This is a genomic window from Arcticibacterium sp. GJ41-1 (assembly GCF_055808875.1).
This window is the reverse complement of sequence record NZ_CM147888.1, coordinates 2,082,794-2,140,464: the sequence shown is the minus strand read 5'-3', so window position 1 is coordinate 2,140,464 and position 57,671 is coordinate 2,082,794. Positions and strand designations below refer to the sequence as shown.

The 57,671-nt window shown below is 37.8% G+C and carries 51 protein-coding genes (2 of these 51 running past the window's edge); 33 read left to right on the top strand and 18 right to left on the bottom strand.

The genetic code is table 11. The features are described from left to right. The 4 genes in view from bshA to hxpB are tightly spaced (at most 36 nt apart) and all read left to right on the top strand, a layout consistent with a single transcriptional unit that may run on beyond the window. Window positions 1-1,070: the 3' portion of an N-acetyl-alpha-D-glucosaminyl L-malate synthase BshA gene (gene bshA / locus AC0L6O_RS08655; RefSeq protein WP_473307856.1), read on the top strand. It extends 70 nt beyond the left edge of the window; the window shows 1,070 of its 1,140 coding nt (coding positions 71-1,140); its start codon lies off the left edge, out of view; the stop codon is at window positions 1,068-1,070. Window positions 1,071-1,106: 36 nt separating this feature from the next. Then, window positions 1,107-2,423: an NAD(P)/FAD-dependent oxidoreductase gene (locus AC0L6O_RS08650; protein WP_473307854.1), complete on the top strand. Its 1,317-nt coding sequence runs from the start codon at window positions 1,107-1,109 to the stop codon at window positions 2,421-2,423. Beyond that, window positions 2,420-4,201 carry an ABC transporter ATP-binding protein gene (locus AC0L6O_RS08645; RefSeq protein WP_473307852.1) on the top strand — a complete coding sequence of 594 codons (1,782 nt, stop codon included), beginning with the start codon at window positions 2,420-2,422 and terminating at the stop codon, window positions 4,199-4,201. Before AC0L6O_RS08650 ends, AC0L6O_RS08645 begins: the two co-directional genes overlap by 4 nt. 3 nt (window positions 4,202-4,204) lie before the next feature. Then, window positions 4,205-4,870: a hexitol phosphatase HxpB gene (gene hxpB / locus AC0L6O_RS08640; protein ID WP_473307850.1), complete on the top strand. Its 666-nt coding sequence runs from the start codon at window positions 4,205-4,207 to the stop codon at window positions 4,868-4,870. A 76-nt stretch (window positions 4,871-4,946) separates the two neighbouring features. On the opposite strand, the gene AC0L6O_RS08635 is transcribed toward hxpB, so the two are convergent. After that, entirely contained in the window at window positions 4,947-5,387 is a 441-nt protein-coding gene (locus tag AC0L6O_RS08635; protein ID WP_473307848.1) for a hypothetical protein, read from the bottom strand. A 361-nt stretch (window positions 5,388-5,748) separates the two neighbouring features. Between AC0L6O_RS08635 and AC0L6O_RS08630 the strand changes: the two genes are divergently transcribed. From AC0L6O_RS08630 to AC0L6O_RS08610, 5 genes are read left to right on the top strand one after another with little or no spacing between them, the layout of a single operon-like run. Next, complete coding sequence (locus AC0L6O_RS08630) at window positions 5,749-6,537, top strand: polysaccharide deacetylase family protein (protein ID WP_473307846.1); 789 nt, start codon at window positions 5,749-5,751, stop codon at window positions 6,535-6,537. 3 nt (window positions 6,538-6,540) lie between these two features. Further along, a complete protein-coding gene (locus tag AC0L6O_RS08625; protein WP_473307844.1) occupies window positions 6,541-7,449 on the top strand; it encodes an alpha/beta hydrolase in 909 nt (302 codons plus the stop codon). Window positions 7,450-7,482: 33 nt separating this feature from the next. Beyond that, window positions 7,483-9,534: a glycoside hydrolase family 20 zincin-like fold domain-containing protein gene (locus AC0L6O_RS08620; protein WP_473307842.1), complete on the top strand. Its 2,052-nt coding sequence runs from the start codon at window positions 7,483-7,485 to the stop codon at window positions 9,532-9,534. A gap of 15 nt (window positions 9,535-9,549) precedes the next feature. After that, on the top strand, window positions 9,550-10,500 hold the full coding sequence (locus AC0L6O_RS08615) for a DUF1593 domain-containing protein (RefSeq protein WP_473307840.1): 951 nt from the start codon (window positions 9,550-9,552) through the stop codon (window positions 10,498-10,500). Between the two features lie 21 nt (window positions 10,501-10,521). Continuing rightward, window positions 10,522-12,951 (top strand): glycoside hydrolase family 95 protein, encoded by a 2,430-nt coding sequence (locus AC0L6O_RS08610; protein ID WP_473307839.1) that lies wholly within the window; start codon window positions 10,522-10,524, stop codon window positions 12,949-12,951. 22 nt (window positions 12,952-12,973) lie between these two features. On the opposite strand, the gene AC0L6O_RS08605 is transcribed toward AC0L6O_RS08610, so the two are convergent. Then, window positions 12,974-13,846, bottom strand: a complete 873-nt coding sequence (locus tag AC0L6O_RS08605) for a leucine-rich repeat domain-containing protein (protein ID WP_473307837.1) — start codon at window positions 13,844-13,846, stop codon at window positions 12,974-12,976. A gap of 147 nt (window positions 13,847-13,993) precedes the next feature. Beyond that, the gene (locus AC0L6O_RS08600; protein ID WP_473307836.1) at window positions 13,994-15,088 is read right to left on the bottom strand and encodes a fatty acid desaturase family protein; all 1,095 of its coding nucleotides are present in this window, start codon (window positions 15,086-15,088) and stop codon (window positions 13,994-13,996) included. Window positions 15,089-15,289: 201 nt separating this feature from the next. On the opposite strand from AC0L6O_RS08600, the gene AC0L6O_RS08595 reads away from it, so the two are divergent. From AC0L6O_RS08595 to AC0L6O_RS08540, 12 genes are all read left to right on the top strand, one after another. Continuing rightward, window positions 15,290-16,597, top strand: a complete 1,308-nt coding sequence (locus AC0L6O_RS08595) for a DEAD/DEAH box helicase (RefSeq protein ID WP_473307834.1) — start codon at window positions 15,290-15,292, stop codon at window positions 16,595-16,597. 285 nt (window positions 16,598-16,882) lie between these two features. Continuing rightward, window positions 16,883-17,707 carry a hypothetical protein gene (locus tag AC0L6O_RS08590; RefSeq protein WP_473307832.1) on the top strand — a complete coding sequence of 275 codons (825 nt, stop codon included), beginning with the start codon at window positions 16,883-16,885 and terminating at the stop codon, window positions 17,705-17,707. Window positions 17,708-17,841: 134 nt separating this feature from the next. Beyond that, window positions 17,842-18,834: a 2-hydroxyacid dehydrogenase gene (locus AC0L6O_RS08585; protein WP_473307830.1), complete on the top strand. Its 993-nt coding sequence runs from the start codon at window positions 17,842-17,844 to the stop codon at window positions 18,832-18,834. A gap of 68 nt (window positions 18,835-18,902) precedes the next feature. Next, the gene (locus AC0L6O_RS08580; RefSeq protein WP_473307828.1) at window positions 18,903-19,337 is read left to right on the top strand and encodes an RrF2 family transcriptional regulator; all 435 of its coding nucleotides are present in this window, start codon (window positions 18,903-18,905) and stop codon (window positions 19,335-19,337) included. Between the two features lie 41 nt (window positions 19,338-19,378). Beyond that, window positions 19,379-19,777 (top strand): group III truncated hemoglobin, encoded by a 399-nt coding sequence (locus tag AC0L6O_RS08575; protein WP_473307826.1) that lies wholly within the window; start codon window positions 19,379-19,381, stop codon window positions 19,775-19,777. Next, window positions 19,774-20,217, top strand: coding sequence for a hypothetical protein (locus tag AC0L6O_RS08570; protein WP_473307824.1), 444 nt, complete (start codon window positions 19,774-19,776; stop codon window positions 20,215-20,217). The genes AC0L6O_RS08575 and AC0L6O_RS08570 overlap by 4 nt, the downstream gene beginning before the upstream one ends. 412 nt (window positions 20,218-20,629) lie before the next feature. Continuing rightward, complete coding sequence (locus tag AC0L6O_RS08565) at window positions 20,630-23,059, top strand: ATP-binding protein (RefSeq protein ID WP_473307822.1); 2,430 nt, start codon at window positions 20,630-20,632, stop codon at window positions 23,057-23,059. 182 nt (window positions 23,060-23,241) lie between these two features. Continuing rightward, window positions 23,242-23,550, top strand: a complete 309-nt coding sequence (locus AC0L6O_RS08560; RefSeq protein ID WP_473307820.1) for a LytTR family transcriptional regulator DNA-binding domain-containing protein — start codon at window positions 23,242-23,244, stop codon at window positions 23,548-23,550. A gap of 58 nt (window positions 23,551-23,608) precedes the next feature. Next, complete coding sequence (locus AC0L6O_RS08555) at window positions 23,609-24,994, top strand: hypothetical protein (protein WP_473307818.1); 1,386 nt, start codon at window positions 23,609-23,611, stop codon at window positions 24,992-24,994. After that, window positions 24,981-25,589 carry a type VI secretion system tube protein Hcp gene (locus AC0L6O_RS08550; protein ID WP_473307816.1) on the top strand — a complete coding sequence of 203 codons (609 nt, stop codon included), beginning with the start codon at window positions 24,981-24,983 and terminating at the stop codon, window positions 25,587-25,589. Before AC0L6O_RS08555 ends, AC0L6O_RS08550 begins: the two co-directional genes overlap by 14 nt. 6 nt (window positions 25,590-25,595) lie before the next feature. After that, a complete protein-coding gene (locus tag AC0L6O_RS08545) occupies window positions 25,596-26,162 on the top strand; it encodes a type VI secretion system tube protein Hcp (protein WP_473307815.1) in 567 nt (188 codons plus the stop codon). A 336-nt stretch (window positions 26,163-26,498) separates the two neighbouring features. After that, on the top strand, window positions 26,499-30,671 hold the full coding sequence (locus AC0L6O_RS08540; RefSeq protein ID WP_473307813.1) for a choice-of-anchor Q domain-containing protein: 4,173 nt from the start codon (window positions 26,499-26,501) through the stop codon (window positions 30,669-30,671). 130 nt (window positions 30,672-30,801) lie between these two features. On the opposite strand, the gene tnpA is transcribed toward AC0L6O_RS08540, so the two are convergent. Then, window positions 30,802-31,236 carry an IS200/IS605 family transposase gene (gene tnpA / locus AC0L6O_RS08535; protein WP_473303403.1) on the bottom strand — a complete coding sequence of 145 codons (435 nt, stop codon included), beginning with the start codon at window positions 31,234-31,236 and terminating at the stop codon, window positions 30,802-30,804. A gap of 146 nt (window positions 31,237-31,382) precedes the next feature. Between tnpA and AC0L6O_RS08530 the strand changes: the two genes are divergently transcribed. From AC0L6O_RS08530 to AC0L6O_RS08515, 4 genes are all read left to right on the top strand, one after another. After that, entirely contained in the window at window positions 31,383-31,904 is a 522-nt protein-coding gene (locus AC0L6O_RS08530) for a YceI family protein (RefSeq protein WP_473307812.1), read from the top strand. Window positions 31,905-31,960: 56 nt separating this feature from the next. Beyond that, on the top strand, window positions 31,961-32,170 hold the full coding sequence (locus AC0L6O_RS08525) for a (4Fe-4S)-binding protein (protein ID WP_473307810.1): 210 nt from the start codon (window positions 31,961-31,963) through the stop codon (window positions 32,168-32,170). Then, window positions 32,163-32,471, top strand: a complete 309-nt coding sequence (locus tag AC0L6O_RS08520; RefSeq protein ID WP_473307809.1) for a GNAT family N-acetyltransferase — start codon at window positions 32,163-32,165, stop codon at window positions 32,469-32,471. Before AC0L6O_RS08525 ends, AC0L6O_RS08520 begins: the two co-directional genes overlap by 8 nt. 183 nt (window positions 32,472-32,654) lie before the next feature. Continuing rightward, window positions 32,655-33,449 (top strand): SDR family NAD(P)-dependent oxidoreductase, encoded by a 795-nt coding sequence (locus tag AC0L6O_RS08515; protein WP_473307807.1) that lies wholly within the window; start codon window positions 32,655-32,657, stop codon window positions 33,447-33,449. A 223-nt stretch (window positions 33,450-33,672) separates the two neighbouring features. Here the strand turns inward: AC0L6O_RS08515 and AC0L6O_RS08510 are convergent, their stop codons facing one another. The 5 genes from AC0L6O_RS08510 to AC0L6O_RS08490 all read right to left on the bottom strand — a co-directional run bounded on the left by AC0L6O_RS08510 (window position 33,673) and on the right by AC0L6O_RS08490 (window position 37,409). Then, window positions 33,673-34,410: a nitroreductase family protein gene (locus AC0L6O_RS08510; RefSeq protein ID WP_473307805.1), complete on the bottom strand. Its 738-nt coding sequence runs from the start codon at window positions 34,408-34,410 to the stop codon at window positions 33,673-33,675. Between the two features lies 1 nt (window position 34,411). Further along, a complete protein-coding gene (locus AC0L6O_RS08505; protein WP_473307804.1) occupies window positions 34,412-35,257 on the bottom strand; it encodes an alpha/beta hydrolase fold domain-containing protein in 846 nt (281 codons plus the stop codon). Between the two features lie 71 nt (window positions 35,258-35,328). Next, window positions 35,329-35,508 carry a hypothetical protein gene (locus tag AC0L6O_RS08500; RefSeq protein ID WP_473307802.1) on the bottom strand — a complete coding sequence of 60 codons (180 nt, stop codon included), beginning with the start codon at window positions 35,506-35,508 and terminating at the stop codon, window positions 35,329-35,331. A gap of 4 nt (window positions 35,509-35,512) precedes the next feature. Next, window positions 35,513-36,415: a serine hydrolase domain-containing protein gene (locus tag AC0L6O_RS08495; RefSeq protein ID WP_473307801.1), complete on the bottom strand. Its 903-nt coding sequence runs from the start codon at window positions 36,413-36,415 to the stop codon at window positions 35,513-35,515. Window positions 36,416-36,506: 91 nt separating this feature from the next. Further along, window positions 36,507-37,409: a cation diffusion facilitator family transporter gene (locus AC0L6O_RS08490; RefSeq protein ID WP_473307799.1), complete on the bottom strand. Its 903-nt coding sequence runs from the start codon at window positions 37,407-37,409 to the stop codon at window positions 36,507-36,509. 269 nt (window positions 37,410-37,678) lie between these two features. Between AC0L6O_RS08490 and AC0L6O_RS08485 the strand changes: the two genes are divergently transcribed. After that, complete coding sequence (locus AC0L6O_RS08485; RefSeq protein WP_473307798.1) at window positions 37,679-37,945, top strand: DUF202 domain-containing protein; 267 nt, start codon at window positions 37,679-37,681, stop codon at window positions 37,943-37,945. A 120-nt stretch (window positions 37,946-38,065) separates the two neighbouring features. Here AC0L6O_RS08485 and AC0L6O_RS08480 read toward each other — a convergent pair whose 3' ends face one another. Next, window positions 38,066-41,449 (bottom strand): DUF7133 domain-containing protein, encoded by a 3,384-nt coding sequence (locus AC0L6O_RS08480; protein WP_473307796.1) that lies wholly within the window; start codon window positions 41,447-41,449, stop codon window positions 38,066-38,068. A gap of 326 nt (window positions 41,450-41,775) precedes the next feature. Here AC0L6O_RS08480 and AC0L6O_RS08475 point away from each other — a divergent pair, with 326 nt between their 5' ends. Both AC0L6O_RS08475 and AC0L6O_RS08470 read left to right on the top strand, forming a co-directional pair. Continuing rightward, on the top strand, window positions 41,776-43,104 hold the full coding sequence (locus AC0L6O_RS08475; protein WP_473307795.1) for a Gfo/Idh/MocA family protein: 1,329 nt from the start codon (window positions 41,776-41,778) through the stop codon (window positions 43,102-43,104). Between the two features lie 114 nt (window positions 43,105-43,218). Continuing rightward, window positions 43,219-43,734 carry a GNAT family N-acetyltransferase gene (locus AC0L6O_RS08470; protein ID WP_473307794.1) on the top strand — a complete coding sequence of 172 codons (516 nt, stop codon included), beginning with the start codon at window positions 43,219-43,221 and terminating at the stop codon, window positions 43,732-43,734. A gap of 139 nt (window positions 43,735-43,873) precedes the next feature. Here AC0L6O_RS08470 and AC0L6O_RS08465 read toward each other — a convergent pair whose 3' ends face one another. Further along, window positions 43,874-44,440: a YceI family protein gene (locus AC0L6O_RS08465; RefSeq protein ID WP_473307792.1), complete on the bottom strand. Its 567-nt coding sequence runs from the start codon at window positions 44,438-44,440 to the stop codon at window positions 43,874-43,876. A gap of 313 nt (window positions 44,441-44,753) precedes the next feature. On the opposite strand from AC0L6O_RS08465, the gene AC0L6O_RS08460 reads away from it, so the two are divergent. The 3 genes from AC0L6O_RS08460 (at window position 44,754) to AC0L6O_RS08450 (ending at window position 47,917) form a co-directional block, all read left to right on the top strand. Next, window positions 44,754-45,629: a hypothetical protein gene (locus AC0L6O_RS08460; protein ID WP_473307791.1), complete on the top strand. Its 876-nt coding sequence runs from the start codon at window positions 44,754-44,756 to the stop codon at window positions 45,627-45,629. 609 nt (window positions 45,630-46,238) lie between these two features. Next, complete coding sequence (locus AC0L6O_RS08455; protein WP_473307789.1) at window positions 46,239-47,087, top strand: hypothetical protein; 849 nt, start codon at window positions 46,239-46,241, stop codon at window positions 47,085-47,087. Next, a complete protein-coding gene (locus AC0L6O_RS08450; protein ID WP_473307788.1) occupies window positions 47,084-47,917 on the top strand; it encodes a hypothetical protein in 834 nt (277 codons plus the stop codon). Before AC0L6O_RS08455 ends, AC0L6O_RS08450 begins: the two co-directional genes overlap by 4 nt. Here the strand turns inward: AC0L6O_RS08450 and AC0L6O_RS08445 are convergent. Continuing rightward, the gene (locus tag AC0L6O_RS08445; protein ID WP_473307787.1) at window positions 47,914-48,387 is read right to left on the bottom strand and encodes a cytidine deaminase; all 474 of its coding nucleotides are present in this window, start codon (window positions 48,385-48,387) and stop codon (window positions 47,914-47,916) included. The genes AC0L6O_RS08450 and AC0L6O_RS08445 overlap by 4 nt on opposite strands. A gap of 18 nt (window positions 48,388-48,405) precedes the next feature. Further along, the gene (locus AC0L6O_RS08440) at window positions 48,406-50,328 is read right to left on the bottom strand and encodes a hypothetical protein (protein WP_473307786.1); all 1,923 of its coding nucleotides are present in this window, start codon (window positions 50,326-50,328) and stop codon (window positions 48,406-48,408) included. 85 nt (window positions 50,329-50,413) lie between these two features. Here AC0L6O_RS08440 and AC0L6O_RS08435 point away from each other — a divergent pair, with 85 nt between their 5' ends. Then, the gene (locus tag AC0L6O_RS08435; RefSeq protein WP_473307783.1) at window positions 50,414-52,594 is read left to right on the top strand and encodes a heavy metal translocating P-type ATPase; all 2,181 of its coding nucleotides are present in this window, start codon (window positions 50,414-50,416) and stop codon (window positions 52,592-52,594) included. Window positions 52,595-52,604: 10 nt separating this feature from the next. Next, entirely contained in the window at window positions 52,605-52,814 is a 210-nt protein-coding gene (locus AC0L6O_RS08430; protein ID WP_473307782.1) for a heavy-metal-associated domain-containing protein, read from the top strand. 791 nt (window positions 52,815-53,605) lie between these two features. Here AC0L6O_RS08430 and AC0L6O_RS08425 read toward each other — a convergent pair. From AC0L6O_RS08425 to AC0L6O_RS08405, 5 genes are all read right to left on the bottom strand, one after another. Further along, complete coding sequence (locus AC0L6O_RS08425) at window positions 53,606-54,295, bottom strand: DUF2490 domain-containing protein (RefSeq protein WP_473307781.1); 690 nt, start codon at window positions 54,293-54,295, stop codon at window positions 53,606-53,608. A gap of 389 nt (window positions 54,296-54,684) precedes the next feature. Beyond that, window positions 54,685-55,041: a heavy-metal-associated domain-containing protein gene (locus tag AC0L6O_RS08420; RefSeq protein WP_473307779.1), complete on the bottom strand. Its 357-nt coding sequence runs from the start codon at window positions 55,039-55,041 to the stop codon at window positions 54,685-54,687. A 45-nt stretch (window positions 55,042-55,086) separates the two neighbouring features. Beyond that, window positions 55,087-55,305 (bottom strand): heavy metal-binding domain-containing protein, encoded by a 219-nt coding sequence (locus tag AC0L6O_RS08415; protein WP_473307778.1) that lies wholly within the window; start codon window positions 55,303-55,305, stop codon window positions 55,087-55,089. 16 nt (window positions 55,306-55,321) lie between these two features. Then, window positions 55,322-55,882, bottom strand: coding sequence for a helix-turn-helix domain-containing protein (locus AC0L6O_RS08410; RefSeq protein ID WP_473307776.1), 561 nt, complete (start codon window positions 55,880-55,882; stop codon window positions 55,322-55,324). Next, window positions 55,882-57,671, bottom strand: partial view of a TonB-dependent receptor gene (locus AC0L6O_RS08405; RefSeq protein WP_473307774.1) — the 3' portion only. It continues 376 nt past the right edge of the window; the window shows 1,790 of its 2,166 coding nt (coding positions 377-2,166); its start codon lies beyond the right edge, outside the window; its stop codon occupies window positions 55,882-55,884. The genes AC0L6O_RS08410 and AC0L6O_RS08405 overlap by 1 nt, the downstream gene beginning before the upstream one ends.

Genomic DNA, 57,671 nt, shown 5'->3' with positions numbered 1-57,671 from the left:
AATTAGCACAAAACGGGCATCAGGTTCATTTCATGACCTACACCCAGCCCATCAGACTAGATTTCTTCAATGAAAATCTTTTTTATCACGAGGTAAACATTTCAGATTACCCTCTTTTCCAGTATCCGCCTTACGAGTCAGCTCTTGCCAGCAAGATGGTAGATGTGGTTAGGTATGAAAAATTAGACCTGCTTCATGTACATTATGCCATTCCGCATGCTACTTCGGCATTTTTGGCTAAAGAAATTCTTAAAACACATGGTATAAAAATTCCTGTAGTGACGACACTACACGGTACTGACATTACAGTGGTAGGTAGAGATAGAACCTACAAACCAATGGTTAATTTCAGTATTAATAAATCTGACGGTGTTACCGCTGTTTCTGATTCATTGAAACAAGAAACGCTTAGCACTTTTGACATTACCAATGAGATAGAGGTTATTCCAAATTTTGTGGATATGACGCGTTTTCACAAACAGCAGAAAGACCACTTCAAAAAGATAATTTGCCCCGAAGGAGAAAAACTTTTGGTTCATATTTCCAACTTTAGAAAAGTTAAAAGAATAGGTGACATTATTAAAACCTTCGGTAAAATCAAAGGAAAAGTACCTTCCAAACTACTTCTTATAGGCGATGGCCCTGAAAGGGTCAAAATGGAAAAAATGTGTAGAGACATGGAGCTATGCGACGACATTAGATTCATAGGAAAGCTAGACGCCATAGAAGAAGTACTTTCTGTAGCTGATTTGTTTTTTATGCCTTCTGAAAAAGAGAGCTTTGGATTGGCAGCATTGGAAGCTATGGCTTGTCAAGTACCTATTATCACGTCTAATGCAGGTGGTATTCCAGAGGTTAATATTCAAGGTGTAACAGGTTTTATGAGTGAGATTGGCGATGTGGATGATATGGCAAAAAACGCGTTATTTGTATTGGCTGACGAAAACCTCGACACGTTTAAGGCAAATGCCTTAGCAAAAGCAAAAGAGTTTGACATCAAAAATGTGGTACCACAATACGAAGCATATTATCAAAAGATAATTGACAAGGTAGCCGCAGCCGACCTATAAAACCAGAGAATAAAGTTTAGAAACAGATACGCATTTATGTTTGCAAATATTCCAGAAACTAATCAAAAGCGAGTTGTCATAGTTGGAGCAGGTTTCGGAGGATTGGCTATTGCTCAAAAACTTTGCAAAAAAGATGTGCAGGTAGTCTTGATTGACAAAAACAACTACCATCAGTTTCAGCCCTTGTTTTATCAAGTAGCCATGGCAGGTTTGGAGCCTAGCTCTATTTCTTTTCCGCTACGCAAGATTTTTCAAAATCAGAGTAATGCTCATATCCGAATTACTTCGGTAAACTCGGTAGACACTGAGATAAAACAACTCAGCACAGACATTGGCGTTATAAACTATGATTATTTGGTATTGGCCATGGGAGCCGACACCAACTATTATGGCATGGAAAACATCATGAAAAATGCCATGCCTATGAAATCTATTTCGGAGGCTATCTACCTTAGAAATAGAGTGCTGCAAAACTTTGAAGAGGCTCTTTCTGAACCCAATCGAGAGGAACAAGAAGGAATGATGTCTGTAGTAGTGGTAGGCGGTGGTCCTACTGGCGTTGAGATTTCTGGAACATTGGCAGAAATGCGTAAAATTATCCTTCCAAAAGATTATCCTGAGTTAGATTTTGAAAACATGAAAATCTACCTCTTTCAATCTTCCAAAGGCGTTTTACCGAGCATGTCTGACCAAGCCGCCGAAAAAGGAAAAGATTACCTAGAAGATTTAGGGGTTGAACTCCGAATTGGTGAGCGAATAGTGGATTTTGACGGCAGATATGCCGTTACCAATAAAGGAGCAAAAATAAGAACTAACAACGTGGTTTGGGCTGCCGGAATTAAGAGCAACAAAATTGAAGGTATAGAAGAAACGTCTTACACCAGAAATGGAAGACTTACCGTCAATGATATTAATCAAGTAGCTTCTTATGATGACATTTTTGCTATTGGCGATATAGCCCAAATGACTTCTGAAGAACTGCCTTATGGCCACCCAATGGTAGCTCAGCCGGCTATTCAGCAGGGAGAGTTATTGGCAGATAATCTTTACCAAATCATAAAAGGAGAAAAAACAAAACCTTTTAAATACAAGGATTTAGGCTCTATGGCCACAGTAGGAAGACATCTTGCAGTAGTTGACCTTCCTTTCTGGCGTTTTCAAGGTACTTTTGCCTGGTACGTTTGGATGGTGGTGCACCTTTTCTCTATCCTAGGTATAAAAAACAAACTTCTGATATTTATAAACTGGGTTTGGAACTACGTTACGTATGACCAGTCGCTCCGTTTAATTATTAAGCCAATTATGAAATTTGGCAAAAAGAACATTTTTAGTAGTACGCAAAATCCTGAATGAAAAACCTAGCTCATCTTAATAAATACCTTCTTAAGTATAAATGGTACCTCATTTTGGGTACGCTGTTTACGCTTATATCTAACGTTTTTGGTGTAGTGCCAGCACAGGTAGTACGTCATGCTTTAGATTTGGTAAAAGAGAATATTGACATCTACTTTATGTATAGCGGCACCCAGGTGCAAAAAAGCATGTACGATGTTTTCATTTACAGCCTTAGCGTATACGGTTTCTTGATTTTAGGAATGGCCATTTTAAAAGGTCTTTTTCTTTTTCTGGTTCGTCAAACGTTAATAGTGATGTCGCGTCATATTGAGTATGACATGAAAAATGAGATTTTCCAACATTATCAAACATTGCCACTCAGCTTTTACAGACAGCATTCCACGGGAGATTTAATGACCCGCGTGTCTGAAGATGTAGGAAAAGTGAGAATGTACATTGGCCCATCTATCATGTATTTACTTAACATGGTGACTTTGGTGGTGCTTATTTTGAGCTATATGTTCTCTGTAAACGCCAGACTTACTTGGTGGGTTTTGTTACCAATGCCTATACTCTCTATCAGTATTTTCATGGTGAGTAGTAGGGTAAACAAACGCTCTGCATTGATTCAGAAAAGTCTATCTAAATTATCAAATTACGTTCAAGAAGCCTTTAGTGGCATTAGAGTTTTAAAAGCTTTTGCCATGGAAAAGAGCTCTTGGGAGCGTTTTAAGGTAGAAAGTAACATGTACCGCGATAAGCAATTAGACCTTACCAAGATAGACGCCATGTTCTTCCCATTGGTTATGTTTTTGATTGGTTTGAGTACCGTTATTTGCGTTTTTGTGGGTGGACAAGAAATCATTGCCGGAACACTTACGCCAGGAAATATCACGGAGTTTATCATGTATGTTTTCATGCTAACATGGCCACTGATAGCCTTAGGCTGGACTACCAGTCAAATTCAGCAAGCAGCTGCATCACAAGAGAGAATTAACGAATACCTTGCTATTAAAAACGATATAGTTTCAGAGGTAAACCTCAAAGCAGACATTGAAGGTGCTATTTCTTTTGAAAATGTAAATTTCACTTATCCTGATTCTGGCATTCATGCCTTAAAAGATTTCAATCTTGAAATTGCCCCAGGAGAGTCTGTTGCTATTCTTGGAACCACGGGTTCTGGTAAAAGTACTTTGGCAAACTTGCTTTTACGTATGTATGACACTTCCTCGGGAGACATCAGCATTGACCATAGAAACATTAAGGATTATAATATCCAAAACTTACGTTCTCAAATGGGCTACGTACCGCAGGATGTATTCCTATTTTCGGATACGATAGCCAATAACGTTAGGTTTGGCAGCCCAGAAATAGCTCATGAAGCTATCATACAAGCCACAAAAGATGCCGATTTATATCAAAACATTATTGAGTTTGAGAAAGGTTTTGATACTGAAATTGGCGAACGAGGTGTAACCCTTTCTGGTGGTCAAAAACAGCGATTATCCATTGCAAGAGCCATAGTAAGAGAGCCAAAAATCTTAATCTTAGACGATTGTCTTTCTGCTGTAGATACCAATACAGAAAATATCATTCTAGGGAATCTAGAGCGAATCATGCAAGACAGAACGTCTATCATTATTTCGCACAGAGTTAGCTCCGCCAAATTGGCTCAAAACATCATAGTACTAGACGAAGGTGCTATAGTAGAAGAAGGTTCTCATGAAGACCTTATGGCTAAAAATGGCGTTTATAAAGAGCTTTACGACAAACAACTAAGCACTGAAGAAGCATAAAATATGGCTATTGATATCTCAAAAGTTAAAGCTGTCATATTTGACATGGATGGCTTATTGGTTAATTCTGAACCTTGCTGGCACATTGCCGAGAAAGTTGTCTTTGGCAAAGTAGGTTTAAATCTTACCACGGAGCAGTGCATTGAAACCACCGGAAAACCTGTTAAAGATGTTATTCAATACTGGTACGCCATAAAACCTTGGGATAATCCAGATTTCATGGGCATGGAAACTGAGTTATTTGCCGAAGCCACTAAAGCCATCAAAGAAACAGCTCCTCTTATGCCCGGCGTTTTAGAAACGCTTGCTTGGGCTAAAGCCAAAGGCTTTAAAATTGGCCTAGCTTCGGCTTCGCCAATGGATATGATTAAAATGGTTTTAGAAAAATTTGAGCTGACATCTAAGTTTGAATTTTATCATTCTGCCGAACTAGAAAAGTTTAACAAACCTGACCCTGCTGTTTATTTGACCGTTGCTAGAAAGTTAAATACGCCTATAGAGCATTGTTTGATTTTGGAAGATTCTTTTAACGGTGTTAAAGGTGCAGTAGCATCTGGGGCACAAGTTATAGCAGTACCTGGAAAAGAAGAATTTGAGCAATCAAAATTTGACATAGCCAACCTGAAAACTTCTTCGTTGGAAAACATATCAGGACTATTTAATAGTTAAACAAAAAAACAGGCAACCCAAAGGGCTGCCCGTTTAACATTTACTCAAAACTATTACTCAATTCTTTAGGCCCGAATTACCTTCTGTAATTCACTCCTCTACTATATCTATTATTTCTATCTACGTTTGCCACGTCTCTATCACGTTTTTCTCTTCTTATCATTTTATTCAAAGAATCAATATCCCTTTTAAGCTCGTTGCTCTCACGCCCTGTCAATCTGCCATTTCTTAGAAATTTATTTTCCTTTGCCTCTATTTTTTCAGCTACCACCAAAAGCTTTCTAGCTTCATTCGAATTTATAGTTCCTGCCACTATTCCTTGAGCAATGCTTTCGCGGGCTTGCCTTTGGAAGGAATCTATTTCTCGAGCATTGCTTTTATTATTATTGCCATAATTCTTTGAATATTTATTACTGGCATAGGTGTCGCCTCCTTTGTAACCTTTGTTTTGATACTGTGCCATACTAGTACTTACTATCATGGTCATTACGGCGATTAGTGTTATTAGCTTTTTCATAATTGTAATTGTTAAAATTGAAAGATATACCTCTTAGATGCCTGCTGACTAGGAAGGTTTGCTTAGCCTATTGTTAACGATTGTTAATAACTCAACCGTTAAATAAAATATAGGATTTCATACAACATCTCACCACCCTTTCTGCGTTATATGCATGTAATTCCAACACAGATTATACATGGGTTAAAAACCTAGCTATATAAAATCTTAAAATAGTGGTTTATTTTAGGGGTTAGACAAGAGCTTCCGAGACTTCGGAAGCTTTTTCTTGTTTAAAGCGGAGCAATCTCAGCCAACCTATGACAGTCCTTGTCAATTTCTTTCTTAATTTTAATCACGTAATACCCTATGATAAAAATTAATGAAAAGTTACCTCGCCTTAGTGCTTCTAATTGTTTGTAGTACTCAGGTCAATTCCCAAATAATTAAGAAAGAGATTCCAGATAAGTTAGTTGTCCTGACCTTTGATGATGGTCCTGCAAGTCATTATGGTGTAGTGGCTCCTTTGCTCAAAAAGTATGGTTTTGGTGCTACCTTTTTTGTGTGTGAATTCCCTCCAAACTATCAAGACAGCAGCAAATACATGAACTGGCGTCAAATAAAGGAATTAGACCGTATGGGTTTTGAAGTAGCCAATCATACACGTACACACCGAGGCGTCAGCAAACTTACAGAAGATGAATTCATAACAGAGCTAGACTACATCGAAAACAAATGTAAATCTTTGGGAATGCCTATTCCTAAAAACTTTGCCTACCCCGGTTACAGTTTAAGTCCAGCCTCTTTAAAAACATTAGAAAAGCAGCAATATGTATTTGCCCGTGCAGGCGGAAGCAGAGCCTACGACCCAGAAACAGACCATCCTTTTTTAGTGCCCAGCTGGGCAATGGATTCTGAAAACAAATCAGAGATTTATGAAGCTTTTAGTAAAGCCAAAGATGGGAAAATAGTGATTTTGACCATTCATGGAGTACCTGATATAGAACACCCTTGGGTCAACACCCCACCAGAGCTTTTTGAAGAATATTTAGACTACCTTTCCAAAAATGATTTCACCCTTATTTCAATGAAGGATTTAACAGCATACATTGACGTCAAAAAAGCCAAAGAACTTATTCAACCAGACTTTTCAAAAAAATCAAACAATTAAACCATGAAAAAAACGCTTCTCTTATTCCTTCTTCTTGCAGGATTTACGGCAATTTCACAAAACGTAATTTCGCTTTATAATGGAGAAATTCCTAACAGCAAACCTTATAAAATGCAAGAGGTAAAAAGGAGTGACAAAGGACTTTTTGTGGGTTACTGGAAAGTATCAGAACCTACCTTAGAAATTTTCCTACCAGAAAAACCTAATGATAAAAAGGCTGCCGTAATCCTTTGCCCCGGTGGTGGCTACGCCATGGAAAGCTACAGAAGAGAAGGCACGGAAATAGCCAAAGCCTTTAACGCAGAAGGCGTAGCTGTTTTCTTATTAAAATACAGACTACCTAGCGATTCTATCATGCACGACACCTCTATAGGGCCATTGCAAGATGCTCAGCAAGCTATAAAAACGGTAAGAGAGCGTGCCGCCGAATGGAACATTGACACAAACAACATCGGTATCATGGGTTTTTCAGCCGGTGGACACTTAGCTTCTACAGCAGGAACACATTTCAATAAATCATACATTCCAAATATGGAGAAAACTTCACTAAGACCTGACTTCATGATTCTAATATATCCTGTAATTAGCATGCAAGATGGTTTAGCACATGGCGGCTCTAGAAGACTACTACTAGGAGAAAATCCTGGCCAAGAAAAGCTAGACCTATTTTCAAACGACCAGCAAGTAAATGAAAACACCCCTCCTACTTGGCTAACTCATACGGGCGATGATACCGTGGTGCCTGTGGCAAATAGCATCAGGTTTTATGAAAACTTGGTAAAAAACAAAGTACTTTCAGAAATGCACCTTTACCCTAAAGGAAATCATGGTTTTGTACTCTCAATTCCTCCATCGGAGTGGATGCAGCCATTGTTTCAATGGATGCAAAAAAGTGAATACATCGCTAAATAATACCCTAAAAAACATTTGTCTAAACATCATTTCATGAAAAAATATCTCGGTTATTCTCTCCTCCTGCTCAGTATCATTTTCGCTTCATGCGAGCCTATCAAGAGGACAGGCGACTTTAAAATCCTGCCTTTACCACAAGAATTTGAAATTACTGGAGTAAGTGCTCTAGCCCATAATAGCCTAAAAAATGTATACGCTGTAGATGGTGCCAAAATGCCAATTGTCAGCAAGGTTTTAGGCGAACTGGCTTCTACGCAAAACGAAGCCGAAGCTCAAATCACCTATGCTATTGACAATACTTTGGACTTAGGTGAAGAGGGCTACCTCTTAAATATTTCAGAGAATCAAATTGAAATAAAAGCTAAAGATGATGCGGGACTTTTTTATGCTTTCAAAACTTTGGAGCAACTCGTGATTGACGCTTATGAGCAAAAGGTCAATCTGCCTATTTGCACCATAAAAGATTATCCAATGCTTTCTTATAGGGCTGTACACCTTGATATCAAACATCATACGGAAAAGCTGAACTACTATTATAATCTGATTGACAAATTAGCTTCCTATAAAGTCAATGCCATTATTGCGGAGCTAGAAGATAAGCTTCAATTTCCGAGTCAACCAAAAGTGGCTTCTGCCGATGCATTAAGTACCGAAGAATGGCAAGCTCTGAGCAAATATGCTTTAGATAGACACATAAAAATCAGCCCATTAATTCAGGGTTTGGGTCATGCTTCTTTCATTTTAAAACATGATGAGTATAAGCACCTCCGCGACGACCCAGAAAATGACTGGGCTTTTAATCCACTTAATCCTAAAACCTACGACCTACAGTTTGACCTTTACAAAGATGCCTTAGCGGCTTTGCCAGACGGAAAATACCTCCATATAGGCGGTGACGAAGTGCATACCACAGGAAGAAACAGTGGAAAAACGTCCCTAGAACTTCAGCTTATTTGGTTAAACAAAGTCTGCAAGTTTGCGGAAGAAAATAACCGAATTCCAATTTTCTGGGATGATATGCCTTTGAAAGATTCAGGCGTATATGAATCTATGTTTGACTCTGACCTTAGCCAAGAAGAAGTAGATGAAATATGGAAAGAAAACGAGCATAAGCTTTCCGCTTTCCTTGACCAACTTCCTAAAAACTGTATTTACATGCGATGGAATTATAGCAACTCTGATGCCCTTGGAAATAGTAAAGCCATGAAATGGTTCCTTGACCACGACTTACAAGTAATGGGTGCCACCGCAGGACAAACAAGGTGGGTTTTGATGCCGCAGCAAGAAAGCAACATGCATAATATTAGGTCATTTGTCAATGCTTCTATTGATAACAATCTTAACAGAATTCTATTAACTCTTTGGGACGATGATTCCCCACATTTTGAACTGTACATGCGTGGCATTTTGGCTTTTGCAGAATACTCTTGGGCTGGTGATAAAAGAACTATGGAGGAAATAAAAACCGCACACAGACAGCGTGAGTTTTCGCATGAATTAACTCAACCAATGTATGCTTTTATTGACGATTTAGAAGTACAAGTAGGACTTTGGAAAAACATTTTGTTGAAAGGAAATAAAAGGAATTATCTCAAAAAAATGGAGAACCCGCTAGAGGAAGGAGTCATTTCGCTACCAGACCTAAAAAATAAGGGTGTTTGGACTTCTGAAAACAAAGAAAGGCTGGATAATGCTGAAGAAATACTGATAAGTTATGAGCAAGTGGCTGACCAGATAGATGAGATGAAATCAATGACCAGCAGAAACCTTTATACGCTTGAAGTATATGAACAAGTTAATGAACTAACTGCTTACCCCGCAAAAGTGTTAATGGCCTTTAAAGAGCTTGACAATAGTAATAACGAAGCAGGAAGTTTGAGTAAGGTCAAAAACCTTGAAGAAGAGTTTAACAAAGTCAGAAACGAACTAGAAGCCGTTTACAGCAAAACCAGAAACTTAAACAAGCCAAGCGACTACATTTTAGACCAAGACCATCATGCACATTTGGCTAACCAAAGCATCAATTTCGATTGGCAGTTTTATGCTGAAATGCTACTCTTGGAAAAAATAAAGAAAACGTACTAAGCCCTAAAAATTGAAATGAAATTATTTAATACGCTATTGCTAACACTGTTAGCTGGATTCTTCATGGCCAGTTGCCAACAGAAAAAACCGAACGTGATAATAAGTACCGATGTTGGCGGCAGCGACCCCGACGATTATCAATCTTTGGTACACCTTTTTGTATATACAGACCGTGTAAATATTAAAGGTTTAATAAGTTCACCGCCACATCAAGGCAGAAAAGAGCATATTGACGAAGCTATAAATGCATACCAAAAAGACTATGAGAAACTGCTCATGCATAATGACGATTTTCCTACGCCTGAGTATCTATATAGCATCACTAAACAAGGAGCTAAAGAAGTTCAACTTACTACGGAGCCAGAAAACTTAAGTGAAGGTGCACAGCTAATCATCACCCAAGCCAAAGAACTTTCTAACGAGCCACTTTATGTGCTAGCATGGGGCTCTTTAACAGATGTGGCACAGGCCGTTCATGCTAGTCCTGATATAAAGAAAAATATTCGCGTGTATTCTATTGGTTCGTGGAATACAGTGCAGGACACAAGCTCCAGAAATTACCTTTATAATGCACATCCAGACTTATGGTGGATAGAAAACAACACCACTTTTAGAGGTATGTATATGGGTGGATTTAAAGAAGGTGATTACTCAAACGTTTCATTTCCGAAAGCTCATTTAAAAGACCACGGAGCATTGGGGAATTTGTTTTGGCAGAAAAAGGAAGATATAAAAATGGGTGATACACCTTCTTTACTTTATCTGCTAAACGGAGACCCAAATAATCCCGAATCTGAAAGCTGGGGTGGTGCTTTTGTCCCTACAGACCATGGTGCCAATTTTTGGACCGACAATCCTGTAGATTCTCTTTACGAGAACGATAAAGCTGGAGCTAAAACGGTGAATAAATTCAGAAAACAATTCCTAGACGACTGGGCAGAAAGAATGTCTTGGATAGGAGATTAAATCTTAATATCATACCCTACTATGAAACTTTTAAAACTTGGTCTGCTATGTTTACTATTTTCCTGTACTAGAGAACCTGTACAAGAAAGTAAGAACGAAAAACTGTGGTTTGAGTACCCAGGGCAATACTGGAACAGCCAAGCCATGCATCTGGGTAATGGTTATTTTGGGGCAAGTTTTTTAGGCGGAGTAGACGAAGAAATAATTGCGATAACAGACGCCAGCATGTGGACAGGAGCTCCCGCTAATGGCGAATGGGAAAAAGCAGGGGTGAATCCGAAAGCTAAAGCTAGTATTCCGAAAATTAGAGAAGCTGTGGTAAATGGCGACATACCAAAGGCTGATAAACTAATGATGGAAGAGTTTATGGGTGACTCCAAAATGTATGGCTTTTTCACAAGTATTGGCGAGTTGAAAATAGAGTTCCCAAACAATACCAAAGAATATAGCAGCTACAAAAGAGAGCTAAACTTAGCCAAATCATTAGGTACCGTAACTTATCAAAAAGCAGAAACTAAATACGATAGGGAGTACTTCTGCTCCTACCCTGACAAAGTTTTAGTACTCAAATACACCGCCGATAAAGAAAACAGCATTGACCTTAACTTAGGCAGTAGCGTCATTCAAAAAACATCTTCTGTACACATAAAAAACAATGTATTTGAAATTAAAGGTTTCATCAATGGCAACGAACGCCCTTTCAATGTATTAATTGAAGTTAAAAATGACGGTGGCGTATTAGGCAAAGAAGGAGACAAACTTACCCTAAGAGGTGCCAATTCTGTGGAGCTTTATGTTACCATGAGTACCAATTATAAAATGGAATACCCAAGGTACATTGGCGAAGACCCAGCACTTAAAAACAGAGACGTTCTGAACCTTGCTCTTCAGAAAAGCTACACTGAACTAAAAAACGACCATATAAAAGACTATCAAACACTTTACAACAGAGTTAAGCTAGAATTAGCTACCAATAAGGAATTAGACCAACTTCCGACCAACGAACGTTTTGAAAAGCTAAAAGCTGGTGGCCAAGACCCAGGCTATAAAGAAATGGCCTTTAATCTGGGCAGATACATGCTTATTAGCTCTTCTAGACCTGGCACTTTACCTGCCAATCTTCAGGGTGTTTGGAATGCTTTTGATTTTGCCCCGTGGGCAGGAAACTATCAAAGCAATATCAATGTCCAAGAAATTTACTGGTCTAGCGGCCCTCTGGATTTATTGGAATGTCAGCAACCTTATATTGACTGGATTGAAAACCTAAGTATTTCAGGAAAAGAAATAGCTAATCGCGTTTACGGAACAGATGGCTGGGTGAGCCATAGTATAGGGAACATTTGGGGTCATGCCGCTCCTATTGGAGGCATTAGGTGGGGCATGTATCCTATGGGCGGTGTGTGGCACTGTCAGCATGTATGGGAGCAGTATTCCTTTAGTCAAGACCAAGCTTATTTAAAAAACCAGGCATATCCCCTACTAAAAGGACAAGCCACTTTTTGGCTTCAAAACATGGTGCCTTATAAAGGTTACAACATTACCAGCCCAGCAGTTTCGGCAGAACATGGAGCCTTAATGACCAAAGATGGCCTAAATCCTGCCTTTCATGATTATAAAAGTGAGGATTATCAGTACAACCTGCCCGGAGTTTATCAAGATATGGAAATGCTTTGGGATTTATTTACCAATACCGCTGAAGCGGCCAAAATCTTAAACGAAAATGCTTTTGCAGATTCACTTCTGGCAGCTAGAGAAAAACTGCTTCCCTTAAAAATAGGAAAACACGGACAGCTGCAAGAGTGGTATCAAGATATTGACAATCCTGAAACACATCATAGGCACATAGCTCATTTATATGCGGTAGCACCCGGAAGACAAATACATCCTACGCTCAATCCAGATTTTGCGAAAGCCGCTAAAAAATCTTTAGATATGCGTGGCGATGGTAGGTATATGGAGCAAGAAGACGCCTCTGGCGGAAACTGGGCAAGAGCACATAGAATGTGGGCTTGGACAAGGCTTATGGATGGCGAGCGAGCTTCAAAAATTATGGGAGAACTCTTAACCGAAGAGGGTTTTGAAAACGGACTTACTTACCAACATGCTCCCTACAGCGGCCAAGGCGGACCAGAAATGCATACGGAAGAAGATGGCATGCACTGCAATTGGCAATTAGACGCATCGGCAGCACTTCCCGGCTGTATAGCAGAAATGATAGTGCAAAGTCATTTGAATGAAATTCACCTATTGCCAGCACTCCCTGAAGAGTTTAAAACAGGAAAAATAAGTGGTGTAAAAGCCAGAGGCGACTATACTTTAGATATTGCGTGGAAAGATGGAAAGCTTATTAAAGCTACCATTACTGGCAAAAATGGCGTAAAACCGGTGGTAAGATTAAAAGACGAAATTATTGATATAGAAAAAGACAGCAGAATTAGTTTTGTCAATTGAGGCTATATCTATGAGAATATAATTATTCGGAACATTCAACATATTTAGTTTTATCAGCCTTTGTAAAGGCATACTTCGGAATAGTATGCTCATAATAAAGAATTAGGCCATTTCGCTTTTCAGCTTGTTCTAAATCTCTCACACATATTTCATCTATATAGCTGCCTTCAGTATGTAATTCAGTCAATTTTTTTGCATCAGAAACATCTAGATGTTTCAAGTAAGTATTGCCTGTACAGTACATGCGTTGAAGGCTTGTGCAATTTTCAAAATTCATTGAATTGATATGAAGGTTCCCTAGTATGTTGACTTCTCTAAGCCATGATGACCCATTGGAACATGCAAAATCAATTTCCTTCATTCGTGCATTTTCAATATGTAAATAGTTCAAAGAGGAGGGTAGACTTATTTGTCTTAAATCTCTAGAATCTGATATCCACAAATAATTCAAATGTTCCATATCTTTTAAGTCAAGCGAATCTACTTTCCATAATTGAAATGTTAATTCCCTTAAACTTGGGATGTTTAGAACCACATTTCCGCTATTTTCATAGCCTCCATTAAGATGAAGTTTTTCCAGAGATGTAAACTGCTCCAAATCTTGCCAACCAATTTCAAAATTCGAGCTCAAATAACTTAAATGTTTGAAATGAACTCTATCGGCCTGCATACCCTCTGATAGAAAACCTTGATAATTCAAACTATCTATACTTAGTATTTCTAATTCTAAAATTCTCCCATTAACCATCCCATCTGAATCAAGTCCCTCGTCTACAAGATATTTCTCAAAATCAGCATTGCTTAGCGTTACATAGGGACCAATATCCTTTTCCTTACAAGATGTAAAAACAAGGAATACTCCGAAAACCAAGTATTTTAATGTGCTATTTTTCATTTTGAGATGTAGATTTTAGCACCATAAATGGACTCTTAAAGTATAGTGAACAGTGCTTTTGAGCTTAAAAATAAGGCTTTGCTAAAAAAAAACTAGCAAGAAGCCAAACTTAAAAAAAATCATTCAAAAGCACCATTGATAAATAACCTAAACAGCCCCCACCCCAAGCTTATTCAAAACCGTAAAGTGGCTTTTCAAAGCACCGTAAAACGTTTTGTGGTGATTGTAAGGTACATCATATTCTAAAGCGGTAGCTTTCACAATTTTTGAAATTTCTTTGTAGTGCACATGGCAAATATTTGGAAACAAATGATGCTCTATTTGATAATTAAGTCCACCAATAAACCATGAGAAGAAGGTACTTCCATTGGCAAAGTTTGCCGTAGTTCTCATTTGATGAATAGCAAAACTATTCTCCAAGTTTCCTGAGTCATCAGGAATAAAGAAATCTGTTTCTTCTAGCACGTGGGCACATTGAAAAATCAGGGCTAAAACTTGACCACAAATGGCGTGCATCAAAAGGAAACCCAAAAGCGTTTGCCACCAAACTATGCTCGACAATGCAATAGGCAACACAATGAATATTATCAGATAAAGCGATTTTGCAAAGAAAATCTCTATGGCTGCTCTCCTGATAGAAATACCTTGCTCCTGCACTAAATTTTCCTTCCCGTATTTGATGGTTTGCTCTATATCTTTTCCCAAGAACCAATAAAGCGACAACAAACTATACAAAAATGGAGCATAGAAAATCTGAAACTTATGAAAAGCAAGATGCTTTTGATGAGGCGAAAGCCTCAATGAATTGTTTTTTGAGATATCGTCATCAAAGCCTTGAATATTGGTAAAAGTATGATGAAGCACATTGTGCTGAATTTTCCAGTTTACATGATAGCCACCCACAAAATTTATGATAAGCCCTACAAAACTGTTGACATTCTTATTCTTTGAATATGAACCATGGTTAGCATCATGCATAACAGACAAACCTATGCCCGACATGCCTAAACCCATCTGAGCCCAAAGCCCCATATTACCTGCTACGGAAGTCACTACACCACTAAGAATAAAGCCATAAGGGATAAAATACAGGCCACACATAAAAATGGTTTTGAGGACCATGTTAGCATTTCCTTGTTTAGAAATGTTGTTGGTTTTAAAATGAGAATTGACTCGTTTTACCACTTCCCTGAAAAATTCTGGTTTACTGCGGATGTTAAATTTCACTCCCTCTCCTCTCATTCTTATTCCTTTAGTTTGTTATGAAGTCTACAAAGTAGGCAATAACAAAGACAGTCTACCGCATTTGGACTTTTATAATTTTTAATATTTCGAAAGAAAAACTGTGATATTCAGTCAAAAACCGAATTCTATTATAAAAACCTCGCTATTACAGAAGGAAAATAAGGTGGTAAGACTAGCAAAAATGGATAGCTTTGTGGCATGAAAAAAGAGCAGCAAGAAATCATTGACAAACTAGGCATAGCCAAACTAAATGAAATGCAGATAGCAACCCAAAAAGCTATCAAAAATCATAATGAGGTAGTGCTGCTCTCTCCTACTGGTTCTGGTAAAACTTTGGCGTTTTTGTTACCGCTAATTGAGAATCTGAACCCAGAATCTCAGGAAATCCAAGCCCTAATTTTAGTACCTTCTAGAGAGTTGGCTATTCAAATAGAACAGGTAACTAGAGAAATGGGCAGCGGTTATAAAATCAATGCCGTTTATGGTGGACGCTCAGGCTCAAAAGACAAAATGGAGTTAAAACACACTCCTGCCATATTAATAGGTACACCAGGCCGAGTAGCCGACCATATTAGAAGAGAAAACATTTCTACTGAGTTTATCAAAACCTTAGTTCTAGACGAATTTGACAAGTCCTTAGAAACCGGTTTTGAAAAGGAAATGAAGGAGATAGTAGAAGCTCTTCCTTTCTTAGATAAGAAAATATTGACATCTGCTACGCAAAAAGCTGAAATACCAGATTTTTTAAGATTGGTAGAACCTAAAGAAATCAATTTCTTAGGTGGAGCTAAAACTAAGCTAAAGCTTCAATTAGTGGTTTCGCCCACTAAAAACAAATTTGAAACGCTAGCTAAGCTTTTGAATCACATAGGCAATGCCAATGGTATTCTCTTTTGCAACCTCAAAGACACCATCAATGGCGTAAGCACTTTCTTGGAAAAAAGAAGAATTAACCACGAGTGCTTTTTTGGTGGTATGGAGCAAATAGACAGAGAAAGAGCTTTAATAAAATTTAGAAATGGTTCTAGCAAACTTTTAGTAGCTACAGATTTAGCAGCCAGAGGAATTGACGTACCTGCATTAGACTATATCATTCATTTTCAGTTGCCACCTAAAGAAGACGAATTTACCCATAGAAACGGACGTACTGCCAGAATGAACAGCGGCGGAACTGCCTATATTTTAAGAGGAAAAGACGAAAAGCTACCAACGTTTATCAAAGGTGTTCCTCTTTTAGAAGTTGACACCGAAGAAAAAGAAGTGGAATTAGATAATTGGACTACGCTTTTCATTTCTGGTGGAAGAAAAGATAAGATTTCTAAAGGTGATATAGCCGGCTTGTTTTTCAAACAAGGAAAACTAGAAAAAGAAGAGCTTGGAAATATAGAATTAAAACAAGATTGTGCTTTTGTAGCCGTACCAGCAGCCAAAGCTCACAAGCTTATAGCTTCTCTAAATAATACAAAACTAAAAACCAAGAAAGTGAGAATAAGCGAGTTAAATTAACTCGCTTATTACCTGTCAAATAAACTGCATCTTAGCCTAAATTATATATAGGACATCGGCCCGTCAATACACCGATACGAATTTAGGATTATCTTTTCCTAAGAAAAACATTTTCACAAAGCGTCTACTTTTCACTTCCTTTAAATCAAAAAATGTGAAAAATGAGTTTTTAAAGATTCTTTCTCCTTTTATAAAAAAAGTACAAAGGTGAAACTAGCAAATCATTAATTTTGTCTTTCTATAAACTTATAACCTTTTCACGAAGGTCGTCGCGATAATACATTAATGAGATTCACTTTAGTTTTAGCTCTTTTAAGCACTTTATCTTTCCAGAGCATTGCCCAGTCACCGCATTTAAATAATCAAAAAGACGAGTACCACCGATTCTACTTTTATGGCGGATGGAACGCTGGTCGTTATTCAAAATCTGACATAACTTTTTCAGGGGTAGATTATAATTTCCTTTTGAAAAATGTGATAGCCAAAGACAGGCAAACACCTTTTAGCGTAGACACCTATTTAAACCCTAAGAACTTCACTATTCCTCAGTATAATTTCAGAATTGGCTATTTCATCAAAAAGAACTGGGATATTTCATTTGGTATAGACCACATGAAGTATGTTATGCAAGCTGACCAAACTGTCAAAATCTCTGGAGAAATAGCTAACTCTAACACACCTTATGATGGCAGTTATGCTGATGCCGACATTAAGTTAACCGAAGACTTTCTGAAATTTGAACATACAGATGGGCTTAATTATGTAAACACGGCAGTAAGACGTTCTCAACAATTGTTAGACTTTAACAAAGTTACTGTCAACGGCGTTTTGGGGGCAGGCGTGGGCGTTTTATATCCAAGAACCAACACTACACTCCTTAGCAGAGAAAGAAACGATGAATTTCACCTTTCTGGCTTTGGCTTAGATGGCTCGGTAGGTCTGAATGTCACCTTCTTTGATGGTTTCTTTATTCAATCTGAGTTGAAAGGCGGTTACATTAACATGCCAGACATTACTACTACCAAGTCTGACTTAGACAAAGCTAGCCAAGACTTTTTCTTTGGACAAGGTAACATCACTTTTGGTGCAATTATCAAAATCAAAAAGTAGTTTGTGACTATGCTCATGTTTTCATGATGCATTAAATGACAGTAGTCATATTGGCTATTCTTTAATAAAAATTGACAAGTTTCTAGACTTGCAAATAACTAAATTTACGTATTGTAATTTCTTAAACGCAATACATGAAAATAGCAGTTTTTAGTACACAATCTTACGACAAAGAATACCTCGACAAATTTAAAGAAGACCTTGACCTCACTTATTTTGAAGCGTCTTTAAATACCTCTACTGTTTCCTTAACCAAAGGCTATGATGTGGTTTGTGCTTTTGTTAATGACAAACTAGATAAGGAGACTATTAACACGCTTGCTAAAAATGGGGTAAAAGCCATAGCCATGCGATGTGCCGGCTATAATAATGTGGATTTGACGGCAGCTGCCGACAATAACATTATTGTGATGCACGTGCCTGTTTATTCACCACACGCCATTGCAGAACATGCTGTTGCTTTAATTTTAACATTAAACCGGAAAACCCACAAAGCTTACAATAGAGTGAGGGAAGGTAATTTCTCTTTGCAAAACCTGACCGGTTTTGACCTCTACAATAAAACTGTGGGCGTGGTTGGCACTGGAGAAATTGGAGCTATATTCTGTAAAATCATGCTTGGTTTTGGCTGCAAGGTTCTAGCCTTTGATATGGTAGAATCTGCGGAACTCAAAACAGCTGGAGTTCAGTTTGAAAGCATGCAAAATATCCTTAAACAGTCTGACATCATTTCTTTGCACTGTCCACTTACTCCTAAAACATTTCACTTATTTGATGAGGAAGCTTTTACCAAAATGAAAAAAGGTGCTATGCTCATTAACACAAGTCGTGGTGGGGTAATTGACACTTCTGCAGCTATTGAGGCTTTAAAAAATAGAACTTTAGGGTATTTAGGCATTGACGTTTACGAACAAGAAGACAAGCTCTTCTTCCACGATTTGTCTGAAAGTGTTATTCAGGATGACCAAATTCAGCGACTTATAAGTTTTCCAAATGTTTTGATCACTTCTCATCAAGGTTTTTTCACCAAAGAAGCCCTGGATCAAATAGCGATTACGACCTTAAGAAACATTACAAACTTTGCTTCTGGAAACTCGATTGAGAATGAGGTAAAATTGAATAAATAATAGTGGATAATATCATCCATTATTATGATTTTATACTTAACTTTGCATAGCAAAAGACAATAATTTAGATGTTTTCGAAATCTTGTGAATACGGTATTAGAGCCTCCATTTATATAGCCGAACAATCTGAGCTAGGCAGAAAAGTGGGACTAAAAGAAGTGGCTAAGGCCATTAATTCGCCTGCAGCGTTTACTTCTAAAATTTTACAACAGCTAACTAGAAGTGATGTACTCATCTCTGAAAAAGGCCCTCATGGTGGTTTTTCTGTACTTGCCAATACACTAGACACAGTTACCTTAAGTCATGTGGTAGCGGCAATAGATGGTGATAAAATCTATACGGGCTGTGGCTTAGGTTTGGAGCAATGCAATGAAAAAAAACCGTGCCCAGTTCATGACCAATTTAAGGGAGTAAGAGATAGACTAAGGGACATGCTAGAGACTACCACACTAAAGTCACTAACCACTGAATTGTCAGAAGGTTTGACATTTTTGAAAAGATAAAAATTTGAATAAATATTGGATATAAACATCCATTACTAATTATGAAAACTACCGAAAAAGATATTCTAGATATATCAGACATTAAAGTTTTGGTGGATACGTTTTACGAAAAAATCAGGCAGGACAGTGCTTTGGGGCCTATTTTCAATGACCGTATAAAAGACAAATGGCCTGAGCACTTAGACAAAATGTATCGCTTCTGGCAAACTGTTTTGCTCAACGAGCACACTTATCATGGAAGTCCTTTTGTACCACATGCAAAGCTGCCTGTAGATAAATCACATTTTAACCAATGGATAAAGCTCTTTTATGAAACCGTGGACGCACTTTATGTAGGCGAAAAAGCCGAAAGAGCTAAATGGCAAGGAGAAAGAATGGCCGAGATGTTTCATTCTAAAATAGAGTATTTCAGAAATAACCCCTCTTTTAAAGTATTATGAGCACCGTCAAAAGTCCTATTACCGTCATGGCCACTTTCCTCTGGATTGGCTTTGTATGTGCCATCAGTTTTTTAGAAGCTTGGCTGAAATTTCAAGCTCCTGGGATTACTCTTTCCTTAGGCTTGGGTATTGGCAGGCTAGTTTTTAACGCTCTAAATAAAGTAGAATGGGTGTTTGCTATAGCCATTTTCATTAATCTAATCATTCAGGCAAAAGAAGGCTTCAAACTACCCTATTTAGTTTTTATTATCCCATTGTTATTACTGCTTATTCAGACTCTTTGGTTACTTCCAGCTTTAGACGCTAGAGCTGAATTGTACATTCAAAATCTTCCAGTTCCACCGTCAAACCTTCACTTTTACTATGTAGGCGTAGAAGCCCTAAAAGTTACTTCACTTGTCTTATTTGGTATTTCACAATTCAAAAAGGAAATAATCTGAAGGCGTAAAAGCAAAGTGTGCTAATAGGAAAACAACCACCCTCTACTTTTTGACAACGTTAAATCAATAGAACTGAATAAATAAAACATTATGTTTATACAGTATAATCTAGAGCTATAGGTGTCTGTCTGTTAATATTCTATAAATATTATTAAATTGCTTTGAAAAAAAATTCCCGATTTAAACCTTTTCAAAACTGACTTATTTACTTGTTTTCTTATTAACTCTGCTTCAAACAAATGCCCAATCAACATCTATAGATCTAGAGAATGTTGAAATTAGCTTTGATGATGCTTCTTGGGCTACCTATCATAGAGACTCGCAAACCATATACCAAGGTGATTTTAGTTTAAGGATACCCCTTCAGCAATATAATCTGGAGCTAAAAAAATATATACTATACCTAGATGAATTGCAGGAGGTAGGCGTGTCTCTTGATTCCATATTTATAGGAAAAACTGGAACATTAATACCACTTAGCTCCAGAAATTTACCCAATGGTTTTTTGATTCATACCATAGGGAATTCCGTTCAAGAGGAAATCTCAATAAGCCCAAATACGCAGTTTATATACTTAAGCTGCACCCATCATATTGAAAAGAAGATAGTATCAAATTTCAAGCTATACTCGCCTCAAAATTGGAACTCGCTCACATTCCAAAACCGTGAAAATAACTTTCTCATACAGGGACTTATAGGTGGGGCACTTATTCTCATTACACTCTATCATTTCTTAATTTATATAATAAGGAGAGACAAGCCCTACATGCACTACGCCGTTTACACGGGTTTAATGTTTTTTGTTCTCTGGAACGAAACAGGCTTAAGCCAGGCAATTCTGTTTACCGACTATCAATTTGCTCATAATTTCATTGAAATGAGCCAGATACTCCCTATGCTCTGCTCCCTATTATATTTCTTATTTATGCGGAGCTTCATTGAGCTAGATAAACTGGTCCCAAGACTTGACACTTTTATAAAATGGTACTTACGCATATCTATTCCTGTAGGTCTACTTTTAGATACAATCTACTTTTTTGACCTTAGAAGAGTCTGGCTAAGTATTGGTCAAGTCTCCATTTTTGGTACGCTAATTTTGGGTTTAGTTTCAGTAGTATTAATATTTAGAAAAAGAAACAAGCTAGTCAATTACTTCCTTATAGGCAGTCTAATACTTTATGTCTTCGTTTTCTCAAACACCATATTATCAATTTTAGAACACAATGATATAATAAGAAACTTACCTTTTGACAGAATGTATCTTACTGAAGCTGGTGTTATGATTGAAATAGTCATATTCTCCTTAGGGCTTGGCTATAGAATGCGTTTACAGCAAAAGGAGAAATTAAGATTACAAGAGTTAGGTACGTTAAAAACAAAATTCTTCACTAATATCTCTCACGAATTCAGAACTCCATTAACACTAATCTCTGGCATGACCGACCAAATAGCCGGACATGCAAAGGAAAAGGAACTCATAAAGAGAAACAGCAATAGTTTACTTAATCTAGTTAACCAATTGCTAGATTTATCTAAGCTAGATACCCACAATATGTCGCTCCAAAATATTCAAGGAGACATCATTCCTTTTTTACAATACCTTACAGAGTCATTTTACTCTATGGCTAATGAGAAAGGGGTTAGGCTTACCTTTTACACGGAGGTTGATTCGCAAATGATGGATTTTGATGAAAACAAACTCCAACAAATAATCTTTAATCTAGTGGGTAATGCTATTAAATTCACTGGAGAAGGAGGCAAGGTAATAGTACATATTACAAGTATTGAAAAAGAGCAGTTACACTTTAAAATAAAAGACAGTGGTGTAGGGATGACATCTACCACTTTAGAGAAAATATTTGACCGATTTTACCAAAGCAATAACGCTATTGACCTAGGCACTGGCATTGGGCTTTCATTAACACATGAACTTATTAACCTAATGGACGGCGAAATATCGGTAAAATCTGAAAAGGGAATTGGTTCGGAGTTTATTGTCCGATTACCTATCAGAAGGAACGCCCCTTTGCAAGATATTCACTTCAAAACAGTATACCACAACAGCCTTAAAGCAGTGGAAAATGAAGAAAATCTAGAGCCCATAGGCGAAAAACCTATACTATTACTGGTAGAAGACAACTATGACATAGTAACTTATATTAAAAGTATATTAGCTAACGAGTATACCATCATAGTTGCCAAAAACGGTGAAGAAGGAGTTTCTATGGCTCAAAACCACATTCCTGACATAGTGGTTTCCGACGTAATGATGCCAAAGTTAAGTGGCTTTGAACTCTGCAATATTCTTAAATCTACTGAAAGCACAGACCATATCCCGATTATTCTGCTTACCGCCAAACATAGCCATGAAGATAAAATCAGTGGCCTTAGCACAGGTGCAGATGCCTACATCACCAAGCCATTTGACAAGAAAGAATTACAACTACAAATAATCAACCTGCTTGAACTTAGAAAGAGAATTCAGCTAGAATCAAACCTTAAAAAAACTGGAACCAATCCAGAAAATGATTTTTTAGCAAAGGTCATAAACTACATATCTGAAAACATAGCGGAACCAAACCTAACAGTCAATAGCCTCAGCTTTTTTCTTGGATTGAGTAAAATGCAGGTAAACAGAAAAATCAAAGCTATAACTGGAGAAACTCCCGCAGCCTATATTTCAAACTATAGACTGACCAAAGCCATAGAGCTATTGGAAGAAAATGAACTGACTGTGTCCGAGGTAGCCTATGCTGTAGGTTATTCAGACCCTAATTACTTCTCAAGAGCTTTCTCTAAGAAATATGGATTTGCCCCAAGCCAGATTAAAGACAAAGACTAGCACAAAAATGTTACTCATAAGTAACTAACTATAAACGAATTAAAATACACAACAACTAAGCCATGTTACTTTTGTCTAGACAATATTAGCTGGGCTGTTACTAAAATGCTAGAATCTTAAGCTATTATGAAGATGGCCTAAAACCTCTTCTCCCATCTTGCTAACTCAAAAAATAGTAAGATATGAAAACACCTAAAATATTAGATCAAGTACCTATTTCAGAGATAAGTCACTTGAAGGCATCTGCCAATTACACCTTGCTTTTTGATAAAGAAAACAATCAGCATATCTCCGCATACTCACTAAAGTACTTTGCTCAACTCTTAGTAAACCAGCCTTTCATTCGCTTAGACAGGTCAACTTTAGTGCGGCACAGTTTCATTAAAAAAGTAGGTGAGGCTAATACTGTTTTGCTTCAAAATAACCAGCTCATAAACCTTCCTAGAAGAAAAATAAAAGTGCTTAATCAAGAGCTTAGTCTTATTGCCTAATGCCATACCTAGCTATTTTATTTATTCCATAGAAGTATCAAACTAAACGCCAGTCAATATGAAAAAATCAATTTACATTATCCTATTACTTTTCACACCTCTCCTGATATATGCCCAAGGGATTTCAATGGGAGGAGGAACCGCTACGGGTACTAACTCTTTTGGATATGGAACCAACACTACCGCTAGCGGAGAAGCATCTATTGCCGGTGGAATTGATTCTGAGGCTACACATACGGCAACCATTGCGATTGGTGCTAATGCAAAATCTTATGCTGACTACGGGATTTCAATAGGAGATAATACCTATGTGGATGCCCTAGGTGGGGTCGCCATAGGAGCGTACTGCTATGCACTAGCAGATCATTCATTATCAATTGGCTTGAATAATGTTATTACAAGTAATGCCTATTATTCAACTACGTTAGGGGCAGGTAATAGAGCGGAGGCCTATGGTTCCCTAGCTTTAGGTGTTGATAACAAAGCCAAAGGGACTTTTAGTGCAGCCTTGGGAACAAAAAATATCGCTCTCTCATACGGTGAGCTGGCACTTGGTACATTCGCTGATACTACGGGTTACTCGGGCTTTAACCCTAACTACTGGGTGGCAGATGACCGCCTTCTTGTACTAGGAAACGGGTACAAAGACGGCCCCACTATAAATAGATCAAATGCACTGGTGATATTAAAGAGTGGAGACGCCTCATTTCAAGGGGGATTAACCATAGGCTCCTTAGAAACCGCCATAGACGCCGATGAAGATACAAAGCTAGTTGTATATGGAGGTACTATTCTTTCTGAAACGGAAGAATTAGAGGAGCAAGTGCTTATTGGAACCAACGTGCGAAATAATGAGGCCAAGTTGATTGTACAAAACGCTGGCTACCCTCATGCTCTTAAAATAAAAGGTAGGCGATCTAGCTCAGGTACGGCCGTTGTGGTAGAAGGAAACACTAGGTTAGAAGGAAACCTAACCATAACAGGTTCTGTAGCCAAAGGCTCGGGTACCTTTAAAATTGACCATCCTTTGGACCCCGAAAACAAGTACCTCTACCACAGTTTTGTGGAAAGCCCAGAGATGATGAATGTTTATAACGGTAATGTCACAACCGATGCCGAGGGCAAAGCCCTCGTTCTACTCCCAGACTATTTTGAAGCCTTAAACATGGACTTTAGATACCAGCTTACTCCTATTGGGCAATTCGCTCAAGTAATTATTGCTGAAGAAGTCACTAAAAACCAGTTCAAAATCAAATCAGACATTCCAAATGTCAAAGTAAGTTGGCAAGTTACTGGAGTTAGAAACGACGCTTATGCTCAATCTAATAGGGTCAAAGTATCGGTAGAAAAACCTGAAAATGAAAAAGGAACCTACATGCACCCTGCTGCTATAGCAACTTTAAAGAATAAAACCTTAAAAAACCTAAGTCATGCTCAAAAATAAAACCATATTATTTCTTTTTGTCCCATTTTTCTTTTGCTCCTTTATTTCTCCCCCACTCATGGAGAATAGCGAAAATTGGAATACACTAAGTATTTACCTTAGACTGGATGGAATTGACGGTGAGTCTCAAGAAGCCAATCACTTAGACTGGATTGAAGTCAGTTCTTACAGTTTTGCTGCACAGAATTCTAGAATAATAAGCAATGCTCAATCTCAATTAGGAAAGGGAAGGGCTGAAACACTAGCTATTACTGCGATGATTGCGGACAAGTCTCTTACTAGTTTAATTAACAAATGCTTAAAGAGTGAACACATAGGGAGCAGCACATTTAATGCAAATGCTGAACTTCATATAGCTAGAGCCAATGGCTCTTCAATGGAAAACCTTGAAGAATCAAAATTTAAGCTAGTGTATGTCACCAATGTAACAATTCAAGGATTTGACCCTGTAAATGGTACCGTAATAGTGAACTTTAATCTAGACTATGGAGCAATAGAAAGAAAAATTATAGAATATGATAATGGAGGAACACCTAGCTTCCAAACCATGCAATGGAGCTATATAAAAAATAACAACTCATTCGATATAAACTAAAATACTATGAAAAAGAATATATTTATTTACATGACTATTCTTGCATTAGCATTGTACTCTTTTCAGAGTTATGCCCAGCAACGGTATTTCATGAAAATTGAAGGTCCAGTATTAAATGGGCAGGCCACTCTACCTGCTCATAGTGATGAATTTGAATTACTGAGTTTCGAATTTGGCGTATCCAATCAAATTAGGGCCATAAATCCGGCAAATACAAGTAGTCCTGGTGGGAAACCTCATTTCACTGGTTTTGCGATAAAGTTAAAACAGACTAAGAATATAGCTGAACTTTACAAGCGTATCCATAGTGACGATAATATTCAAAAAGCCACTATCTCCATTATGAAAAACTTTGCTAGCGGACTTGATGATTATCTAGTACTTACCTTAGAAAATATTCAATTTACCGAAATACGAAACGGTGCTATCGATGGAGAAACCGATATAGTTTTAAGTGCTAACCTTTTTGCTAAAAAAGTTAAAGTGGAGCATTATACCACAAGCAGTAGCAATATGAGACAAACACCTCCTCTTGAAGCTAGTTGGGACATAATTGAAAATAAAAGTTTCTAGCAAATGCATTTGAGGCTTTCCCAAAGGGAATTGTATTTGGTATAAATAACTAAATATGCTCTTGTCTATGTTACCGCTTATACTGTTTAACGAAAAACTAACTGGTCTTGTATTCGCAAGCTCCATGTATTTCACTAAGCACCTGATTGGTATCAACGGCAAGGCCTCAAAGTACAGTACACGTATCAGGGCTTTTTACTTACTAATACAAGTAGCCCCCAGTCCAAAGAAAGCTAATAACTCAAGTCAAAACCTTTAACATTAAAGTAATAACACTTCATAAAATTCATCAAACGCCAGCCATTAGGTTTTCAATAAATTGCGATAATATTCAATATGAAAAAGAAACTAATTCTTCTCCTCAGCCTGATATACAGCCTTTCTCTATCCGCTCAAATTAAATACGTTACACCAAGCGGCTCTGGCTCTAAAGATGGAAGTTCATGGGGAAACGCAAAAGACAGTTCTAGCTTGAAAAGCGTTCTTGATGCATCATCATCTGGAGACACCATTTGGGTAGCGGCAGGCACCTACTGGCCAACCGGTGGCACTAGCAGAAACGAGTATTTTGAAATCAAAGACGGCGTAAAAGTATTCGGTGGCTTTGCAGGTTATGAACTAGTAGGCTATAATTTGGCTTTAAGAGATTTTGGTACCAACCAAACTATTTTGAGTGGAGATATCGGCACCCCAGGTGTTGCCTCCGATAATTCATATCATGTAGTTTATACCCAGAATGTAAGTGCTACTACCGTTTTAGATGGCTTCACTATCCAAGACGGAAATGCCAATAACAATACTTTCCCAGAAGAGCGTGGTGGTGGCTGGTTTAATACTGGTAGACATGTATCTAATAATTCAAGCCCCACTATCAATAATTGTATCTTTAAGAACAACTATGCTCTTAACAAGGGCGGGGCTTTATGTAATGATGGCTACGAAGGTGATGCTAGTCCTATCCTTAGCAATTGCTCCTTCATTAACAATTCCTCAGAAACTAGTACCTCGGGAAAAGGCGGTGCCATATACAATGAGGGACTTGCGGGTAACTCCAACCCATCATTCACCAACTGTCTATTTTATAACAACACGGCCTATCAAGGTGGAGGTGTTTTTAATGATGGAAATGCCCAAAGCCAAGACGGACACTCCAATCCTACATTTTCAAATTGCACCTTCTACAATAATGGCCGCACAAATAGTGATTTTGGAGAAGCCATCTTTAGTGAAAGTGCAGATAATGGCTCTGAGGTAGGCGAATCAATCACTAATTTTAAGAATACAATTCTATGGGGTGAAAACACTTTTTATAAAAGCTTTAGTATCGTTGGCAGTTCAAAAGCAGAACTATACAGCTCGCTTGTGAGAGAAATAGATTGTGCCGCCTTAAACACTGATGGGGTTGCTACATTTCATGGAAGCGGTAACTTATTTGCTCAAAACCCAATATTTGTAGACTCTACCAATGGCAATTTAAGACTACAAAACATAAGCCCAGCTGTAAACATGGGGGACAACAGTCTGGTGAATTGGAAATCCGACATTGTAGAAAAACTTAGAATTAGAGGGGGAACTGTAGATATGGGAGCTTTTGAGAATCAAAACAGCACCACACTCATGTATGTAGACCAAGGCCAAACCACCGGTAATAACAATGGCTCCAGCTGGGCAAATGCCTTCACCAACTTACAAGATGCATTAACATTAGCTATACCAAATGACAGTATTTGGGTGGCCGCTGGCACATATAAGCCTACCACTGGCACGGATAGAACTATTTCCTTCCATATTCCAGATAATGTTAAAATTTATGGTGGTTTGGAAGGTAATGAGGCCATAAACTACAACCTCGCTAATAGGAACTACACAAGCAATGAAACCATCCTAAGTGGAAACATAGGACTATCAGATAGTACGTCAGACAACTCATACCATGTAGTTTACACCATAAATTGCAGTCCTAGCACAGTTATAGATGGTTTTACCATTAAAGGCGGAAATGCTGATGGCAGTTCTATAAACGGCTATGGAGGTGGTTGGTATAATGATGGTTCTTCCGGTTATAATTCTTCACCAAGCCTCATGAATATTGCTTTTTCAGATAATAATGCGAAATACGGTGGTGCAATGTATAATAATGCAAATGGTGATTTTTACTTTATTATATATTATGGCATCTCAAATCCGACTTTGACCAATTGTTCTTTCTCAGAAAACACTGCTAGTTTCAGTGGTGGTGCAATGTTTAATGATGGATATTATGGCACATCAAGTCCGACCTTGACTAATTGTTCTTTCTCAGAAAATACTGCTAATGTCAGTGGTGGTGCAATGTATAATTTTGGAAATTATGGCACCTCAAGTCCGACCTTGACCAATTGTTCTTTCTCAGAAAATGCTGCTAACAACCTTGGTGGTGCAATGTATAGTTATGGAGATCATGGAGATATAAGCTGCATCCTTAGCAACTGTATTTTTGACAGCAATGGTAATGACCATATCGGATATGACGATGGCAATGCGAACACCCAACCTCACTTTATCAATTGTACTTTTACGAGAGCAGATAGCTCCGCAATAAATATAGAACATTGGGATTCAGGAAAAACCCCAATTGATTTTACCAATTGTATTTTTTGGAATAATGAAAAAATTTTAGGGGGGAATGCAGGAACAGACAATGCCCGTTTGAATATTATAAACAGTATTGTAGAAGATGCTGCCTTTGCTACTTCTAATAATAATAATATAAATCAAGACCCACTCTTTTTAAATGCCGCCATAGGCAACTTTAACCTTCAAGCCACCAGTCCGGCCATAAATACGGGCCTTAGCGACTCCGTAAAAGTAGCGACCGACTTGGCAGGAGCACCACGCATAAGAGGAAATGATGTAGATATGGGAGCTTTTGAGTATCAAAATGGCACCACACTCATGTATGTAGACCAAGGCCAAACCACAGGTAATAACAATGGCTCCAGCTGGGCACATGCCTTCACCGACTTACAAGATGCATTAACATTGGCGACACCAAATGACAGTATTTGGGTGGCCAAAGGTACCTACAAACCAACTTCAAGCAGTGATAGAACCATTACCTTCCAAATACCCGACAGTGTAAAAGTTTATGGAGGTTTTAAAGGAAATGAATTAAAAACAACTAATCTTACGCTAAGAAACTTTAAAGAACATGAAACCATTCTTAGTGGAGACATAGGACTATCAGATAGTACGTCAGACAATTCATTCAATATTGTGCTTCTAGAGAATGTTTCTGAGCAAACTGTCATTGATGGATTCACCATAGCGGAAGCTTACGATAATTCATATCAAATCCGCTCAGGAGGCCTTACTATAGTGGCTGAAGGCCTTGGAACAGCCTCTAAACCAATAGTGACTAACTGTCATATCACAAAAAACGAAACCGACATAGGAGCCGGTATTACTATTCTAGGTTATGCCCACGCTGAAGCTAGTCCAGCTATTAGCCACTGTGTGCTAGATAGCAATAAAGCAACTTTAATTGGTGGTGGCTTATATGCCAAAGCTTTTGAAAACGGGATAAGTCACTTATCTATTTCAAATTCCACATTCAATGATAATAATGCAAATGACAGAGGAGCTGGTTTATTCCTTTCTTCACGTTTGGCTTCAACATCTTCTTTTAACTTGTCTAATAGTTTTATTCAGGGTAACAAAGCTAATTCATATGGCGGTGGAGTTTATATATCAGCTTATGATGCTAAATTTAACCCAGCGTTTAGAAACTGCGTCATTACTGGTAATTATGCATACTCCAAAGGAGCTGCTATCTTTCTAGATGCCACTAAATCATATGAAGATGACCCCGAAGCTAAGCTTGAGTTAATAAATTGCACTATTGCCATAAACGCTGCGGATCCGCTCGCAACGAATTCTTCATCTGGTATAGATATTAGCGTTGGTGAAGGTGTGGACGCCCAACCAACCATAACAAATACAATTATCTACGAAAATGGCACTTCCGCTAATGACAATTTCAAGATTTCATATGGCCAAAGTCCATCTATTACCTACAGTTATATTACAGGACTAACCGTGGCGGGCACTGCCGACAGTAATATTTCATATCAAAACAACCCTTATATACAATTTGTAGATCAATCTATCACCGCTCCTTCTTCAAAAGGTAATTTTGCAATCACTGGCTGTGAAGCTACTTGGGGAGCTAATACCTTTAATAAAGGAGACAATACGGCGGCGGGCTCATTCGACATCCGAAATAAAGCTAGAATATTTAATTCGAGAGTAGACCTGGGAGCCTATGAATACAATGGAGAAGGCCTTCTCTCTCATGATGACATTCAATACTTTGATTCCTTCGAAAAACTTCAGGTAAACAGTATCCAGCATGCACCTAATGACTCACATCTTAGTGCTACCAAATCAATTGAGCTATTGCCCGGTTTTGAAGCTGAACAAGGTGCCATCTTTAAGGCTGAAATTAATTCGGAAATGTGTATTCCCTAATAGGATGAAGAGCTATGCATGTCCTATTCGCATTCTTAGTTCATGTTGACCAAAATCAAAAGAGCGTTCATACTAAATAAACCACTATGGACTGAAAGTCCATAGTTTTGAGTCCAGACTGAAAGTCTGCCTATTCGACGATAAAATTAGTATTATTACTCTCATTTGGATTTCTATGATGATCCAAATACTCGTTAACCATTTCATCGGTAATATTTCCAGTACTCCAACAACCAAAGCCTATTGCCCAGAAATGGCGACCCCAGTAACGCTTCTTCAATTCAGGAAACTCCATTTGCAACTTCCTCGATGAACGTCCTTTTAGCAGTTTAACCAATTGACTTATCGACTGAGAGGGACGGTATTCCAGGTGCATGTGTACATGATCTTTTGAAACGACTCCCTTCAATATTTGAACTCCTTCTGCCTCACAAATCTGTATCAACAAGGTACGACAACGAAGCTTGATATCCCCACTTAGAACTGCATGGCGATATTTTGTTGACCACACTATGTGAACTGTAAGTCTGGAAATACTATGCCCGTTTGATCTTTGAAAATCCATATACCAAAATAGCACATTTTTAGAAGCTGAAAGCGAAATGCAATAAATTGCATAGTTTTAACTATTTCTGAGACCAATAAAACAGTTTCAATTTTGAATGATATATTAAGCAATAACGTTATCAGTTCAGAAAAAACCATATTTAAATGAAAAAGCTCCTTATACTAATATTTACTGCGGTATTATCTTTTAATCTTCAGGCTCAAAGCATTGATAAAACTAAGTCTATTGTCAATTTCAAAATTGGCAACATGAAAATAAGCTCTGTAAAGGGGACATTTTCAAACATGAGCGGAAGCATAAAGTTTGATGAAAGCAACTTGAAAAACTCAAGTTTTGATGTTTGTGTAGACGCCTCTACAGTAAACACAAAAAACAAAAACAGAGACAAAACCCTTACAGAAGCAGGATTCTTTGATGTAGAAAATTATCCTAAAATATGTTTCGTGTCAAATGACATCTACAAAACTCCCGAAGGCTATGAAACAAAAGGTAAACTAAGTATGCACGGAGTCACAAAAGATGAAACAATTAGCTTCACCTATACAAACAATCACTTTAATGGCAAACTGGAAGTAAGCAGAGAAGCCTATAAAATTGGTGACAGCATGGGTAACTTCCTTATCAGCGATACTGCCAAATTAGAGATTGATTGCTTTGTGAAATAGGGTTTTACTTTTTGAAAGATTAAATGTAAGTTTATCTAACAAAACAACTCAAACCCATGAAAAGTAAAACATACAGCAACAACGAGGTCACCATACTTTGGCAAGCAGATAAATGTACACACGCAGGTGTTTGCGTTAAAACATTACCTAATGTTTATGACCCAAAAGCCAGACCTTGGATTAAACCAGAGAATGCTTCAGGTGAAGAACTGATAGCTCAAGTTTCTAAATGTCCATCAGGTGCTTTAAGTATTGTCAATGAGTAATGACATTGAAATAATACGAACCGACACCAGCGAACGTAAAGGAGTTTTCACAGCTTATCTTAATGGATTACCTGCTGGCGAAATGACCTACACTTGGGCAGGCACCCAGAAATTTATCATAGACCACACAGGCGTAAATGATGGCTTTAATGGCAGAGGGATAGGCAAAGAACTAGTAAAAGCTGGCGTAGCTTTTGCCAGAAAGGAAAAAGTCAAAATAATGCCCCTTTGCCCGTTCGCTAAAAGCTACTTCGACAAGCACACGGACATTCATGATGTGCTTTATAAGGTTGGGGGCTAAAACGACACACAAATCTGCTTTAAAGGCTTTTCTAAATATGTCATTTTTTTGAACTAATGTCATCTTAAAAAGGAGGTGTTATTAAACCTCCATTTAAAGGAACTAATCAGCTAAAACTTCATTTTATACTTATATAAAAACAGGCTTTTCTAAGCCTCCAGTCATTACAAAAATCAACAGAAAATGGATTTAAGAATAAAAGACAAAATAGCATTCATTAGTGGTTCTACAGCTGGTATTGGATATGCTATTGCCGCTAGATTACTAAAAGAAGGTGCCCATGTTATTATTAACGGAAGGTCAGAAGAGAGCATTAACAAGGCGATTGCTTCATTAAAAAGCAATAACCCTAATGCGGTTGTTTCTGGCATAGCAGCTGACTTTTCAAAAGTAGAAGAAGTTAATAATTTGATAACTCAGCTACCAAATATTGACATATTGATAAACAATGCTGGCATTTTTGAGCCGAAGGCTTTTACTGATATTCCGGACGAAGATTGGTATAGACTTTTTGAGGTCAATGTCATGAGCGGCATCAGACTTTCTCGCCATGTTTCCCCTAAAATGTTAGAAAAAAACTGGGGAAGAATCATTTTTATCTCTAGCGAATCCGCCGTGTTTATTCCTAACGAAATGATTCATTACGGTATGACTAAAACAGCACAGTTGGCCGTTAGCCGTGGATTAGCGGAATTGACCAAAGGAACAAAAGTAACGGTCAATTCTATTTTACCAGGCCCTACCAAGTCTAAAGGCGTTGAAGAGTTTTTAGAAAAACTAGCTGCGGAGAGTAATACTTCTGTAAACGAGGTAGAAGAAGGCTTCTTCAAAAAAGACCGTCCTACTTCACTTATCCAGCGTTTTGCGGCTGTAGAAGAAGTAGCCGATACCGTAGCCTATTATGTAAGTGACTTGGCTTCTGCTACCAATGGTGCTGCCATAAGAGTAGAAGGTGGTTTAGTGAAGTCAGTTATTTGATGTGTGTTCAATGCAAATCTAAAGAGATAATTGACAGCATTTCAGTCAAAACATTTGTCACAATTTTGGCTTTAAACGGCCAAAATTCCGCCAAATAATACAGCCTTACCTCTTTTCAAGGTTTTCTGTTCATTTTATACCCCGCTAGGGTATAGATTATTTCGAGATTACTTTGCTCAATCTCAATCAGACCATGGAGTTTCAACCCTCCATGGTCTAATTTTTATACCTCAAAAACCACTTCTTCATAAGGCAATCTAAGCCTTTCATTAGTTACTCCTTCTGGCAGTCCTTTGCCGCAGGCTACTATTATACTTACGTCCGCCGACTTTGGTAAATTCAATATTTTGCGAACCCAAACCGAGTCAAAGCCCTCCATGGGGCAGGTGTCATAATCTTGGTCTTTCATGGCTAGCATAAAGGTTTGGGCGGCTATCGCCAACGATTTATTAGAAACCACTTTGCTGTCGTTCCTTCTAGTGAAACGCATCATTGGTTTGCCATTTACCACTCGCCAAGCTAAAACCAGTTGTCTAATAATAGAATTAAGTGGCCAAAGCGAATTGTCATAGAAGAGTTTCATCATGCTTTCGTAATAATGAATTCCTCTTTTTTCTCGCTTGCTCAGCTCTGTCCGCTCCCCTATTTTGTTCTTAATCTGCTGTGCGTTCCAGTTGGCTCGCCGTTTCCATAGGTCTTGCCTACTCACAAAAACTACCATCTCAGAAGCTGTTCGTGCGGCTCCCTGATTGAGGCAGGCATCTGAAAGGAGTTTTAATTTATCCTCCGATTTCACTCTGTAAAACTCCCACGTTTGCAAATTTGAAGAGTTTGGAGAAAGCAGAGCTAAACGCAATGCTTTTTCCACCGTTTCATGCTTAAACGCATGTTCCGTGTCAAATTTCCTGGTAGACCTGCGTGCCTCTACTATTTCCTTAAAAGTCATTTTGTTTATTATCATTTTAGAGATTCTCCTCTATAAAACTCACCACTTTATCCATAAACTCCTTACTTGAAAAATCGGCTCCACCATGCCCCATATTTCCTAGAATCTCAAATTCAATTGGTACACCAGCTTCTTTTAATTTGAGCCAAAGTTCTATCGACTGATTTATGGGTACTTGATTATCTTGGTTTCCGTGAGCTATAAAAAGAGGTGGGTCAGTGGCATCTACATGAAAAACGGGACTCGCAAGTTCCGCCATTTTTGGAGCCATTTCTACGGGCATTCCAAACATGGTGGCCAAAGCGGGTGCTCTCACTCCCACCCCGTGCGGTGTAGACTGTGCTAAAATGGTTTTGAAATTGGTTGGACCAAAGAAATCTAAAGTAAGATTGACATCAGAACTTTCATTTAAATAATTGCCAATATTTCCTTCCAAGCTTTCATTTCCGTTAGTCAAACCTGTTAAAGCTACCAAATGCCCACCTGCCGACGAACCCCAAATAATGATTTCCTCTTTCTGATAGCCGTATTTTCCAGTATTGCCACGCAAAAACCTGATAGCCGCTTTAATGTCAAATAGCATGGCAGGAAAACGAGCTTCGGTACTTAAACGATAATCAATACTGGCCAAGGCGTATCCTCTTTTCAGTAAGTCTAAAGGAGGATTTTCTTTACTGCCTGAATGCCACGCTCCACCATGTACCCAAACCACCAAAATAGGCTTATCTGTACCTTTTGGCATATAAATATCCATTTTTAGCTCTCGCTCAGCTGTTAAGCCATAAGTGATGTTTGTATAGTTTTGGGCAAAGCCCTGTATTATAAAGCAAGAAAATAAAAGAGCTAATAAGTATCTTTTCATTCAGATTGAATTTGGATACTCAAATTAGATTTAATACTTAGAAAGAACAACCTTAATGTAAAATTGATTAGCTAGTCAAGAATTTGATTGAGCTCGCTCCAAAGTGCATTTTGAAAGGTAAGACCAATTTGACCTCCCGGTGAATCCCCCATTCTCACCACCACTAAATTTTGAGATGGCACTACATTCAATAACTGACCATTTAAACCCATTGCCGCTACCATATCACTCGGAGCATTTGGACTTAGCATGCTCTTAAAAACCGTTTGTAAACCTGGCACCATACCCGTTCTCCTTTCCATTTAGCCACCATAAATACCCGTAAGCTTCATTAAGATTCTGAGAAGTATTGACCATTTCATTAAAGAAGGTTTTATCTGCCATGATAACTTCCTCTCCCCAGTCTCCTTTATTTAGTACCAATAAGCCAAACCTTGCAAAAGAGCGTGCATCAGAAAAATATACGTGGTCATTGTCAACAAATCGCCACACACCATTCATGCCTATTTTATCTCTTAGGTTTTCTTCAAAATAAGTTTCAAAGTTTTTACCACTGGCACTCGCCAAAACATCATGCAGCAAAGTATAAGGGCCATTATGATAATCCCATCGCTGGCCAGCATCCGCTTTGTATTGTAAGCAAGATGGCTCAAAACAGTGTGAATCGGCCACATCTATATCCAAGCCTGCCGTCATACTTAATTGATGTTTGACCGTAATTAGGTCTTCCTTTTCTTTTGTGAGCGTGGTCCAGTTCTCCCCCAAATAATCAGAGGTTTTATCATTAATATTCAATAAACCTTGTTCTTGGGCCAAGCCAACCGTAAAAGCTGTCAATGATTTCCCAGCAGATGCCCAATACCAAAGACTCTCTTGCTGAAAATATGAGCCATTTAATATGTCTTTCCCGAAATACTCTTCTACTACTATTTTGCCATCCTTTAAAATCAGAAAGGCTCTAGTATCATTCGTTTCCAAAAAGGATTTCAAATCGATTAACTCCTTGTCTGTAATGCCCAAAGTTGATTTATCTTGCGTTTCCCATGCTGTGCTTGATGGAAAATAAAGACTGCCGTCCAATGTAGTTTCAGGAACAGCGTCATCAGACTTACAAGCAAACATAAATATTAAAAGAAGAGCCGTAAAGAGTGTTTTCATGCGTCAATATAAGTTTTGGAAACAAAGTCAATTTCCTCGCCAAAATAACGCCAAACGCTTTTAAATTAGTATCACATTTCTTTCAATCGTTTTAAGATTCACAGCAATTTTCCATTCCGCAGTCTTCATTTTCGTATTCCATCTCAATGGTTACATGTTCTACATCCATGTGTTGAAGCTCATGCCTTATTGCTTTTTTAAGTACAGCACGGTTGGTGTTTTCTTTTACCACGGCATGTACGGTCATCACATTAAACTCTCCATCTATAGACCAAACATGTACATCATGAATATTCAACACCCCTTCAATAGTCTTGAGCTTTGGCTTAATATCATCTATATCAAAATTTTCTGGTGCACCTTGTAAAATCACTCTAAAAACGCCTTTCAAGTTTCCATAAACGTTATAAAGGACATAGCCCGTAATACCAACAGATAACAGTGGGTCAATGATTTCCCATTTGAAAAAGTACATCAAAACAGCTCCTATCAATACAGCCACCCAGCCTAACACATCTTCCATCAGGTGCAGCATAACCGCTCTTTCGTTTAGCGAGGTACCTTTTTTCAATTTGAAAACAGCTGCTCCGTTAACTATCACACCAAAAATGGCAAGAATTATCATTCCCTGAGCATTTGAGGATTCAGGATTCATTAGCCTTGGAATGGCCTCTGTCAACATAAAAACAGAACCAATTACGAGAACAATTGAGTTTACTAAAGCACCTACTAATGAAAAACGCTTGTAGCCATACGTATAAGTTTTATCTCTTCCCTGATTAGATTTCTTCTGAAAATACCAAGCTAATCCTAAAGAAAGGCTATCGCCCAAATCGTGTAATGCATCAGAAAGAATAGCAACCGAATTTGTGAATACTCCGCCTATAATTTCAATGATGGTAAACGATAAGTTCAGCCAAAATGCTGTTGATATATTTTCGGTGCCATGTGAATGGCTATGCGAATGTCCGTGATGGTGGTGATGTCCTGACATGATGTTTTTGTTTGATATCTGATACTGGGTGTTCGATGTTTAGTGTTTGATGTCGGATGATTACTGTCTCTAATCTATTGCCTAACATCTATTGCCTCTCCTAAGTCCCGTCTTTTGTCCAAAAGTCTAATAATCTACTAATACAAAACTATGCTCTAAAGCCATGCAACAGGGCTGCAAAGGGCTTTTTGATTAAAAATCATGGCTTGTTCTAATCAAAATCAATTGCCCTAGCCTAATTCTTAAAACTGAATTATTATATTCACGGCATGCAAGAAAAACCAGACCTTATACTGCGAGACAAACTAGCCATTGAAAGAACACATTTGGCTAATGAGAGAACCTTTCTGGCGTACTTTAGAACATCTTTTGTTTTTTTAGTCACTGGACTTACCTTTTTAAAACTTGATTATTTTACAGAAGTCAGTTGGCTCGGCTGGACTTTCATCGGGCTTTTTCCTGTCATTTTAATCTTTGGCGTCATTCGACTTTTTAAGGTGAAGAAGAATGTGAATGGGATGTATATTTTTGATTGAAGCTTTAGTTATTCCGTCAGTATAGCACACGGATTCTAAGCGATTAAGTTCTAAAACAAAAAATCCGCATCCCAGACTTATCATCTGAAATGCGGATTTTTATTTGATTGATGCTCTAGCTTATTTCTTCAAATTAGCTAGGTATTCTACCACATCTCTCATATCTCTTTTACTCATAATACTGCCCATTGGAGGCATACCTGATGGCATATTTTCTCTTTTTGCTATTCTTGAAATTGGAATTTCAAGTGGCTCTGCATCACCCGTAGTAATAATAAGCTCCTCCGCCCTTTCTTCCGCTAAAATACCTGTTACCTCTTGACCATCTTTTAGAGTCAAATAGATGGTACCATAACCAGGAGAAAGTCTTGCACTTGGGTCTACCAGTGCTTCTACTATTTGCTCACGCGTAAGTGTTTTACCAATACTGCTTAAGTCAGGTCCTACTGTACCACCTTGACCATTTACCACATGACATCTGATACATTGCCCAGTAGAGTTATTATTAAAATACCTGCCACCTTGGTAGCGGTTTCCTCCGTTTAGCACACCAGCATATTCATCTAAAATATTGCCTTTAGGCATAGCCCCTGCTAATTTTTCTTTCAAGGCTTGTGAATCACCTGCTTCTACAGCTTCAGATAAATCAAGCGTAAGTGCTGCTGGTAATTCTTTAGCAATTAACTTATCTATCAAACTACTTAATACCTCTGATGTCTTCTCTGCTGGCATCATACCCAAACTTTGAATTAACTTCTGCTGCTCTCTTTGGCTTCCTTTTTCCAATACACTGTTTACCATTTCTGGTAACAACTCCATGGAGATATTCACTTCGTTTAGCATACCTAAAGCCGTTGTTCTTACCGCTCTGCTTTTATCGGCCAATCCTTTATTAACCATGTCGCTAATTTGAGGGTAATTCAATGCAGCCAATGATGTCAAAATACTAGATTTAACATCACTTGAAGAAGTGTTGTTAAAAATATCAGCTAGAGAATTATTAAAACCTCTAATGCCCAAGTCTTTCAATAACTGAGATGCAGCTTCTAATACCGCAGGGTCTTTAGAATCAAGGAAGCTGGCCATTTTAGGAATTACCAGATTTCTAATTTTCTCTCCATCTCTTTTTACTTCGCCTCTATACCTTCCGTCTACTCTATCTAAAACAGATGGTTCTGCCCAGTTTCCTAAAGCAGCTAAAGCTTCTGCTTTCATTGCCTTTGGTGCTGTAGCACTTTGAGCGTAAGCTAACACATCATTTAGTTGTTTATCTCCTCCCACTCTCAAAGCAGCATTTATAGCCCTTCTTAAGATTATCTCCGATTTGATTTTCGGGTCGTTTATCAGGTTAGCAAGTGCCGGCAAAGCACCTTCTATAGAGAAATCATCATTAATGGCTCTAGCAGCTTCAGCTACTATATACTCATCAGAGTCAGATAGGTAATCTACTATTTCCTCGTCTCTCCATTTACGTAAAACCAAAACACCCGCTGTCCTTAAAGCTTTTGAAGGGCTTTTTTGTAAAGCATAAACGGGAGCTTTATTTTCAATTCTGCTCAATGCTAAAACACCTGCATGTCTCAGGTAGTTATCTTCATCATTATTTTCTGCCAACATTTTTATAAGTTCGTCAGCTGCGTTTTTATGGCCTATTCTACCAACAGCTTGAGCTGCAAAAAACTTAACGCGAGGATTGTTGTTTGACAAAAGCTCTGTCAATTTAACACCAGCTCCTTCAAATCTCACATCACCTAATACTTTGGCGGTTTGGGCTATTATTTCAGCATCTGCATCCCCTAGATATGGCATCAAATTAACACCACCAGAATTCGATTTAGCTATTATTTGACCCATTCCCCATAAGCCATGAATTCTAGTTAATTGATTTTCCCTTTGAGCAATAGCTTTCAATAAGGTTTCTGTATTATTGGCTTCTGCTAAAGCAAACTGAGCTTTCTGACGAATTCTCATGTCCTGATTGAAAAGCAACTTATATAATTGCTCTGGCGTTTGGCCCGCGTAGTCTAGCGTCATCAATCTTTTAGTTTCTGCTCTTTCCGCTTTTAAATCAGTTTCTTTCGTGTCAATTTTCCAAACACGACCGTAGTTCTTCGTATCCCAACCATTTATCCAATCAGCCGCATACAAAGCTCCGTCTGTTCCAAATCGGATACCCGTAGCCAAAACTCCACCAACCATATCAACCTCAGAATTGAAATCAAAACTAGCTCCTTTAGGTTTCAAGTCAAAAGACCAAATATGAGCCCTAGAAGGTGTACCAGGAAACTCTACTAAGAAAAACTTGTTAAGCCATTTAGAGCCAAGAGCTGTACCTGGGTTAAACTGCATTCCTGTAGGACCATTATGATAATTTCTGATTGGAGGCAAAAAGTACGCAGCTTGACCATCCCATCTTGGTTTGTACATTTCTTCGTCCATCCATACTTTGTAGCCGTTGTTCTTATCGTCGGTGTATTTACCAAACTGCCAGTTAATTCTCCATCCAGAATCACTTCCCTCTACTATATGTACCAATCTTTCAGACTCTCCTTTATGATCGCCGTCGTTATCAGAACTGATGATATTACCATAGGCATCAAAAACAAACTCATGTGTATTCCTGTGACCGTGCGAAAAAACTTCAAAGTCAGAACCATCTGCATTACACCTTACTATCACTCCTTGATTAGGATAGTGATGCTTTTTACCCGTTTGGTCTGTAAAACTTAAACCAGGGTCACCTATTCCCCAATATATTTTCCCATCAGGACCTTCTATCAAACCTGACATTCCGTGTCCGCCAAAACCAATATGAATATTAAACCCAGTAGCAATAGACGTTTTCTTATCATAAAAGCCATCATTGTTGGTATCTTCTATTCTCCATAAATCAGGTCCAATTCCAATAAAAGCGTCATTTCTTCTAATTAAAACGGCACCGGCCACGTCAGTGATTTCTTCATGAAAATCTCTTAGCACTTGTGTAGACACATCTGCTCTTCCGTCACCGTCGGTATCTTCTAATCGCCAGATTTCATCTTTCTCCACGGTTAAGTCACGCCAGTCGTGAACACCATCTTCATTCAAATCTTTTAGCCATTCATTTTCTTCTGAGTTTTCTGCCGAAAAAATTCTACGTAAAAAAGCTCTACGCTCTTCTACAGACTGTAAAGAGATTGATTCTGTCATCCAGTCGCGATGCCCTCTAATATCAAACTCAGAGTTCTTTTGACGGTTTGTCCTTGTCAAATAAATTCTATTCTGGTCATCTATTGACATCGCAATAGGGTCAGGTGCTAGGGAATCTGTAGCCCACAGGTTTATTTTCAAACCTTCGGCCAATGTAATAGGTGTACTGTTTTCAATATCCTCCGTCAACTGTCCATTAGAGCTATCCGCAATTTTGGAAATAATACCGCCTGGTTTATTGGCGACTTTCATGCAAGACCACACCAAAACGGCGGCAAATGCAAACAAGGAAACTCTAAAAATATTCTTCTTCATAAGGGTTGTTTAATTTCTAACATCAATACTACGCATTTTGAGCTTATTTTGACAGTTAGGCCTTTAAATTATCGACAAATAAGAACTTTAAGATGTACGTATCAATACTACTTAACATTATCCATTAAGCTCCTCACAAAGCTTTTTACCACGTACGGATACATGTATATGATAATATTAAAGCGATTTCAGATTCTTTCTTTACCGATTCGGCATTTTTGAATGTGCTTATTTTTAATAGTCAAATACAATCCCTAATTTTTGAAATGAAATTCAACCATAACCTAAATTTTATAAAGTCTAGGTTATACTAATTACTTATTACAATGAAATCAAATCTTAACTCTAGAAGAAAATTCCTTAAAACCTCTGCTCTAGGGGCGGCTGGTTTAGCTTTTTCAGCCAAAAGTTACGCCCGTATCATAGGTGCGAACGACAGAATCAACATGGCAACCGCCGGTCTTCATGGACGAGGTAGAGCCCATTTAAACATGGCAAAATCATTAAGCAAATCGCTAAATGTGATTGGCTTAATAGACCCTGACGCTAGAACCTTTGCCAGAGTTCAGTCTGACTATAAAAGCATTTTAGGCAATGCAAAAACTTACGAAGACTTTAGAAAAGTTTTAGACAATAAAGATTTAGACGTTTTAACTATTGCTGCCCCTGACCATTGGCATGCCCCTATGGCTATTTTAGCTATGCAGGCAGGTAAAGACGTTTATTTAGAGAAACCTTGCTGCCATAACCCAGAAGAGGGCTATTGGCTAAAAGATGTAGTAGCTAAAACTGGGAAAACGCTACAAATTGGTAATCAACAACGCTCCGCTCCTACTTCTATAAGCCTTGTGCGTGATTTGCGAGAAGGAATAATAGGCGATGTATATTATGCCAAGGCATGGTATGAAAACAACCGTGGAAGCATAGGCACAGGAAAAGTAGCACCAGTACCAAGTGAGTTTAACTGGGATTTATGGCAAGGGCCGGCACCTAGAAAAGAATATAAAGACAATTATGTACATTATAATTGGCATTGGTTTTGGCACTGGGGTACGGGTGAAATAAGTAATAATGGTCTGCACGAAATGGACATTGCTAGATATGCTCTTGGTGTAGACTTACCGTCAAAAGTTTCATCAGCAGGTGGAAGGTTTACTCAGAAAGACGATTGGGAATTTTACGATACTCAAAACGTATCTTTTGAGTTTGCAGAAGGTAAAATGCTAAGCTGGGAAGGAAAAAGTGCTAACGGCATGGACGTACATGGCAGACCTGGAGGAAGGGGAACTTGGATTTACGGTACCAACGGAACTGCTGTGGTAGATAGAGGCGGTTATATTATCTATGACAAAGCCAACAACATCATAAAGTCTGAAAACGAGCGAAACAGTAGCTCTTCTGTAGATACTTTAGGTATTACAGGAATGGACAATTACCATATGCAAAACTTTGTGGATGCCATTCAAAAAGGAGAAGCCCTTAACTCGCCTATAGACGAGGCCGTAAAAAGTACATTGCTTTGCCATTTAGGAAACATGGCTCAAAAAACTGGCAAAACACTTACATGTGACACTACTACCGGAAAACCAAATGATGCCGAAGCCATGAAGCTTTGGGGTAGGTCTTATGAGAAAGGTTGGAAACCGGTGGTTTAGAAATTAAACATTAGCAGTATTTAATTGGAAGCAAATGGGGAAACCTATTTGCTTCTTTCTTTTATAAGGTCTTTTGTTTTATTATCGGCTCTTAATTTAAGAATAACCTGCTTTATGACATCAATAATTAGAGCTACTACAGAGCATTGCTCACAAATATTACAAATTGGGAAAGTGGCTTGGGTAGAGGCTCACGGACATAGTGCACCAAAAATTGACATTGACCATTATTTATCAAAAAACTACACCGAAGCTGCTTTAAAAGACCAGCTTTTAGATAAAAACAACATCTATCATATCATCTACTACAATAATGAGCCCGCAGGTTTTTCTAAAATAGTGCTTAACAAGCCAAATATTAACTTAGCAGCAGAAAACACAGCATTACTAGATAGGATATACTTACTCAGTGCTTTTCAAGGAAAAAAATTAGGTTTAGAACTCCTTGAATATAATTTGACCTATGCTAAAAAACATTCTCAAGCCGGCATTTGGCTAGCCGTATGGGTAGAAAATCCAAAGGCAATTAGCTTTTACTCAAAAATAGGCTTTACCATAGTGGGAAAGTATGACTTTCAAATCTCTGCAAACCATGCCAACCCTAACCACATTATGTTTCTGGGCTCTTAAACAAAAAAAGAGGAAGTCTCATAAGTAAAAAGTAAGCTCTGAGAATTGCTTATTTGAAAATGTTCTCAGATAGGAGTCCAAATAAAAAGAGGCTGTCTCACACTTTTGAGACAGCCTCTTAAAATACATTATATGGCTATTATTCTTTTACAAACTCACCCGAAACTACTATCTGAACTTCGTGACTTAATCCAGAAGCAGGCATATCACTAATGCCATATACAGTACGGTCTACTTCACCAATTCCCTTTAAACCAATCATAAGTTTCTTATTTCTTGGGTGTGTAACTGGTCCGTTTATAGTCACAGCTAAAGTCACCGGAGCAGTTTTGCCTTTCATAGTAAGGTCGCCCACCATAGTGTATTTCTTACCAGAAAGATGCTTAAAAGAAGTACTTTTAAAAGTTACTTTAGGGTGATTAGCAGCATCAAAAAACTTTTCTCCTTGAAGGTGTCCGTTTCTCATTTCGTTGTCAGTATCAATACTTGCTACATCTGCACTAAACTCAAAAACTGCATCTGAAAAATCTTCTTTTGCCGAAGTTATTTTAGCGTCATATACTTTAAACTTTCCACTTACATCAGAAAGCATCATGTGGGTAATTTCAAAACTTACACTTGAGTGTGATTTATCAACATTCCAAGTTTGAGCACTTGCTGCAAATGAGCAAAAAACAAAAAGAGCTATTAGCGAATAATTCTTCATAAAATTTATCTTGTAATTGTGAATTACAAAGATGTCTAATTCTTCAACAGTTGTCTTCAGTTTTATACAATTCACCACTTTTTCTCGACCATTAGGCAAAAAAACTTCTCGAAAAGTCATTTTTTTTCAATTTCAACCGCAATCGATTGAAATTGCATATTGAATATACATATGTATATACGAAATACCCTTCATCAATTCCAACAAACTGTTTCGTCGCTTTTTTTACCTATTTCGTCGATAATAAAAATCATTATAACCTTGTTTTCAGGCACTTAAAAGACTAGCTTTAAGTATACTCACATTAACTATTATGTCAAACACAGTAAAATTAGCCCTCTACACCGACTTTTCTGACGAAGCCCGAGTTGCCCTAAATACCCTTATTTTTAATACTTGGGGATTTGATTTCGACTTAGATATCTTATGTATTTCAGAAGACCATAATCTATTCGAATCTAAGTCAAAAATGGAAGATTTAGAGAAAGAACTTCACTTTCATTTAGAAGAAGGACACAACATAAAAACTGAAATATTTCTTAAAGGAGAAGAAGATAAACTTATAAAACATATCAATACCGAAGCATACTTGCTTTTAATGTTGGGTATATCTGACTCTAAAGTCAATTGGGAAACAGACTCTATCTATAATAAGATTTACTATCAAGCAAAAACAGATATTGCTTTAGTGCCATTACGTCATCAAATAAAAATTGAGAATAGAGGTATAGTAGCATTAGAATTTGAAAATCTTGAAAAGCTTCATACACTTAAAAAATCTGAGGAATTCTTTAAATTCTATTTTGCCAAGTTAAAACTTGTCATTATTTCTGATAATTTATTATCAGCGGATGACAATAAAATGATAAAAGCATTCACCGAAAAAGTCTTACCTGGCTTAGATATTGACGTTTCCAACTTTAAAAAAACGGCATCTGAAGATGGTATTTTACTTACTGTATTAGAATTTCCTATTGATTACTTTATCTATTTTGCTGACGACTATTTAGAAAACCTGGTTCAGGAAAAGCTAAGAGCTGCCCGCTTACCTGGCATTCACAAGTTTACTCTATTAAAAATGGATGTTAGCTTGAAAAAGCTGAATGCACTAAAACATAACAAAAAAGAAATTTCCATATTAAAACTAAGAACTCTTCAGGAGCAATACTCTTCAACAAATAATAACTAAAATACAAATAACATATAGGTTTCCAAGGCCTATATGTTATTGCCAAAGTTCAGGACTCCACCATTGGTTTTCTAAATGAAGTTAACAGCTCTGAGAAAAATTCTAAACCATTATTACTTTATTCAGTTACTACTAAGCTCTCTTTCAATGCACTTAATTTCCTAAGTTAAATTCAAGCTGCTTTGGAAATGAAAATATCAAAATAATACAATTACTTCAACCCGAGCTAATATTTCAGTCAAAAAAACAAAACATTTTCCCACTCTTAACCTACAAATTGCACAAAATTAAGAATTTTATCATAAAAAAGACACAAAAAGAATGTTACCGCTAAATAATTCAAGATTGCGAAATAAGCAAATCAGACAGGAAAAGTCAAATACACAGATAACAGACCAAACCTAGGCAAGCGGACAAAACAACTCAAACTAATTGAATATTAGCAGTTTGTAACATATCTTTGCATTCAACAAAGGCAACAAGCCGCTTTACCTAATAATTAGAATAATACACATTCACCCTCTCATGTGGGTATGGTTTACTCTGCATTATTTAGAAAGTCAATTTTTACTTTGTATTTTCATCAAACGCTAAGGGTTCTTAAAAACCATGTCAGAAATTATAAACATTGCTTTTTGCACCAATTTTTCGGATGTATCAAAAGCTTCGCTAGAGAGTATTATGTTTAATACTTGGGACTTTCATTGTAATGTCCATCTAATTCATTTTGTTCAAGATGAAGAGGAAACTGAAGCAAGGGAAAAATTAGACAGGCTGGTAGAAGAAACTCAATTAGCCTCCAGTGAAGGCCAGAATATCTTCAGTAAACTTTTCGCCAAAGACGAATTTGACCAAATGATTGACATTTTGAATAATTCGAATTATCAAATTATTGGTTCAGGAATGCCTTTCAACGTTTCCGGAAAAAAGAGTTCTTTTATTTCTCTACTTACTGAAAATGTCAATAAAGACCTTACACTTATACCTCAGGGACATAAGATAAAAATTGAAAACCGCTCAACCATAGTTGTTGATTCAGAAAACATTGACAACCTTTATTTGACAAGTCTTTTCGAAGAGTTTTATAAGTTTTTACATACCAAAATCACCATTTTCCTTTTATCAGATGTAGTTCTTGAGAAAGATGCTCTAGCAGAGTTTCAGGAGAAAATAAAGACAATCATGCCGGACCTTAATTACAGGTTAATTAACCATGATAGAAGTAACTGCTTAGAAAACCTTAAGACAGAAATAGAAAAGGATGGTATTGACTATCTTATCGTTTTTAAAGGCGATTACTTTGAGCAGTTTATGCTTAATTTGATCAAAAACAATGACCACAACTTGAAATGGAATTTTTCACTTTTCAGAAGCTATGTCAATCCTGAAATTATTCAGAACATCAAAAATGGGGTTGCCCCATATCCTAAAATCAAACTGAATTATGTTATCGCATGAGAAAAGCTGTAAAGATTGGTTTCTGTACAGACTTTTCTAAATCTTCCAAAATATCGCTAGAAACGCTACTGTTTAACGTATGGAGCTTTGACTGCGACATTCATCTTTTTCATTTGGTAGAAGACGACAACCGTGATGATTCTTATGCAAGACTATGCCAACTTCAAGAGGATTTAAGTAGCTCCCTTGATAGTTCTCAAAATGTAGAAGCCTTCCTTTTTGAAAAAGGCGAATCAAGGAAATTAATAGAATTCCTCAATAAGGGAAATTACATTTCTGTATCTATTGGAATCTCCTCCTTTAATAGTGATTCGGTTATGAGTGATTTCATAAAAGAGCTCTATCAAAACTTAGAAATGGACTCGGCGGTTATTCCTATTAACCATGAGGTCAAAATAGAGAATAAAGGCATGATAGGCATGCAATATGACCATTTACACTACTTATATGCCTTGAGAAAATATGAGGAATATTTCAGGTTTCATTACGCACGCCTAAAAATACTAATCCTTTCAGAAACAGATTTTTCTGACACTAAACTCTTAGAAGTAAGAGAAACTATAGACGGCATATTAAAAGACATTAAATATGAGCTCGTTATTATCAAGAAAAGTGATGCAGATAAAGGCATCTTGCACGAATTAGAAAATACGCCTTTAGACTATTTTCTCTTCCCTACTGATGATTATTTCTATTCTTATATCAGCAATTCCATAGAAAAAGACAGTCTTCCTGGCGAATTGAAATTCTCTTTAATAAGACTCTACATTACGCCAGAAAACGTCAAACAGGAATCTTCTTTTCAACGGATAGAATTGAAACCAGTCTAGGCTTCGTTTTTCTTTAACTCAAAATGGAAAGGAAGAAATTCCTGAACATCATCTGCCATAAAAACATCTTCTTTACCATCCCACATCCATATTTCAATGGGTTGCTTTTGACGGTTTCTTATATCTGAAATAACCTGCAAACATCCTGCACATGGCACTAAAGGGTTTGGTACTTCATACTTTTCCGATTTGGCGTGCACCACTATTCTTATTACTTTATTTTGTAAATCTTTAGCACACTGAAAAAGTGCCACTCTTTCTGCACATAAGCCTGATGGAAAAGATGAGTTTTCTTGATTAGCCCCCAAAACCATTTCTCCATCTTCTAGCTCCACAGCACAGCCAACATAAAACTCTGAATATGGGGCAAATGATTTTTCTGTGGCGTTTACAGATAAACGTAAAAACGACTGTAAATTCTCGTCTAAGCTTGAAAAATTTAATTGTTTTAATTCTACTGTTTTCTTCATTAAGTCTTGATTCTATTCTTATAAATCGGTCACTCTAACCACCGATGTATAACGGCCAAAAACATCCACAGAAACTTCTTTCCCGTTTAGTTTGACCTTTATTTTTTCCTGTTTTAGTGGGTCATTCCATGCATCATAAACCAATACTAATGCCTCAGTACCTGCTTCATTATACTTTACAGCTACTAGCTGACTCTTATCATAAAGCGAATAAGAAGGTAACACAGCATCACCCGCCGTAAATCTACCGTTTTCTCTGGCAGATGGCACAAAATCCCAGTCAGTTTTAGCTTCAATAATATCTTTATTCATACTTACTGCCCACTTTCCGCCTTCCCATCGGTCAATATTCCTATAATTTTGAATAGCATACTGCCCTGTAAGTTTAGGCGAAAATGATGTCGCTACTTTATTCCCTTGTGTATCATAAACATTTGTAGCTGCTCCTAAATAATCATTTTGGTCTCTTCTACTATATGGAGATGACCATAACTCTCCCCCATCACAAAAAGCAAAAGCCCAAACAGCAGCATTATGCATAGCCGATGGAAACACCATAGGTTTAGCATCTACAGAAAGTGCTCTTCCTTTACTATCGGTAAACCATTCTTTACCCATTTCAAAGCCTCCAACATATTCTTGATTATGCCACCACATCAAAATACTCTTTTTATTAGGCTGAAATTTCTTATTCATCATGTGCTGTATGAGCATATGCTGTACGTAGCCATAATTGGTAGGATAATTTAAATAGCCTCCCACATAATTGATATCAGAATTATTCAGAAAAAAACTATTAATGGAAAAAGGGCTTTTTTCATTTTGCTGCGAATCCCATTGACCTAAATTACCGGTAAATTTAATGTCGTCGGTTAACTCATACTTATAATTATTCCCTTCCACATTTACTCTATTGAGAAAGAACAATCCATGTGGCCAAATTGATAAAGTAGTATTCGGATATTTAGCTTTAAAGGCATTCAAGCAACGTTCTAACTTATAAATTGATTTGCCGTAAGGGCTACGCAAAGCCTCCCAATTAAGTACTAAATGCCCTACATTTTGATATCTGTTAAGCACATGTTTTTCAAAATTCCTGTACAGTAAATCCTCATCTACCTTATCTAACCATGCATTTACTTCTTCTTGTGAAACCGAATAGGCTGGAGGTGCTCCACTTTCATAAAGCCAAGCATCATAATCATAATAAACTCGCTGCTCTTTTGGAGACACAAAACTGTTGGTATAGGTATAACCTTTCCTCCCGGCAGCATTGCTTTCGTCGTCGTTTATCATAAAACTAGTCATGCCTAATTTATTTTTAGGCAAACTGTAATCAGGAAAATACTTATAAAACTGAGGTAAGTGTGTATTTCCTATGTCATCAGGAAAATCATCTGGCATAAAAAAGTACTCCAAATTTCCGTCTTTCCAATGGTTTCTATTTTCACCTGGAATATGTACAAAATGTTGCACATAAGGACCTCCATTCCAAGGTAAGATATTCTCCATTTGTAATATCACAGGAGCAAAGTCAAAACCTCGCATAGGCTCCACATTGGCGTCTTTGAGCTTATTATCTCTTACCTCTTTAAAGTGCTCAGTTTCCCAGAAAACAACCTTGGTATTATTCAGGTCGTCTTTCCAAACATCATCCCACCGAGTATCTGTCAAAAGAAGATTCTCACGAGCGTCAATTTTAAAATTTAAGAGAGAAGCCGTTTTCAAACCCTTATCAAAGTATTGTTCCCCTTTGGTAAAGGCTTCCTGATTGGTTTTAAGAAGCCCCTTCCCTACTTTTAAATTTTCATAGGAAACCTCTTCATCCATAATTACTTCCTCTGCAGATTGCTCGGTATTCCCAGTAGACTGAGTCTGTGGGTATATACAAGATTCCACAAACGGGATAAGAAGGAAAACACTTAAATGGTAAATTTTCATAAAGTAAATCTTACAAGTCTAAAAGTGAATAGTATAACAATAACGCACTAAAAGGCTCTTAGTTTTGTAAAAATAGAAGATTAATATGGAAGCTAAACTTCAAATACCCGTTTTAGGCATGACCTGTGCCAGCTGTGCAGGAAGTGTAGAACAAATTTTAAAGGAAACACCTGGCGTAAAATCGGTATCGGTCAATTATGCCAACGAAAAAGCTTACCTAAGCATTGATGAAGATATCACAAACCTACCATTACTCCAGAAACAGGTTCAGGCGGTGGGATATGATTTAATAATAGAAGAAGACAGCTCTGCCGAAGAAATCAAGCAAGACCTGCTTAAAATAGCTAAAAAGAACACCATTTGGGCGGGTGTATTCTCTGTGCCCCTCTTAATTATAGGAATGCTCGGTATGCACTGGCCTTATGCCAATTATATCATGATGGCCTTAGCCACTCCTGTGCTTTTCATTTTTGGCAAAAGCTTTTTTATCAATGCGTATAAACAAGCAAAAGTTGGTAGCGTAAACATGGACACCCTAGTGGCTCTAAGTACTGGAATAGCCTATACTTTTAGTCTTTTCAATACTTTCTATCCCGCCTATTTTGAAAACAAAGGACTTGAAGCTCACGTTTATTATGAAGCTGCAGGCGTAGTGATATTCTTTATTTTGATAGGAAAGTGGTTGGAAGAAAAAGCAAAATCTGGCACTTCAGATGCTTTGAAAAAATTGATTGGCTTACAGCCAAAAACTGTAACTGCTATCAGAAATGGTGTTGAAGAAATAGTTGCCATCAAAGACCTTATCATTGGTGACATTTTGGTGGTAAAACCTGGTGAAAAAATACCCGTAGACGGCACCGTAAAAAAAGGAGAATCCTATATTGATGAAAGTAGCATTAGCGGTGAGCCAATGCCAGTGTTTAAAAGCAAGAAGTCAAAAGTTTTTGCAGGCACTATAAATCAAAAAGGCAGTTTAAGAGTTTTGGCAAAGAAAATAGGAAGTGATACTTACCTCTCGCAAATCATCAGCTTGGTAGAAGCTGCACAGGGAAGTAAAGCTCCCATCCAAAAAACGGTTGACAAGATTGCAAGTGTTTTTGTGCCCGTAGTCATTGGAATATCCATCCTAACTTTTGCTATATGGATGATTTTAGGAGGCGAAAACAGGCTAGCCTTGGGTATGCTTTCCGCCTTATCAGTTTTGGTGATAGCTTGCCCTTGTGCTTTAGGACTAGCCACTCCTACCGCCATTATGGTGGGCGTGGGAAAGGGAGCCGAAAACGGTTTCTTGATAAAGGATGCTGAGAGTTTAGAAATCGCCCAACACATTGACACCGTAGTTTTAGACAAAACAGGTACCATTACCGAAGGCAAACCTTCCGTGGTAGAAACATTGTTTTACAGCTCTTTTCCTGAGCAAAAAGCTCTTATAAAAAGCTTAGAAGCTGTTTCCGAACATCCTTTAGCTGATGCCATCGTTGATTATTTTAAAGACGAAGAGCGTCTTGATATTACCGATTTTGAATCCATTACGGGTGTCGGTGTAAAAGGAAACTATAAGGGCAAAACATACCTTGTCACCAAACCATCCTATGTAGAAAAGCTGTTGACTAAGAACATAAAAGAAAATGTGAGTAAACTGCAAAACGAAGGTAAAACCGTAGTAATACTCTCTAATGAAACCGAAATACTAGGCATTATAGCCATTGAAGATAGTATAAAGGAATCTTCGGCGGCAGCTATCTTAAAAATGCAGGAGCAAAACCTAGAAGTAATAATGCTCACTGGCGATAATGAAAAAACAGCGGAAGCCGTAGCAAAAGCCGTTGGCATAGAAACGTTTAAAGCGAACTGCCTCCCATCTGATAAAAGCGAGTTTATTCAAAAATTACAGCAAAAAGGTAAAAAAGTAGCGATGGTGGGCGATGGTATAAACGACAGTGTTTCCCTAGCCCAAGCAGATGTGGGAATAGCCATGGGCTCTGGCTCCGACATTGCTCTTGATGTAGCTAAAATGGCCATCATCTCAAACGACCTCATGAAAATACCAACCGCCATAAGGCTGTCTAGAAAGACCATGAACACCGTAAAACAGAACCTTTTTTGGGCGTTTATTTATAACATTATTGGAATTCCGCTGGCTGCAGGAATTTTATATGCTGTAAATGGTTTTATGATTAACCCCATGATAGCAGGAGCTGCCATGGCGTTTAGCTCGGTGAGTGTGGTGCTTAATAGTTTAAGACTTAAAACCACTAAAATTTAAATAATAGAAAATGAAAGAATTAAAATTCAAAACGAATATCAACTGTGGCAACTGTATCAAGTCTGTAACACCCTTTCTAAATCAATTAGATGAGGTAGACGAATGGAAAGTTGACACCGAAAATCCAGATAAAATATTGACGATTGAGGGCGATGATATTACGTCCAAAGAGATAATTGAAAGTGTAGAAAAAGCAGGTTTTAAGGCGGAAGCTATTTAATCGGCAATTGCAGAGAGATGTTTGTCATGATTTTTCATTAAAAATCACGACAAACAAATTGAACATTCGGTATTTTACGAGGGGTTTTCACCCCTCGCTATTAACATGTCGCTCCGCTGGAGCTTTGGTTTCAAGACACATTTGCCCTTTCTCAAAACGCCATAATGGAATTAGCTTCTTTGCCTTTTGCGAGGGGTTTGCACCCTCGCTATTAATATATCGCTCCGCTGGAGCTTTGTTACCACGACATGTTTACCATGTCTCAAAAATGCCAAAACGAATTAAGCTCTTGTTTTTTTACAAGGGGTTTGCACCCCTCGCTATTAACATATCGCTCCGCTGGAGCTTTGTTACCATGACATATTTACCATATCTCAAAACGCAAAAACGAATCAAACTCTTGCTTTTTTCACGAGGGATTTCCACACCTCGCTATTAACATATCGCTCCGCAGGAGCTTTGTTACCATGACATGTTTACGCGGCCTCAAAAACGCCAAAATGGAATTAGCTTCTTTGCCTATCACGAGGGGTTTCCACCCCTCACTATTAACATATCGCTCCGCTGGAGCTAAAAGGACAACTCCTTTAAAGCAGCATATTGCATACAAAAGGGGAAAATACCCCGGAGGGGTATAAAATGAATAGAGAACTTCTCCTTGACCACAATAATCCATTTGGCGGAATTTTGGCATAAAAAGCCAAAATTGTGACAAATATTTAGAAGAGAAATAGCAATCAATTAGACAGTCAAGCCCATTGATTATTATACCCAATGTGTATCAAACAAACCTAAAAAGCATGGTGCAAACTCAGCTGAATTTGTCTTTTCTTAACGCTATTGGTAGTTTGGGTCATGAATGCTCCTTGCATACGCAGATTGTCTGCTAAAGAATAACCTAAACCTGAGTAAAACCTATTTCTGTCGAACAATTCTACGGAGAAATTATTGCTTGCTTTTCCTTTTTGACCGTTCACAAACAACTCATTATACAGGGCTAAGTATAAAGCACCTTTCTTAAGGTCCGTTTGGTTAAGAGGTACATTTAAGAAAAGGTTATAACGGTATCGTGTTCTCGTATCTAGGTCCGCCACCCAACGCTGTTCAAACCTAAAACGATGCGTAAAATAAAATCTTTTTCCTACTTTATGAGGCATTAGAGCTTCTTGATAAATTCTACTTTCTGTGCTAGTAGATTTATCATCTTTTCCCATGGCACCAGATGTGATATGGCCATAACCCAGTGTAAATTTTACATTATTGTTTTTAGGGGAATATGTAAATCCTCCTCTCAGAAGAAGCTGTTCCAAATCACCGGCTACTGCCCAGTTTCTATGTTGAATATCTCCTTGGAGCCCAAATTGAGAGTTTTTAAACTTGGTATTCCAGAAATACATGTACCAGCCCCCTACATCAGGATTGAGGCTCTGGCCCATTACAGAAGTACTGAAGAATAAAAGCACGAAAAGAATACGAACCATTTTTAATTGTTTTGTTGTGCTCAAAAATATCATTCTTGAACTGTAATGACAAAGGCGGATAGACAAAAGGCTATTTGTCGGGTACTTAGTGTTTTAGTATCTCGTATTATTAGTGCTCATTAAGAAAGCATATATTACCGAGACTAACTATAATTCTTTCATTGGCCTTCCGGCCAGGATTTGATTTTTTGCAGGTCGCCGCACCATTTGAAAAAAACGAATCGGAGAGGCGTTCCTCCAAAAAAAGCAAAACCCTGTAAACTCGCACGGTCAAAATTCCATAACCAGTATACAAATTATAACCTTGTAAGTGGGAGTTTTGACCGTGCTCAGACAGTACAGGGCTTTATAAGGAATGTCCTTTTTATTAATCTATTGACAACAACTACTTAATCATCATGCGGCTTTGCTGTCTTTTGACAGCAGTCTGGTAATCTATCGTGAGCTTTTTGGTCTGCTACTACTTCATCTGCATCATAACCTATTTTAGTAATGGCAGTCTTGATTTTGGCAGCATCTGTTTTCTTTGCATTATAAGCTACCGTCACCACCTTATCATCTAAGTTAAGTTCTGCTTTTTCTACGCCTTTTGTCAGGCTTAAATCTCTTTCTATTCTGTCTTTACACATTTTACAGATAGCCGAAGTTTTGATGCTTACTACATTATCATAATTTGCGAAATTTTGAGCTTTAGCTCCAAAACTCATCAAAAAGCCGAGTACTACAAATCCTATTATTTTTTTCATATCTCAATTTAATTAATTTTCAAATATCTTTCTACTAACAAACTGTTAATCAACAGCATCAGAACTAACTTCTGCCAAATCCATTTTACAAACAGGGCATTTGCCGGCCTCTTCGTACGTTTTATCGCCTTCGCACTCCATAGGGCAGGCATATTCTACGTGAGCTACTTCCTCAGCAGCTTCTGACGTTTCTGATGTACCTGAATTACAAGCTCCTAAAAAGCCTAAAAATAGTACGCCTAAAACTAATTTACTTTTCATCATTTTTTATCTTGTTAATTTATATTTTGTCTAGAGCCTTTCTAGTTCCTATTGTTTTAAAATGGCTAGGTGTCATGCCCGTAATTTTCTTAAACTGGTTTGATAAATGAGCCACACTGCTATAATGCAAACTATCAGCTATTTCACTTATTGACAATTCATTATAACTTATCAATTCTTTTACTCTTTCTATTTTTTGAGCTATCACATAATGTTCGATAGTCGTCTCTTCTTTCATAGAGAACAAACCGCTGAGCCATTTGTAATCTTTCCCCACTTCGGATTCAATATACGCCGAAATAGTATATTTCATCAAAGCATTTTCTTGTTGATAAATCAGTTTTGTGATGGCATTTTTCACTGCCTCCACATATTGACTGTCTTTATCTTCTAATAACTCAAATCCCAAATTTGACAAATCTTTTGACAATTGAGCTTCTTCTGCTTCACTTAGCTCTTTTTCTAAGGCTACCGTGCCCAGTGTTATATTGCCATAGGCTATTCCGGATGTATCCAAGAGCTGTTTTACACTCATGATACACCTATCACACACCATGTTTTTTATTCTAAGTGTCTGCATTATCTAAGTTTATAACGAACTCCAAGATAAACTGTTCTACCTACCACCGGTCCCCAAACTTGCCCTGCATCAAAGGTAGCATCATCAGGGTTTCCTGCTGAAATTATTGGGTTATCTTGTTTATAATTTAACAAGTTTTCTGCTCCTAAATAATACTCCCAGTTTACAAAGTTTCTGGCTACCTGTGCATTTAAAACGACAAAGCCATCGGCATATTTGTCAACATTCAAATCTGGAATTCTTTGCTTGCCTTTATACGTCAACGTACCGTCTACTTTCCATTTATTATAGGGCATAGAATACGTAGCATTCAACAATGCCAGTGATTTAGGAACAAACATTTTATCTCTCAAACTAGCCTCATCAGGCGTCGCATAAAAGGTTTGCTTCACGCTAATCCATCTGTACGCCGCTTTAAGCTCCCAACGGTCGTTAGGCACTAAACTAAGCTCCGCCTGTGCACTAGTAGAGAAAGAACGGTTGGTAGTGTTATAAAAGAGCAATTGACCTACCTGCTCCATATCCATCATTAAATGCTGACTAAACTCCGTGTGATAAACATCAAATGTCAAGGAATTCTTCCCAAAATCTTTGGTCCAACTGGTACCATAATTCCAAGAAATTTCAGGAGCTATAGGCTCATTAAAAATCACTTCTCTGTTACTCACCAGTTTCCCAAAATTCTCTGCCAATGGTGTAGGCACTCGCATACCTTTCCCTATTGAAAGTCGCCAAGTATTGGTTTCTCCCACATCTTGTTTAAAATGTAACCTTGGAGTTACCTGCGTACCAAAAAGGTTGTGCTGGTCTACTCGCAAACCAGCTACTAAAATGGTTTTATCAAGCTTATTAAAGGTATACTCCGCGAAAACTCCAGGGACTAATTCTTGTCTATTAAGCTCTATTGGATTTTGAAAATTTTCGTAGCTTTCTTCATACTGGTCTGCTAAAAAGCTTAAACCCGTTTTATAGGTATGATTAGTGTTGCCTATCATATCTTGATAAATCAAATTACCATGTAAAGTATTCTCTTTGGCTATGTAAGGGTTGACACCAAAAACAGATTCAGAGTCATAAAAATTGGCATTCAAAATCAAACCCAAACCTCTGTAAGGAGCTTCAGGAAAAAGCACCGCCGTTTTAGTAAAAACCGTCAATTTTTTGCTATTATTTTCAAACACATAAGGATTTGAAAAACGCCCGTCGGTCAGTTGCCCACCCTCTCTATTTTCCGTTAAGAAGTTGACACCAAACTGGGCATTAAATCGCTCTCCGCTATATTTCCACCTGTTTAAGAAATTGACTTGGTCATATTCTGGAAGGTCTTTAAAGCCGTCATTGTTTCTATCAATTTCTGTTTTCAGAAAAGAACCATGACTCAGTAAACCCACCGACCATTTATCACCTAATTTCTTAGCAAGGTTAAGATTGACCTCTCCCCTACCTAATTCATTGGTATAAAAATTCAAATAAACAGGGTCTGCCAAATCTGGTTTGTGCAGCTCCACATTAATGGTACCCGACATAGACTCGTAACCATTGACAATGGATGATGTTCCTTTTATTACATCTACCGACTGAATCCATGTTCCTGGCACATAATTCATCCCAAATGGCACCGCCAAACCTCTAATACCAGGCATGCCTTCAATATTGGTTTGGACATACCTACCCGCTAGGCCAAGCATTTCTAACTGCCTAGAGCCCGTAATGGCATCTGCAAAACTCACAGAAACGGAGGCATTGGTTTCAAAACTCTCCGAAAGGTTACAGCAAGCCGCCTTTGCTA

What these genes read in the sequence shown, in the direction of transcription:
- AC0L6O_RS08650 (WP_473307854.1), top strand. Translation starts at nt 1,107, where the DNA reads ATGTTTGCAAATATTCCAGAAACTAATCAAAAGCGAGTTGTCATAGTT.
- AC0L6O_RS08645 (WP_473307852.1), top strand. Translation starts at nt 2,420, where the DNA reads ATGAAAAACCTAGCTCATCTTAATAAATACCTTCTTAAGTATAAATGG.
- hxpB (WP_473307850.1), top strand. Translation starts at nt 4,205, where the DNA reads ATGGCTATTGATATCTCAAAAGTTAAAGCTGTCATATTTGACATGGAT.
- AC0L6O_RS08635 (WP_473307848.1), bottom strand. Translation starts at nt 5,387, where the DNA reads ATGAAAAAGCTAATAACACTAATCGCCGTAATGACCATGATAGTAAGT.
- AC0L6O_RS08630 (WP_473307846.1), top strand. Translation starts at nt 5,749, where the DNA reads ATGAAAAGTTACCTCGCCTTAGTGCTTCTAATTGTTTGTAGTACTCAG.
- AC0L6O_RS08625 (WP_473307844.1), top strand. Translation starts at nt 6,541, where the DNA reads ATGAAAAAAACGCTTCTCTTATTCCTTCTTCTTGCAGGATTTACGGCA.
- AC0L6O_RS08620 (WP_473307842.1), top strand. Translation starts at nt 7,483, where the DNA reads ATGAAAAAATATCTCGGTTATTCTCTCCTCCTGCTCAGTATCATTTTC.
- AC0L6O_RS08615 (WP_473307840.1), top strand. Translation starts at nt 9,550, where the DNA reads ATGAAATTATTTAATACGCTATTGCTAACACTGTTAGCTGGATTCTTC.
- AC0L6O_RS08610 (WP_473307839.1), top strand. Translation starts at nt 10,522, where the DNA reads ATGAAACTTTTAAAACTTGGTCTGCTATGTTTACTATTTTCCTGTACT.
- AC0L6O_RS08605 (WP_473307837.1), bottom strand. Translation starts at nt 13,846, where the DNA reads ATGAAAAATAGCACATTAAAATACTTGGTTTTCGGAGTATTCCTTGTT.
- AC0L6O_RS08600 (WP_473307836.1), bottom strand. Translation starts at nt 15,088, where the DNA reads ATGAGAGGAGAGGGAGTGAAATTTAACATCCGCAGTAAACCAGAATTT.
- AC0L6O_RS08595 (WP_473307834.1), top strand. Translation starts at nt 15,290, where the DNA reads ATGAAAAAAGAGCAGCAAGAAATCATTGACAAACTAGGCATAGCCAAA.
- AC0L6O_RS08590 (WP_473307832.1), top strand. Translation starts at nt 16,883, where the DNA reads ATGAGATTCACTTTAGTTTTAGCTCTTTTAAGCACTTTATCTTTCCAG.
- AC0L6O_RS08585 (WP_473307830.1), top strand. Translation starts at nt 17,842, where the DNA reads ATGAAAATAGCAGTTTTTAGTACACAATCTTACGACAAAGAATACCTC.
- AC0L6O_RS08580 (WP_473307828.1), top strand. Translation starts at nt 18,903, where the DNA reads ATGTTTTCGAAATCTTGTGAATACGGTATTAGAGCCTCCATTTATATA.
- AC0L6O_RS08575 (WP_473307826.1), top strand. Translation starts at nt 19,379, where the DNA reads ATGAAAACTACCGAAAAAGATATTCTAGATATATCAGACATTAAAGTT.
- AC0L6O_RS08570 (WP_473307824.1), top strand. Translation starts at nt 19,774, where the DNA reads ATGAGCACCGTCAAAAGTCCTATTACCGTCATGGCCACTTTCCTCTGG.
- AC0L6O_RS08560 (WP_473307820.1), top strand. Translation starts at nt 23,242, where the DNA reads ATGAAAACACCTAAAATATTAGATCAAGTACCTATTTCAGAGATAAGT.
- AC0L6O_RS08555 (WP_473307818.1), top strand. Translation starts at nt 23,609, where the DNA reads ATGAAAAAATCAATTTACATTATCCTATTACTTTTCACACCTCTCCTG.
- AC0L6O_RS08550 (WP_473307816.1), top strand. Translation starts at nt 24,981, where the DNA reads ATGCTCAAAAATAAAACCATATTATTTCTTTTTGTCCCATTTTTCTTT.
- AC0L6O_RS08545 (WP_473307815.1), top strand. Translation starts at nt 25,596, where the DNA reads ATGAAAAAGAATATATTTATTTACATGACTATTCTTGCATTAGCATTG.
- AC0L6O_RS08540 (WP_473307813.1), top strand. Translation starts at nt 26,499, where the DNA reads ATGAAAAAGAAACTAATTCTTCTCCTCAGCCTGATATACAGCCTTTCT.
- tnpA (WP_473303403.1), bottom strand. Translation starts at nt 31,236, where the DNA reads ATGGATTTTCAAAGATCAAACGGGCATAGTATTTCCAGACTTACAGTT.
- AC0L6O_RS08530 (WP_473307812.1), top strand. Translation starts at nt 31,383, where the DNA reads ATGAAAAAGCTCCTTATACTAATATTTACTGCGGTATTATCTTTTAAT.
- AC0L6O_RS08525 (WP_473307810.1), top strand. Translation starts at nt 31,961, where the DNA reads ATGAAAAGTAAAACATACAGCAACAACGAGGTCACCATACTTTGGCAA.
- AC0L6O_RS08520 (WP_473307809.1), top strand. Translation starts at nt 32,163, where the DNA reads ATGAGTAATGACATTGAAATAATACGAACCGACACCAGCGAACGTAAA.
- AC0L6O_RS08515 (WP_473307807.1), top strand. Translation starts at nt 32,655, where the DNA reads ATGGATTTAAGAATAAAAGACAAAATAGCATTCATTAGTGGTTCTACA.
- AC0L6O_RS08510 (WP_473307805.1), bottom strand. Translation starts at nt 34,410, where the DNA reads ATGATAATAAACAAAATGACTTTTAAGGAAATAGTAGAGGCACGCAGG.
- AC0L6O_RS08505 (WP_473307804.1), bottom strand. Translation starts at nt 35,257, where the DNA reads ATGAAAAGATACTTATTAGCTCTTTTATTTTCTTGCTTTATAATACAG.
- AC0L6O_RS08500 (WP_473307802.1), bottom strand. Translation starts at nt 35,508, where the DNA reads ATGCTAAGTCCAAATGCTCCGAGTGATATGGTAGCGGCAATGGGTTTA.
- AC0L6O_RS08495 (WP_473307801.1), bottom strand. Translation starts at nt 36,415, where the DNA reads ATGAAAACACTCTTTACGGCTCTTCTTTTAATATTTATGTTTGCTTGT.
- AC0L6O_RS08490 (WP_473307799.1), bottom strand. Translation starts at nt 37,409, where the DNA reads ATGTCAGGACATCACCACCATCACGGACATTCGCATAGCCATTCACAT.
- AC0L6O_RS08485 (WP_473307798.1), top strand. Translation starts at nt 37,679, where the DNA reads ATGCAAGAAAAACCAGACCTTATACTGCGAGACAAACTAGCCATTGAA.
- AC0L6O_RS08480 (WP_473307796.1), bottom strand. Translation starts at nt 41,449, where the DNA reads ATGAAGAAGAATATTTTTAGAGTTTCCTTGTTTGCATTTGCCGCCGTT.
- AC0L6O_RS08475 (WP_473307795.1), top strand. Translation starts at nt 41,776, where the DNA reads ATGAAATCAAATCTTAACTCTAGAAGAAAATTCCTTAAAACCTCTGCT.
- AC0L6O_RS08470 (WP_473307794.1), top strand. Translation starts at nt 43,219, where the DNA reads ATGACATCAATAATTAGAGCTACTACAGAGCATTGCTCACAAATATTA.
- AC0L6O_RS08465 (WP_473307792.1), bottom strand. Translation starts at nt 44,440, where the DNA reads ATGAAGAATTATTCGCTAATAGCTCTTTTTGTTTTTTGCTCATTTGCA.
- AC0L6O_RS08460 (WP_473307791.1), top strand. Translation starts at nt 44,754, where the DNA reads ATGTCAAACACAGTAAAATTAGCCCTCTACACCGACTTTTCTGACGAA.
- AC0L6O_RS08455 (WP_473307789.1), top strand. Translation starts at nt 46,239, where the DNA reads ATGTCAGAAATTATAAACATTGCTTTTTGCACCAATTTTTCGGATGTA.
- AC0L6O_RS08450 (WP_473307788.1), top strand. Translation starts at nt 47,084, where the DNA reads ATGAGAAAAGCTGTAAAGATTGGTTTCTGTACAGACTTTTCTAAATCT.
- AC0L6O_RS08445 (WP_473307787.1), bottom strand. Translation starts at nt 48,387, where the DNA reads ATGAAGAAAACAGTAGAATTAAAACAATTAAATTTTTCAAGCTTAGAC.
- AC0L6O_RS08440 (WP_473307786.1), bottom strand. Translation starts at nt 50,328, where the DNA reads ATGAAAATTTACCATTTAAGTGTTTTCCTTCTTATCCCGTTTGTGGAA.
- AC0L6O_RS08435 (WP_473307783.1), top strand. Translation starts at nt 50,414, where the DNA reads ATGGAAGCTAAACTTCAAATACCCGTTTTAGGCATGACCTGTGCCAGC.
- AC0L6O_RS08430 (WP_473307782.1), top strand. Translation starts at nt 52,605, where the DNA reads ATGAAAGAATTAAAATTCAAAACGAATATCAACTGTGGCAACTGTATC.
- AC0L6O_RS08425 (WP_473307781.1), bottom strand. Translation starts at nt 54,295, where the DNA reads ATGGTTCGTATTCTTTTCGTGCTTTTATTCTTCAGTACTTCTGTAATG.
- AC0L6O_RS08420 (WP_473307779.1), bottom strand. Translation starts at nt 55,041, where the DNA reads ATGAAAAAAATAATAGGATTTGTAGTACTCGGCTTTTTGATGAGTTTT.
- AC0L6O_RS08415 (WP_473307778.1), bottom strand. Translation starts at nt 55,305, where the DNA reads ATGATGAAAAGTAAATTAGTTTTAGGCGTACTATTTTTAGGCTTTTTA.
- AC0L6O_RS08410 (WP_473307776.1), bottom strand. Translation starts at nt 55,882, where the DNA reads ATGCAGACACTTAGAATAAAAAACATGGTGTGTGATAGGTGTATCATG.